The following is a 54,087-nucleotide window of genomic DNA, read 5'->3' on the forward strand; positions in this document are numbered from 1 at the left end:
GCGCGCTGAAGGTCAGCTTGTTGGCCAGCCCGTTGGGGAACACGTCGGGCAGCGTCGCCAGCTTGGGCGCGTCGAACTTCAGCGGGTCCGCGCGCAGCTTCGGCGGCAGCTCGTCCAGCTTGGCCAGCGAGCCGCGGCTGAACGCGGCGCGGCCCAGCTTGGGGCCAGTGGAGATGGCGTCGAACCAGCCCGAGGAGTACGTGTACTTGTCCTCGGAACCGTTGCTGACCAGCTCCAACGTCTCGTCGAGGTTGTCGGTGCGCTCGAGGTCGGCCACGAAGTACGCGGTCTCGGTCCGGGTCATCTTGATCTTGGCCCGGGTGATGATGCCGGTGAGGCCGATGCCCGCCACGGTCGCCCAGAACAGGTCCGACTCGTCGCCGTCCGGCGTCACCGTCCGGACCTGCCCGTCCGCGGTGATCAGGTCCATCGACAGCACGTGGTTGCCGAAGCTGCCCGCGCTGTGGTGGTTCTTGCCGTGGATGTCGTTGGCGATCGCGCCGCCGATGGTCACCTGCCGGGTGCCCGGCAGCACCGGGACCCACAGGCCGTGCGGCAGCGCCGCCTTCATCAGCTGGTCCAGGCTGACGCCGGCGTCCACGTCCACGATCGCGGTGTCCGGGTCGATGTCGTGGATCCGGTTCAGCCGGGTCATGTCGACGACCACGCCACCGGCGTTCTGCGCGACGTCGCCGTAGCTGCGGCCCAGGCCGCGGGCGAGGACGCCGCGCTCGTCGGCCGTGCGCACCGCCTCGGCGATCTTCCCGACGTCGGTGGTGCTCAGCACGCGAGCCCGAGTCGGCGCGGTGCGGCCCCAGCCGAAGAGTTCCTTGGTTTCGAACGCGGTCATCAGAGACTGAGCCTCCGGGAGAGGTCGGAGCGGAAGATGCCCTCCGGGTCGACCGAGGCGCGGATCTTCCGCCACTCCTCGATCCGCGGGTACATCTGCTCGATCATCTCGGCCGACGTGCGGGACTCCTTGGCCAGGTACAACCGGCCGCCCGCGTTCAGCACCATCTCGTCGAGCTCCCGGCACAACCGGTCCAGGCCCGGCGTGATCGGGATGTCGACGGTCAGCGTCCAGCCCTTGCGCGGGAACGACATCGGCGCCTGGTTGCCCTCGCCGAAGGTCTTGAGCACGTTCAGGAACGACACGTGGCCGGACGAGCTGATCTTGTCGATCGAGCGGCGGAACATCGCTTCCTGCCCGAAGGGCACCATGAACTGGTACTGCAGGAAGCCGTTCGAGCCGTAGACCCGGTTCCACTCGCCGACGAGGTCCAGCGGGTGGAAGAACTGGGTGATGTTCTGCACGAGGCCGAACTTCGTCGGTGCCTTGCGGTACCAGACCTCGTTGAACGCGGTGATGGTGAACTTGTTCACCAGGCCGTTGGGGAAGATCGGCGGGGCGGTCATCAGCTGCGGCGCGTTGAACTTCAGCGGATCCTTGCGCAGCTTCTTCGGCAGGTCCTCGATCCGGGCCGAGTTGCCGCGGGTCAGCAGCGCGCGGCCCAGCTTGTCGCCGCGGGCCAGCGAGTCGAACCAGGCGACCGAGTAGACGTAGTTGTCGTCGGAGCCGTCGGTGAAGTGCTCGATCAGCTCGTCGAGGTTCTTCGTCTGCACGTTGTCGACCAGGAAGTACGCGGTCTCGACGCGCTTGAGCTTGATCGTCGCCCTGGTGATGATGCCGGTCAGGCCCATGCCGCCGACCGTGGCCCAGAACAGCTCGGCGCCCTCGCCGTCCGGGGTCAGCGTGCGGACCTCGCCGTCGGCGGTGAGCAGGTCCAGCGACAGCACGTGGCTGCCGAACGAGCCCTGCGAGTGGTGGTTCTTGCCGTGGATGTCCGAGCCGATGGCGCCGCCGATGGTGACCTGGCGGGTGCCCGGCAGCACCGGGATCCACAGGCCGTGTGGCAGCAGCCGGCGCATCAGCGTGTCCAACGACACGCCCGCGTCGACGACGACGATCGCGTTGTCGACGTCGATCTGGTGCACCCGGTCGAGGGCGGTCATGTCGATGACGGTGCCGCCCGCGTTCTGCGACGGGTCGCCGTAGCTGCGGCCCAGGCCGCGCGCGATGACGCCGCGCTCACCGGCCTCGCGGACCGCCCTGGCGATCGCCTCGACGTCCGGGGTGCTGACGACGTGCGCCCTGGTGGGCGCGGTGCGCCCCCAGCCGGTCAGCGTCTGAAGCTCGTCCTTTACCGATCCCACCCAGCCGAGTCTATCCGCGCTGGAGCGGCCGATACGGGCGGGTACATCCGGTCCCCGGCGGTGTGCGATGCGTCATCGCTACACTCTTCTGGGACGTTCGCGGAGTTCGATCTCCCACGTCTTCGGCGTCCAGCCGGGTGCCCCAGGTACCGAATGCCCTGTCGTCGGATCCCGAGGTGAACCAGTGGCCGTGGCCGAACCCGCAGCCCAGACCGAACAGAAGCGCCTAGGCGTCGTAAGCCAGCTGATCCGCTTCGTGGCGATCGGTGGCTTCTGCGCCATCATCGACTTCGGCACCTACTCGCTGCTGCTCGGTCTCGCAGGTTGGCCGGTGTGGTTGTCGAAGTCGATCTCGTTCATCTTCGGCACGACTGCGTCGTACCTGATCAACCGGAAGTTCACCTTCCAGGGCGCGAACACCGGAAACACCAGGGCCAAGGCGGGCGCATTCGCCCTGCTCTACGCCATCACGTTCTTCGTGAACATGGGCTCCAACCAGGCCCTGGTGATGGTGTTCGACGCGCAGGAACCCTGGCAGTTCACGCTCTTCTGGGTCATCGCACAGGGCCTCGGCACCTTGATCAACTTCATCATGCTCAAGGTGCTCATCTTCCGCGACTGACGCCACGTCACGGCCCCGGTTCCCCGGTGCTCCGGTTCCCCGGTGGTCCGCAATTTCAATGGAAATCAGAGGTTCGATTTCCATTGAAATTGCGGGAGTTGTCCACAGACACCGGCGTGTCGTGGTGCGACACGCCGTTGTTCCGCAGTTTCAATTGAAACTGGGGAGACCAGCCAGCGCCCGGCGGCGGTGTCAGTTGCGGAAGCCGGTGCCGCGGGCCGGGGCACCGTAGGCGTCGGAGCGGGTCCCTTCGAAGTGCGCCGTCGCCACGTGCGCGAAGTTCACCGCGAAGCGGCCGCCGTCGGCGGTGGTGAGCGACTTAGTGCTGCCGTTGGCCATCAGGTCGGCGAGCACGTCGCGGAGCGCGTCGGCCTCGGCCGGTTCGAGCGCGATGTGCAGCGGCTGGCTGGCTCCGGCGAGGTGCAGCACGAGTCCGGGGCGTGTCTCGGGCATCGGATCTCCCAATCGCAGCCGCCCCGACGACCGCCGAGGCGGAGTTTCCCCGCAGCGCGAGGGCTTCCACGCCCCAGCCGACCACGAATCCCCGTGCCCGAACACCCGATTTCACCCTGAGCGGACTCGAGAACCCGGTCCCACCGGTGCTTTTCGCTCACGGCGTACCCGCTTCGGCCGGGCGGAACCGATTTCCGGTGCCTGCGTCGAACGGGATAGGCGTGGGCGGTCGTTCGCCTGCGAACGTGGAGGTTCTTCTGTGATGCGTCGTCGTCATCTCGTCGGGGCGTTGCCCCTGCTCGCCGCTCTGCTCGTCGGGTGCGGTGCGCCGCCGTCGGCTCCGGCCGATCAGCCCGCACCGACCGCGTCGCCGACCCCTACGACGGCGCAGCCCGCCCCGGCGCCCGACCCCTTCGACCTCGCCGCGGCGCTGGCGCTGATCGAGGGGCAGGGGTTCACCCCGGATCCGCCGGAAGGCCAGCTCAGCGGGCCGATCCGGGCGATCCACGCGATCTGCACGGGCAGCGCCAACGGCCGCTGCCAGGCGGTCTTCTTCTTCGACGGGCAGCAGTTGGTGCACCGGGTGGACGTCGGCCTGGTGAAGATCCTGTCGCAGGACGGCAAGGCGGTGCGGGTGGAGTTCCCGGTGTACGCCGCCGGCGATCCGAGCTGCTGCCCGAGCGGCACGCCGACGCAGCACACGATCACGGTGCAGAACGGGCAGCTCGACGCCCAGCCGCCGGTCGGCTTCGAACCGAACTACCCCGGTGACTACTGATCACCCGGGCTGAGCCCGGAACCGGAAAGCACCAGCCTTCGGCGCGCGGCCGAAGGCTGGTGCTTCTCCAGGGACCCCGCACGGGGAAGCCCCTACTGCTCGGGTTCTTCCTCCGGGGGCTCGAAGGCCTTCACGTCGTTGCGGTCGTCGCTGCTCGGGACGTCTCCCGGCAGGTGGACCGTCTTCGACAGCGGGCCCGGCGTCCAGGTGCCCCAATGGGTTTCCTGGTGCACGTCCATCGCCGCCTGCGCGGGCAGCGCGTCCGGCTCGTACGGGTCGACCGCGTACAGCGAGCCCCAGTCCCGGTGGATGTTGTTCTTCAGGTACGTCGGCAGCTCGCGCATGCTGGTCGACACGTTGAGCCAGCCGAACGGCCCGCCCGCGTCCGGCGACGACCAGCCCTGCCCGATGTCGCGCACCTCGGCCCCGGCCGCCACCCGGAACTTCGGGATCTCGGCGATGCCGTTGTGCACGCCCGGCAGCTGCAGGCACGGGTGCACCAGCGCGGCCGTCCACTCCACGAACGTCGGCTGGTCCCGGACGAAGTCGGTCATGTTCACCAGCTGCGGCGCCCGCGGCGCGCTCACCGCGACCCAGCCGTTCGGGCCCAGCGAGTTGTCGGTGGCCACCACGCGCATCTTGGTGGCGCCCTCGGACTTGCCGCCGACGGTGAACCGGAAGTCCCGCCACGCCGGGCCGGGCTGCTGCACCACGTACTTGCGCTCGGTGATCAGGAAACCGGCGTCGGTGTCGTGGCCGAACTCCAGCGCCACCGAGTTCGCGCCCAGCTCCGCGCCCGCCAGCGAGAGCACCACCGGCACCTCACCGGTCTTCGCCCGCTCCGGCAGGTCGTACCACTGGGTGCGCAGCTCGCCGGTGCCGAGGCCGGCCGCGTCGTAGCTGCCCCACACCGGCGCGTTGTCGTTGCCGAACTGGTGCGGCGGCTTCCAGTCGTTCTCCTGCATGCCGGCGCCGTCGTCGGGCGGCAGGCCGGGCCGGTTGAAGCCGACCATCTTGGCCCGCATGTACTGGTCGGCGTCCTCCTTGCCCTCCAGCCGCTTCGGCGGGATGCCGATGTCCTGGTCCTCCGACGGCGCCGCGGTGCCCGGCTGCTCGCCGGACACCCGCAGCATGCCGGACTGGGGATTGGTCTCCACGTAGACGTAGTCGGACAGGCCGCAGCTGGAGCCGACGATCTGCTTGATGTTGTCCGAGCCGAGGCTGTAGCTGCCCCACTGCTTCTGGATGACCTTGCCGAAGTTGGCGAGCTCGAAGAGCACCAGCAGCGCGCACAGGATCGACAGCGGCGCGGTGCCCAGCCGCAGAGCGCGGCTGCGCTTCTCCTCCCGCCCGAAGCGCTCGTCGACGACCTTCGGGTTGTTCTCGTCGATGCGTAGGTGCTCTATGAACGCCACGATCAGCGCGATCCCGGCGACGACGAGGAAGATCGTGCTCAGCTTGTAGTCGCTGATCTCCGGCGGCATGTTGAACCACGGCACGCCCCAGCCGGAGACGTACCACCAGGCGTTCGGACCGGTGGTCGCAAAGGCCAGGATCACCATGAGCATCGCGAGGAAGCCCGCTCGGTTTCGGCGGGAGCGCAGCACGGTGCTGCTGGTGGCCAGCGCGGTCAGCGCCGCCAGGGCCCCGCCGAAGGCGGCGAAGATGCCGAAGTGGTGGGACCACTTGGTGGGGGTCAGGACCAGCACCACGAAGGACAGCGCGGTGACCGCGAGCAGTCGCCGGCTCGGGCCGAGCGCCGCGCCCCGGATTCGGCCGCGCCGCAGCAGCACCACGGCGCAGGTGGCCAGGCAGAGCATCACCAGCAGCACCGGGAACCGGCGGGTCAGCGAGCCGTCCGGCGTCTGGCTGAACAGCAGGTTGTAGCGGCTGAGCTCCTCGTACCAGCTCTGGCTCGGGCCGAGTTCGGTGCGCAGCTTCGTGGCGTCCATGACCGACTGCCAGGTCTGGTCGGAGAACACCAGCGTCAGGATCACGAACCCGGAGGCCGCGATCGGCGCCAGCACCGGCAACCAGCCGAACTCCTGGGCCCGCTTGCGGACCAGCCGGAACAGCGGCTTCAGCGCCGCCACGAACGGCAGCACGGACACCATGCCGTGCGGGTTCGCCCCGACCGACAGGGCCGCGACGACCAGGCCCAGCGCGGCGGGCATCAGCCGGCCGGTCGCCACGGCGCGCTCGACCGAGCACAGCGCCAGCAGCGAGAACAGCACCACGACGGGCTCGGGCCGCAGGCCGTTGTTGTAGGGCAGCCAGAACGCCAGGAACACCGCGGCGGCGGCCCAGCCCGCGGCGTTGCTGCGCCGCACCTGCTGGCCGAGCCGCGGCAGCACCTCGCGGCTGATCAGCAACCAGCTGACGATGCCCATCAGCAGCGCGGGCAGCCGCACCCACGGCGTCGCCGTCGAGACCTGCACCCACAGCGAGTACAGCTCGTAGAACCAGCCGAACGGCGCCTCGGGTACGCCGAACCAGCGGAAGTAGTTGCTGACGTAGCCGAAGCTCTCGCGCGCCCGCGCGATGGTCAGGATGTAGCCGTCGTCCGAGGTCATCGCGCCGATGACCCACCAGACGACCAGCGCGCCGATCACCGAGGCGTCGCGGAACGTCGGCTTCCACCAACCGGCGGGGGCCCACTTCGGCGGGCGCCGGCCGGCGCGCACGTCCAGCCGCCGCAGGCAGACCACGGAGCCGATGAACGCCAGCACCGCGAGCACCATCGCGACGCCCTTGATCGTGGTCGCCTGGCTCTCGTAGCGGTTGTCGACGCGGGCCTCGAAGGACAGGCCGCGCACGTCGTCGATGCCGTCGTTGAGCCCGGAGTAGATGCCGGTCAGCTGCGGGCGCTGGTCGCCGCGCAGGTTCGCCAGCGACTCGTCGCCGACGCTGGCCGTGGTGCCGTACGCGTCGGAGTGCAGCGAGAACGAGCAGTCGCCGTCGGGCAGCGGCACCGTGCCCACCTGCTGGCCCTTGGTCAGCATCGTCAGGTGGCCGTTGTCGACCTGCAGCGTGAGGCCGGTCAGCTTGCCGTAATCCGACGTCGGCGGGTTCGTGCTCAGCACCGTTGCCGGACCGTTGGTGCGGGCGTCCAGGCTGCGCACGGCGGCGCACGGCACCTCGGCGTTCAGCCACACCGGCGAGTAGCTCACCAACGGGGCCGACACCGACTTGGTGCCTTCCGCCGTCGGCCACTTCAGCGTCGTGATGTTGTAGTTGACGGGGAGGAACGGCACCGCCAGTGCGAGCACCGTGCCGAGCAGCCCGAAGATCGACGCGAACAGCTTCAGCCGCTTGGCGGAGGGTTGCCGGCGTTCGGTCTCGGATTGCGCCGAAGCATCGTCCGTTCGGCGGCTTTCTTCCTGGCCACTGAGCACGGATGGAGGATAGTAGCCGCTGGTACGAGCCCCTTCGCGGCATTCCGCCGGTGTGCGAACCACCACTTGGGCCGGTGCCGTGAGCTGCGATCTCAGGTAGCTCTCAGGCCAGTCTCAGGCTCCCGTAACCGTCCGGTGACATCAGTTTCAATTGAAACTGCAACCGATCAGCGGCGGTAGAACTTCTCCTGCTGACCCTGGCGGAGCAGGCGCAGCCACTCCTTGAACGCCTTCGGGTCGCGCTTCTGGCCGACGAAGTACAGGCCGAAGCGGAGCACCTCCAGCGCGCCGATCTTCCGCATCCCCGGCTGCGACAGGAGGTAGCCGCGGTTGCGGTACGTGTAGTAGCGCTTCGCCGCGTCCGACGGGTCCTGTGCGTGGAACCGGCCGCCCAGCATCGGCTTGAACTCCGCCGAGCCGTCCGGGTGCAGGAAGCGGGTCTTCAGCGTGGTGCCGAACGGCAGCCCGGAGCGGACCACCCTGCGGTGCACCTCCACCTCGTCGCCGCGGAAGAACAGCCGGTAGTCCGGCACGCCCACCACGTCCAGCGTCGAGGCCCGGAACAGCGCGCCGTTGAACAGCGACGCGATGCCCGGCAGGAAGTCGTCGCCGCCGAGCTCGCTGACCCGGCGCTTCCAGGTCAGGCCGCGGCGCAGCGGGAACGCCAGCTTGTCCGGGGTGTCGATGTTCACCACCACGGGCGACACCGCGGCGAGTCGCCGCTTCTTCGCGACGTCCAGCAGCGTCGAGAGCGCGTGCTCGTCGGCGGGCCGGCCGTCGTCGTCGCCCAGCCACACCCACTCCGCGCCGAGCGACAGCGCGTGCAGCATGCCGAGCGCGAAGCCGCCGGCGCCGCCGAGGTTGCGCTGCGAGACCAGGTAGGTCGACGGGATCGGGCAGTCCGCCACCACGTCCTGCGCGGGCTGGTCCGGTCCGTTGTCGACCACCACCAGGTGGTCCGGGAGTCTGGTCTGGCTCGCGATCACCTTCAGGGACTCGGCCAGCAGCTCGCGACGGTGCCTGGTGACGATCACCGCGACTACGGATCCGGCGGGCAGCTGCTGTGCGGAGTCGGTGCTCATGAGCCTTCTTTGCTCCCGATCGTGGCCGCGGATTCGCCGATCCGGGCCAGGGTTTCCTCGCTGAGGTGCTCGAAGGGGTCGTAGCCCTTGTAGTGCGTCAGCACTTCGCGCAGCGACCCCTGCTCCCGCATTCCGCCCTTGTCCATCCAGATCGCGGTGCTGCACAGCTCGATCAGGAACTCGTCGGAGTGCGAGGCGAAGACCAGGATGCCCGATCGCTTCACGAGGTCGTTGAGCCGGTCCCGCGCCTTCTCCAGGAACTCGGCGTCGACGGCGCCGATGCCCTCGTCCAGGATCAGGATCTCGGGGTCGATGGACGTCACGACGCCCAGCGCGAGCCGCACGCGCATGCCGGTGGAGTAGGTGCGCAGCGGCATCGCCAGGTAGTCACCGAGCTCGGTGAACTCGGCGATCTCGTCGATCCGCTTCTCCATCTCCTTGCGGTTCATGCCGAGGAAGAGGCCGCGGATGATGATGTTCTCGTACCCGGAGATCTCCGGGTCCATGCCGACGCCCAGGTCGAACACCGGGGCGACCTTGCCGACCACCCGCGCACTGCCCCGGGTGGGCTCGTAGATGCCCGCGAGCAGCCGCAGCAGGGTTGACTTGCCGGCGCCGTTGTGACCGACCAGCGCGACCCGGTCGCCGTGGCGCAGCGACAGGTCGATGCCGTGCAGTGCCTCGATGATCGGTACCCGGCTCTGGGTTCCGATCTTGCCGCCGGCTTTGCCGAGCACGGCCTTCTTCAGCGATCGGGACTTCGCGTCGAAGATCGGGAAGTCGACCGATGCGTTCCAGATGTCGATGCTGACCAAAGTTCCTCAGCTCCCGATCAGACCCAGTAGGGGACGCGTGCGCGGTAGTTCCGCATGACCAACAGAGCCAGCAGCCAACCGCCGACCGTAAAACCGAGCACGATCAGCCAGTGGTGCAACGACTGAGCGGTCCCGAGCATCGGGGCGCGCGCGATCTCGACGAAGTGGTAGATCGGGTTGAGCTGGGCCAGCCAGGCACGCGGCCCGGCGTTCTGCTCCAGGACGTCGATCGGCCAGACGATGGGCGACATGAAGAACAGCAGCTGCATGAAGCTGTTGATCACCGGCGGGATGTCGCGGAACCGGGTGCTCGCAACGCCGAACAACAGCACCACCCAGCCGCCGTTGATCAGCAGGAGGAACAGCGCGGGGATCGCCGTGATGATCTTCCATGTGACCGGCGGTTGGAAGATCGCCAGGATGACGAGGTAGACGACGAGGTTGTGCAGGAACAGCAGGAACTCCCGCCACACAGTGCGCAGCACGTGCACGCTGATCGGCGCGGGCAGCTGCTTGATCAGGCCCTCGTTGTGGATGAACACCTCGGTGCCGGACAGCAGGCAGCCCTGGATGAAGTACCAGATCATGAACCCGACGGTCATGTACGGCACGTACTTGCCGGGGTCCTGCCCGAAGATCGTGGAGTACATCAGGCCGAGGCCACCCGCGGTGACGCCCATGCCGATGGTGATCCACAGCGGGCCGAGTACCGATCGTCGGTAGCGCTGCTTGATGTCCTGCCAGCCGAGATGGGCCCACAGCTGCCGCTGCCCGAAGCCGTCGCGGAGGTCCTTCGCTGCCTTGCGCCAGGACCGCGACGAGGTCTCAGAGGGAGCCGGGGGGCGGTCTAGCGTGCTCGTGGACTGCACAGTGCGTCAGAGTACCGACCACAGGTGCGCCTCCCCGCCCTGGGCATCACTCGAAGGCGTAGTCCCGGTGAGTCGAGTCCGTGACATTGGGTACGCAAGTCGTCCTGCAACCAGAGTGGCACGGCCACAGGCAGGTGTGGCGTGGGTGTGCGGGCCAAGTGAACCTCGCGCCCGCGAGTCTCGCGCTTCAGGATGAAAGCGCGCCAAGAGTGATGTTTGCCCCAAAATGGGAGACCTTCAGGTTCTGGTCTTGAAGCGAGGCAAGTAGCCGTCGCTGTTCCGCCAGTCGGAGCACTGTTGGAAAAAATGCGCCAAACTTGCGCGAATTGGCCCGCGTTGCTTATGGGGATTGGTACTGTGAGTCTCGAGAGTCGTCGATAGTTTATTTCGACGTAACTGGCAACTGGGGAGTATTTATGATTAAGACCGTTGGGTCTTTGGCTGCCTTTGCTGTTTGTGCCGTTGGGGCATTGACGGTTGTGCCGACGGCCGCGGCTGATGTGCAGGGGGGCGATGTCTCGGCTGCGCTGATCAATCAGTGTGCGATTGAGCGGCCTGGCGATGGCCGGGTGTTCGTTGTGAACAAGTTTCAAAACGGCGCAACGGTTCTTTGTCGTGTTTCGTACGCGGTGGGAGGCGCATCGGACCACTGCTTGCCCCCTGCTGGCCGTGTGGAACTTGACCCGGTTACCGCGCCGCAGGATGCCTTTGGCTTGATGAATGGTTGCTAATTAGCCGGTTTCGGGATTCTGTTCGGCGCTTTTAGCGCTGCGCTAATGATAGTGAAACCTACGGGCCTTTCGCTCGTAGGTTTCACTACGCAGCTCGTCCTGTCACAGGTACTGGCCGGTGCCTCGCTGGTGGCCGGGTTCGACCTCGCCTCCGCTGCCCGCCGGCAGGCCGCGGCGCATCTGCTCCAGCTGGGCGCGGGCGGCCATCTGCTGCGCGAACAGCGCCGTCTGCAGGCCGTGGAACAGGCCCTCCAGCCAGCCGACCAGCTGGGCCTGGGCGATCCGCAGCTCCGACTCGGACGGCGTCGACTCCTGGGCGAACGGCAGCGACAGGCGCTCCAGCTCCTCGATGAGCTCCGGGGCGAGGCCCTGCTCCAGCTCGCGGATCGACGACTGGTGGATCTCCTTGAGGCGGGTGCGGCTGGCCTCGTCCAGCGGCGCGGCCCGGACCTCCTCCAGCAGCTGCTTGATCATGGTGCCGATGCGCATCACCTTGGCCGGCTGTTCGACCAGGTCGTTGATGTCCTCGCCGCGCTCCGGCTGTTCGTCGGAGGTCAGGGCGGCCCCGACCGGCTTGCCGTCCTCGCCGACGACGAACACCTGCGGCCGGCCCTCACTCGGATCGTGGGTCATGTCTCCATCCTGGCGGGTCGATGTCGGATCCGTCATTCAGGGTGCCCGCCCGCGGTCGTCGATGCAGGCGTTTGCGCAGGTAGATAGCAGTGCGTGGGTCGTGCTGCCAGGGCGACACGAAGTGCGCACGGGTCCTGAGCAGGCGAAATCGCTGCCGCCGTGGCCTTCGCCGGCGCGAGTGATGCGATATCTGCCACCCGGCAGCGAGAACGCCGCGCCCCGTACGTAACGTGTTCCCCATGGCGTTCGACGTCGCGGCTGTTCGCGGGCTCTTCCCCGCGCTGGGCGACGGGTGGGTGCACCTGGACGCCCCGGCGGGCATGCAGGTTCCTGAACAAGTGGCGACCGCGGCGTCCACCGCGCTGCGGGCGCCGGTATCCGGTCCGGGCGGGATCTTCCCCGCATCGCAGCGCGCCGAGGCGATCGTGGAAGCCGCCCGTCGCGCTTTTGCGGACCTCATCGGTGCCAACCCCGCCGGGGTGGTGCTCGGGCCGAACTCCGCCGTTCTGCTGCAGCGGCTCGCCGACGCGCTCGGCGACGGCTGGATGATCGGCGATGACGTCATCGTCTCCCGGCTGGACCACCCGGCCAACGTCGCGCCGTGGCAGCGCGCTGCGCAGCGCTCCGGCACCACGGTCCGGTGGGCCGAGGTCGACATCGAGACCTGCGAGCTGCCCACCTGGCAGTACCAGGAGCTGGTCACCCCGCGCACGAAGGTCGTCGCGATCACGGCGGCGTCGGGTGCGGTCGGCACCCGGCCGGACGTGCGGCAGGCCGCGGACGCCGCAGCCGAGCAGGGCGCGCTGGTGGTGGTCGACGCGTCCGCGGCGGCGCCGTTCGTGCCGCTGGACATCACCGCGATGGGCGCGGACGTGGTGGCGGTGAACGCCTCGGCGTGGGGCGGGCCGCCGGTCGGCGCGCTGGTGTTCAAGAACCCGGCGATGCTCGACCAGCTGCCGTCGGTGGCGCTGGAGCCCGGCGCGCGCGGCCCGGAGCGGCTGGAGCTCGGCCCGCACGCCCATCCGCTGCTGGCCGGGCTGGTGGCGTCGGTGGACTACTTGGCGGAGCTGGACGATTCGGCGGTGGGGCCGCGCCGGGAGCGCCTGCTGACGTCGCTGGGTTCGGTGAAGTCGTACCAGGCGGGCCTGCTGGCGAACCTGACCAACGGGCTGCGGAAGCTGCGGCACGTGATGGTGATCGGCGACGCGATGCGCCGGGTGCCCTCGATGGCGTTCACGGTGAACGGGGTCAAGGCGGAGGACGCGGTGGAGCACCTCGCGGAGCGGGGGGTCTGCGCGTTCGCGGATCCGGGCACGCACGGGGTGTTCGCGGTGCTGGGCGTCGGCGAGGTCGGCGGCGCGGTCCGGGTGGGCCTGGCGCACTACACGAACGCCTCCGAGGTGGACCAGCTGGTCCGAGCGGTCGCCGAACTCGGCTGAGCCCGGGCGCCACCGCAATTTCAATGGAAATCGAAGGTCCGATTTCCATTGAAATTGCGGGAGTTGTCCACAGCCAGGGCGAGTTGTCCACAGCCCGCCGCTCGTGAGTGGTCCTTCCGGCTCTTACCGGAACATCCACCCACGAGCCGCACTTCGCCAGTCCTGGGGCGCAGTTTCAATTGAAACTGTCGTCGGACCGTCAGCGGACGAGGAGGATCTTGCCGCGGACGTCGCCCGCCTCCAGCATCGCGTGCGCTCGCGCCGCCTCCGGCAGCGGCACTCGCTCGTGCACCAGCGTCCGCACCTCGCCCGCCTCGACCAGCGGCCACAGCCGCTCCCGCACGTCGGCGACGATCGCCGCCTTGCCCTGCGGCCCTTCCACGGGCCGCCCGCGGAGCCCGAGCACCGACAGGTGCAGCCGCTTGACCAGCATCTTCCCCAGGTCCAGCTCGGCCTTCCGGCCGCCCTGCATGCCGATCACGGCCAGGTGCCCGTCCGGCGCCAGCGCGGACAGGTTGCGGTCCAAGTAGGACGCTCCCATGTTGTCCAGGATGACGTCCGCGCCGCCGAGCTCCTTGACGATCGCGACGAAGTCCTCGCTGCGGTAGTCGATGACGGGGTCCGCGCCCAGGTCGGCGCACAGCTGCCGGCTCGCGGCCGATCCGGCGGTCGCCGCCACGCGCGCGCCGATCGCCTTGGCGATCTGGATCGCGCTGGTGCCGATGCCGCCGGCGCCGCCGTGCACGAGCAGCAGCTGCCCGCTCCGGAGCCCGGCCTCCAGCACCACGTTCGACCACACGGTGCAGTTGACCTCGGGCAATCCGGCGGCCTCGACGAGGTCCACGCCGGCGGGCTTGGGCAGCACCTGCGCGGCGGGCACCACCACCCGTTCGGCGTAGCCGCCGCCGGCGAGCAGCGCGCAAACCTCGTCGCCCACCTGCCATCCGGTGACGCCTTCGCCGATTTCGGCGATTGTTCCGGAGCATTCCAGCCCGAGGATGGTGCTGGCGCCCTTCGGCGGCGGGTAGTTGCCCTGCCGCTGGCTCAGGTCGGCGCGGTTGACCGCGCTCGCGACGACGTCGATGAGCACTTCACCCGGACCGGGCCGCGGGTCGGGGTGTTCGGTCCATTCCAGCACGTCCGGTTCGCCCGGCTCGCGGATCGAAATCGCGTACATGCCCTGGACGGTAGTCAGCGACGGAGGGTTCGCAGCGCGTGGTGCGGGAGTCCGAAGTCGACCGGACAACTCGGGAAAAATGGGAAATAATCCCTGCTTCTTAACTCTTCTCGGTGCGGCCTTGACTTCGTTGAGTGATCCTCTCAAGGCTAGCCAACACAAAAGTCCACCCGAAGCGGGGAGCATGATGAGTTTGCGAACCATCACACCCAAGCGCTCGGCGGCGGCGCTGGCCGCGACGTGCGCGGCCGCGTTGTTGACCGTGACCCCGGCCAGCGCGGCGCCGGCCGACCTCGGCTCGCAGATCAACGCCAACGCCGTGAACCGTCACCTGATCGCGTTCCAGCGGATCGCCGACCAGAACGGCGGGAACCGCGCGTCCGGCCAGCCCGGCTACGAGGCCAGCGTCGACTACGTGGCGGGCAAGCTCCGCGGCGCGGGTTTCGACGTCACCACGCCGGAGTTCACCTATCAGGCGTACTTCCTGGACTCGTTCAGCCTTGCGGTGGCCGGTCAGCCGGTCGAGGGTGACGCGCTCGAGTACTCGCCGGCCACGCCGCAGGGCGGGATCACCGCGCCGCTGGCCGTCGCCCCGGTCGACGACACGCCGGGCTGCACCGCCAGCGACTACGACGGGCAGGACGTCACCGGCAAGGTCGTGCTGATCCAGCGCGGCGCGTGCACCTTCGGGGACAAGGCGAAGTTCGCCGGCGAGCGCGGGGCGGTGGGCGCGATCATCTACAACAACGTGGATGGTGCGCTCAACGGCACGCTCGGCGACCCGGACATCTCGAAGATCCCGGCCGCCGGGGTCACCAAGCAGGTCGGCGAGGCGCTCGCCGGGCAGGCCGGCGCCGAGGTGAAGCTGGACGTCCAGGCGCGCCTGGAGACCGTGACCACCCGCAACATCGTGGCGCAGACCCGTACCGGTCGCACCGACAACGTCGTGATGGCCGGCGCGCACCTGGACAGCGTTCCCGAGGGCCCTGGCATCAACGACAACGGCACCGGCAGCGCGGGCCTGCTGGAGGCGGCGCTGAAGCTCGGCGGCAGCCCGAAGGTCAACAACGCCGTGCGGTTCGCGTTCTGGGGCGCGGAGGAGTCCGGCCTGGTCGGGTCGACGCAGTACGTGCAGGGCCTGAGCTTCGAGCAGCAGCTCGACATCGCGCTGTACCTGAACTTCGACATGATCGGTTCGCCGAACGCCGGCTACTTCGTCTACGACGGCGACGGCTCCACCGGCGGCCCGACGGGTCCGCAGGGCTCGGCGCAGATCGAGCAGGACTTCGTCGCCGCGATGGCCAAGCAGGGCGTCGAGGTCGAGGGCGACGAGTTCGACGGTCGTTCCGACTACGGCGAGTTCATCGCGGTGGGCATCCCGGCGGGCGGCCTGAACACCGGCGTCGAGGAGCTCAAGACCGAGGAGCAGGCGGCGAAGTGGGGCGGCACCGCGGGCGTCGCCTTCGACCCGAACTACCACGCGCCGGGCGACAATCTGTCCAATGTGGACCGCCTCGCTCTGGAGCGGAACGCCAAGTCGCTGGCCGCGGTGATCGACGGCTACTCGAAGAGCACCGAGGCGGTGAACGGGATGCAGAGCCGCGCCGAGCGCGCGCAGCTGCGTGCCGCGCAGGTCACGATGATGGCGCAGCACGACGCCCCGGTGCAGACCAAGGCCGGTCACCACAACCTGGCCTGATCGACACCTGCGGGAAAGGTTAGAGCAGCGCGCGGGGCACTTCCGGCCACCAACTCGCCCGGAAGTGCCCCGCCGCTTCCCGGTGGTCCGCAATTTCAATGGAAATCAGAGGTCCGATTTCCATTGAAATTGCGGAAAAACTCACCGGATGGGGTGGTTGTCGTAGTCCGATCGAAGGGGATGTCGTGAAACGTGCCGTTCTTGCGGGCACAGCGGTCGCTGCCATCACCGCCGTAGCCGCCATCGCCGCGCCCGCCGCAGCTCTGGTGGCGCCCGCCGCGGACGCGGCGCAGCCGGTGCGCTTCGCGACGTTCAACGCCTCCCTCAACCGCGCCGCCGAGGGCGAACTGCTCGCGGATCTGTCCACACCGGACGATCCGCAGGCCCGCGAGGTGGCCGAGGTGGTGCAGCGGGTCCGCCCGGACGTGCTGCTGCTCAACGAGTTCGACCACGTCGAGGGCGGCGCGGCGGTCGACGCCTTCCGCGCCAACTACCTGGCGCACGGCCAGGGCGGCGCCGACCCGATCGACTACCCGTACGCCTACACCGCCCCGGTGAACACGGGCGTGCAGACCGGCATGGACCTGGACGAGGACGGCACCATCGGCGGCCCGGGCGACGCCTACGGCTTCGGCGCGTTCCCCGGCCAGTACGGCATGGTGGTGCTGTCGAAGTACCCGATCGGCGAGGCCCGCACGTTCCAGCAGTTCCGGTGGGTGGACATGCCGGGCGCGCAGCTGCCCGACGACCCGGCGACGCCGCAGCCCGGCGACTGGTACTCGCCGGAGCAGCTGGCGGCCCTGCGGCTGTCGTCGAAGTCGCACTGGGACCTGCCGATCGAGGTCGGCGGGCGGACCGTGCACTTCCTGACCTCGCACCCGACGCCGCCGGCCTTCGACGGCCCGGAGAAGCGCAACGCCCTGCGCAACCACGACGAGATCCGCTTCTGGGCGGACTACGTCAGCCCGGGCCGGGGCGGCTACATCTACGACGACGCGGGCGCGCCCGGCGGTCTCGCGCCCGGCGCCCGGTTCGTCGTCGCGGGCGACCAGAACTCCGATCCGGTCGACGGCGAAGTCAGGGAATCACCGGATTCGCCCGGCACGGCCGCCGTTCGAGGCTTGGCGGCATGAAAGCACTGATAGCCGCAGTAGCGGCAGGCGTCCTGCTGGCCCCGGCCGCGGCGGCCGAGCCCGCGCCCCTCGCACTCCCCGAACCGACCGGCCCGCTCGCGGTCGGCAAGACCACGCTGCACCTGGTCGACCACGACCGCCCCGATCCGTGGGTGCCGCAGGAGAACCGCGAGCTGATGGTGTCGCTGTTCTACCCGACCGAGGACCGCGACGGGCCGCGCGCCGAGTACGTCACGCCCGAGGAGTCGCGCCTGATCCTGGCGGGCCTGCGGGTGACCGGGGTTCCCGAGGAGATCCTGAGCACGACCCGCACCCATGCGGTGGCGGATGCGGAGCCGATGGACCGGAAACTGCCGCTGGTGGTGCTCTCGCCCGGGCACAGCTTCTCGCGCTCGTCGCTGACCGGGCTGGCCGAAGACCTCGCCAGCCGCGGCTACGCCGTCGCGGCCGTGGACCACACCTACGAGGCGAGCGCGATCACGTTCCCGGACGGCCGGATCACCGAATGCCTGATCTGCGAAACGAAACCGGGCGGGCCGACCATCGCGCGGAACCGCGCGCTCGACGTCTCGTTCGTGATCGACGAGCTGACCGGATCGGGCCTGATCGACGCGGACCGCATCGCGATGGTCGGTCATTCCCTGGGCGGCGCGGCCGCGGCGCACGCGGTGCGGGAAGACCCGCGGATCCGCGCCGGGGTCAACATGGACGGCACCTTCCATCCGGAGTTGACCGAGGACCTCGACCGCCCGTTCCTGATGCTGGGTGCGGACAAGCACGGTCGGCCGGGCGCGGACGAAACCTGGGACGCCAGCTGGCCGCACCTGACGGGCTGGAAGCGCTGGCTTTCCGTTGCGGGCACGGCACATTCGTCGTTCACGGACTACTCGATCCTGGCGGAGCAGCTGGGGATCGACGTGGGAGGCGAGCCGATGACCGGCGATCGAACAGCGCGGATCACCAGGGACTACGTCGCCGCGTTCGTGGACCTGCACCTGCGGGACCGGCCGCAGCACCTGCTGGACGGCCCGTCCCCGCGCTACCCCGAAGTCCGCTTCGAGAACCCGTGACGGCCCGGCGCACCGGACCTGCCTGACATTGGGCACGATCGGGAGGTCCACGCGCGTCGAGGCCTCCCGATCTTGGGCAGAATCGGGATGTTGCGCGGCGAATGCCGGGCGGGGAGAGGTGGGGCAGTGGTCGAGATCTTGCTGGTCACGGGCAGCACGCGGAGCGGTTCGACGAACACCGCTGCGCTGCGCACCGCGCTGGAGGCGGCGCCGGACGGCGTGACGGTCGCGCTTTACGAAGGGCTGGCCGAGCTTCCGGCGTTCAACCCCGACCAGGACACCGATTCGCTGCCCGCACCTGCCGCTGACCTGCGCGGCCGGATCGCGTCGGCGGACGCGTTGCTGTTCTGCACGCCGGAATACGCGGGCACGTTGCCCGGCAGCTTCAAGAACCTGCTCGATTGGACCGTTGGTGGTCCGGAGATGCACGACAAGCCGGTGGCCTGGGTCAACGTCGCTCCAGAGGGGCGCGGGAACGGCGCGTCCGAGACGCTCAGGACGGTCCTGGGCTACCTGAGCACCGACATCATCGATGCGGCCTGCGTCCGCCTGACCGTTCCCCGCGGCGCCGTCGGGCCCGACGAGACGATCGCGGACCCGCAGGTCCGCGAGGGGCTGCGGGATGTTCTGCGCACGATCGCGAAGCACGTGGCGGGGTGACCGAAAGCGGGCGTCGGTCCCGGGACGAAAACCGACGCCCGCCCCGATCGCCGCTGGTGCGTCAGCGCCAGGTGGCGATGGCCTCGGTCGCCCCGATCGGCTGGTACTTCAGCACGAATCCGGTTGCGTCGGCTGGGACGTCGAACACGACCTTGCCGCTTCCGGTGTCGCCCTTGGACAGCAGCGTCGCGAACAGCATCCCGGCCATGTCGGTGCCGTTGGGCGCGGCGTTGGGGTACTCGGTGCCGGAGGCGTCGGCCAGCATGAACGACGTCGCCGCCACGGCCCCGCCGTCGCCGCCGAGGAGCTCCGCCTGGACGTCGACGACGACGTACTTGCCCTCCACCGGCGCTTCCGAGAATTCGGTGAAGTCCTTCGGCGCGCTGGCGGTGATCGCGAATTGGCTGCCGTCGTTGGCCGCGCCGGCCTTTTCCCCGAAAGCGGCCTCCGGCGGCAGTTGTTCCGCGGGTTGCCGGGGCTCCGCGGCCGCCTCGACGGTGCTTTCCGCGGGCGCCGCCGCGTCGGGGGCCTCCCCGCTTCCGCAGCCGACCAGGCCCATCAGCAGCAATGCGGAAATCGGGGCGATCAGTTTCTGCACTTTTCCTCATCGGTTCGAACGAATGCGAACGTTGGCATCGTGCCAGTCGTGGGCACCCGCAACAACAAGATCAACTAACTGATCCGGAATTCATTGAGGTTTTTCCAGCCTCGTTTTGCGTGGCGGTGCGGGTAGCGGAACCTCAGAGGCTCCCTGGTCTGTGGGTGCCCCTCCTGATGTATGTCCGATACACGGCGGAGGGGCCGTCCTCGCCAGGAAGCCTCTGAGAACCCGCGGCGGTGCCAGTGTCGTAGCTGGGCTATGCGCCTGCGGCGCATGCGGCACCTCATCGACGTGTGGCTTTACGACCCGCGGCTGCGGACCGACCAGGATGAAAAAGGCTCATTTGAGCTGAACCGAAGATGCCCGTTCCCGCTATTCGGCGAGGATCTGATCGAGCGCCGCGGCGACCTCTTTCCGGGCGGCCGGGTCGAGCCCGCGCAGCGGCCGGGGCAGGTTCGGGCCGGCGATGAGGCCGAGGTGTTCGGCGGCGGCGGAGACCACGCGAATGCTGCCGTACCGGCGGAACAAGGTCCACAAAGGACTCAGCTGGTCGGACAGGACGGTCGCCTCGCCGGCGTCCGCGGCGCGGGTGATGGCGAGGCACTGCTCGGGCAGCAGGCCGCCGAGGACGCTGAACCACAGGTCGGCGCCCCCGTTCAGGCCGCCGGCGGCGAACTGGTCGCCGCTGACGCCGACGGCGACGTCCCGGGGGAGCTCGCCCCGGAGTGCGGCGATCCGCTCGCGTGCCTGGTCGGCGGGGATGCCCGGGATCTTCACCGCGGCGACGTTAGGCAGCGCGGCGATGCGCCCGTGCAGCTCGTCGCTGAACGTGAAGTGCGTGGTGCCGGGGTTGTCGTACACGCACAGCGGAACGCTCAGCTCGCGGCTGACGTCATCGAAGAGCCCGAAGACCTCGTCGTCGTTGAGGGGCTGGTAGGACACCGGCGCGAGCAGTACGGCGGACGCTCCGGCGTTCTGGGCGTCCTCGGCGTGCGCGCGGACCTGGGAGGTGCGCAGCGCGCCGATGCCGACCATGACGGGCACGCCGTCAGCGGCGTCGACGGCGATCCGCGCGGCGCGGGCGCGCTCCTCGCGGGTGAGGTATGCGTAGCCGCCGGTCGAGCCGAGCGCGCCGATCGAGTCGACACCCGCAGCGGAAAGCCGGGCGACGAGGTTCGCGAAGCCGCGTTCGTCGATGCCGTCTTCGCTGGTGGGGGTGAGCGGGAAGGCGCTCAGGCCGGTGAACATGGCGGGCGTTTCCTTTCGGCGTGCGGACGATCGAACCCCAGCCTGCCGCAAGAAGTGGCCACCCAGAAGTGCCAGTAAGCAACTACTTTGAGAGACCACTTCGGTCTACGAGAACCAGGTGACGATCTGCTCGGTCACGTTGCGGAAGAAGCTGAGAATGCCGTCCAGCGCCGCGGCCCCCTCGACCGGCGCGACGAAGAAGAAGGCGAGCGTGGCCACGAACAGCAACAGCGGAATGCCCAGCAACACCGCAAGGAGCAAGAGCGGGATAGGGCGCTTCCACCAGGGCTGCTTCGGTTTGCCGTGGAAGTGCACGCCCCCGACGCTCCCGGCCTGCACCACCGGACCGGTCGTGCGGCCCTTGAACGTGTTCTGCGTGCCGGGGACCGGCTTCGGTTCCTGATCGCCCATTGGCCGATGATCCCAAAACCCGCGCCCTCCGGCGGAAAAACGCGGTGGTCAATGCGGCAATCGCCCATTCGCCGAGGCGGCCGAGCTGTACGACCGGGCTATCCGGGGCAGTTGTTCGACGAGCTGACGAACCTGGCGGGCTGGAACCGGGTTGCTGGAGTGCATCGGAAACCTGATCGACGAGCGCCACGACGGCCGCATCGCCAAGCGGTACCTGGCGGAACTGGGGGTTGTCCGCGCCGAACCGGCCGAATAGTCCACAAAGGACTTCTGGGGCGCATCCGTGCGATCCGGGTACAAGCGGGCATCTGGCGTGCCAGACTCGCCGGATGTCGATCAACAACGCCGAGGCGGCCCTGGGAGAAGCCGCCCGCGCTTACCTCAAAGCCCGCCGCTGGCTGTGGATCGGGATGGCCGCGGCATTGCTGGCCGGAGCAGCCTGGTTCGCGGTGACGATCGGAGGACTGTTCGCGCGGCTGGCGCCGGAGACGATCCAGTTCTGGCAACAGGCCTGCTATTGCGTCGCCCTGCCTGCGTTGATAGCGACATCCAGCGCGGGCGGCAGCCGTCAGACGGCGGAAGCCTGGCTGCGCAGCCTCCAGCACCGCCTCGCCCCGGACTCGTACAGCAGCTCGACGCTGGCCGACGCCCGGAAACTCTCCCACCGCTCCTAGCCGCCGGTCCAAGGCGGCGCTCACTCGGCGGCGAGGTAGCTGACGGCACCGCTTCGCGGATCTCCCACCGTCGACTGCGGGGCCTGGCCCGTGAGCCACAGCCGTTCCAGGTGGCCGGTGTTCGTCCAGGTGCCGGCGTAGAGCACGAAGCAACCGGGGTTCGGCTGGTTTTCGCGGCACCACGACAGCGCCTCCAGCACGTCACAACCGATCAGCACGCGGGTATCGCACACCAGGCTGCGGCGGGAACCGTCGTCCCGCAGTTCCCACGACCACAGCTCGACCATGTAGGTGGGGCGATCGTTGTCGCGGCACACGCGCCTGTCGTCGAACTCTCGGACCTCCATGGCCGAGGATGATGCCCGCAGCAGACGCCCGCTGTCAGGCATCCGGCAAGTCCCATGGCCGACGGTTGAGACGAGCACGAGAAGAGCCCGGCGGAGAGATCCTCGCCGGGCCCTGTTCGTACTGGTCAAGCAGCGGAAGCGGGGGGATTCGAACCCCCGGTCGCTCTCGCGACGCTCGCTTTCAAGGCGAGTGCATTCGGCCGCTCTGCCACGCTTCCACGCCGCAGCGTAGCCAACCGGACGTGATCTTCCTACAGCCGGTCCGGGTCAGTCGAGGGTTCGCAGGTGTGCCGTCAGGCGCTGGAAAACCCCCGCCAGGACCTTCAGCTCGTGGGGCTCCAGCAGGTCGATCATGTGCTCCCGGACGCCCTCGACGTGCGCCGGTGCCGCTTCGCGCAGTTTCGTCATGCCCTTGTCGGTGAGCACCGCGAGCACGCCGCGGCCGTCGTTGGGGCATTCGTCGCGGCGCACCAGCTCGGCCGCTTCCAGGCGGCGGATCTGGTGCGAGATCCGGCTCTTGGAGTGCGCGACCTCCATGGCCAGCTCGCTCATCCGCATTCGCAGGTCGGGCTGTTCGGACAGGCAGACCAGGATCTCGTAGTCCGCGATCGAGAGCCCGTGCGTGAGCTGCAGCTCGCGGTTGAGGCGGTAGTCCAGCAACGCGCTGCCGACGATGTAGGACCGCCAGGATGCCATCTCGCAGTCGTCCAGCCACTTGGTGCGCTGCTCGGTCATCTCGGTCACGCGGCCAGGCTACCGGGAGTTTCGTGGTCCGCGGAGGCGATTCGCGCGGAGAAAAAACAATTTGCTTCCTAACCATTCGGCGTGAGTACGATCGAATCCGTGCCCGGCTTCGTGGAACAAGATCCGCAGCGCATGCCGCTGACCCGGCTGGTGGGCCTGGCCGGCCGGCGGCTGGCGCACCACTGGGAGCGAGCCGTGGCCCAGAGCACCGACCTGAGCAAGACGGCGCTGATGGCGCTGACCACGATCGACGAGCAGGACGAACCGACACATCGCGAGGTCGCCCAGCGCTGCTGGGTGCGACCGGCGACGCTGACGCCGGTCATCGACGCCCTGGAGTCCGACGGGCTGCTGACCCGGCGGCGCGGCACGGCCGACCGGCGCGTGGTCCGGCTGCGCATCACCCCGGCGGGGCGGGCGGCGCTGGACGCCGCGTGGCGGGGCGTCAGCGCGGAGTTCCGGCGGATCGAGCCGAGGACCGACCCGGCGGAAGCGGCGGTGGTCCGGAAGTACCTGCTCGCGATCCTCGGCGAACTGAGCGAGGAAGAAGGCGGATGTGACCACAGCGGTTGAAGTGACCGACCTGGTCAAGCGGTATCCCAAGGCCAAGGGCAATGCGGTGGACGGGCTCAGCTTCGAGGTGGAGGCGGGCGAGATCTTCGGGCTGCTGGGCCCGAACGGCGCGGGCAAGACGACCACCGTCGGCATCCTGACCACCAGGGTGCTGCTGACCAGCGGGACGGCGCGCGTCGCGGGCGTCGACGTGGCGGCCGACCCGGTCGCGGCCCGCAGCAAGGTCGCGGTCGTGCCGCAGCGGGTGAACCTGGACCGGTCGCTCAACGCCCGGCAGAACCTCATCTGGCACGCCGCGTACCACGGGGTCTCCCGCGGCGAACGGAAGCGGCTCGCCGACGAGCTGCTCGACCGGATGGGCTTGGCGGAGAAGGCGAAGGCCCGCGTCGACGACCTCTCCGGCGGGCAGGCGCAGCGACTGATGATCGCTCGTGCGCTGATCCACAAGCCGGAGGTGCTGTTCCTGGACGAGCCGTCCACCGGGCTCGACCCGCAGGCCCGGCTGTTCGTCCACGACCGGATCAACGACCTGCGCGCCGAGGGCGTGACGGTGGTGCTCACCACGCACGACATGGACGAAGCGGAGAAGCTGTCGGACCGGGTCGGCGTGGTCGACCACGGCAAGCTGCTGACGCTGGACACCCCGGAGGCACTGATCAAGTCGCTGCCCGGCAGCGGCACGGTGGACGCCACGCTGCGGCCAGACGGCCACGATCCGGCCGGGGTCGCCGAGCTTCTGTCCAATGTGGATGGAGTGCAGCGGGTCGAGCAGGTCGGCGCGGGGACCGCCTCGGACGGGGCGGCGGAGCTGCGGCTGCGGCTCTACGTGGGCGAGGAGCCCGCGGCGCTGCTCGGGCCGGTCGCGCAAACCCTGCACGAGCAGCGGGTTTCGGTCAGCGACCTGGCGCTGGGTTCGGCGACGCTGGAGGACGTTTTCATCGACCTGACCGGGAGGGAGCTGCGATGAGTCCGGTTCGCGCGTTCACGGCGGTGCTGGGCCGCGACGTCTTCGTGACCGGTCGGGAGCTGCCGAGCTTCCTGGCGCAGGTGCTGGTGCAGCCGGTGGCGCTGCTGTTCATCTTCGGCAAGGTGCTCAGCGAGCTCGGCTACGCCCAGCCCGGCTACGCGCAGATCCTGCTGCCGGGCATGATCGCGCTCAACGCGTTCCTGGTGTCGCTGCAGAACACGTCCTTCCCGCTGGTGCTGGACTTCTCGTTCTCCCGGGAGATCGAGGACCGGCTGCTCGCGCCGCTGCCGATCAGCTGGGTGGCGGTGGAGAAGATGCTCTTCGGCGCGCTGCGCGGGCTGTTCGCGGCGGTGCTGATGGTGCCGATCGGCATGGTGATGCTGGGCGAGATCGGCTGGAACCTGGCCGGCCTGGCGTTCGCGCTGCTGTGCATGGTGCTGGGTTCGCTGGCCGGCGCGGCGGTCGGCCTGACGGTCGGCGCTGCGGTGCCGCCGCGGCGCATCAACATCATGTTCGCGGTGATCCTGGCGCCGTTGATGTTCACCGGAGCGACGCAGTTCCCGTGGGCGCAGCTGGAACACCTGCGCTGGTTCCAGATCCTGTGCGCGATCAACCCGCTGACCTACGTCAGCGAAGGCATGCGAGGAGCCCTCCTCCCGGAGGTCCCGCACATGCCGCTGTGGGTCTGCGTCCTGGCGCTGCTGATCGCCACGGTGATCTTCGGTGCCCTCGGCATCAAGTTCTTCCTCCGCCGAGCCCTCGACTGACGACGGCGATGGGCCCGTGAGTGTTTTGAGGCGCTATAACAACCCAAAACACTCACGGGCCCTGGCCAGCACGGATCGGTCACCGGTCGAAGCGACCGGCCTTGACGACACCGAGGAACCCGGCCCAGGCGCGCTGGTTCACGCGCAGCGTGCCGCCGTCGCGGTCCTTGGTGTCGCGGATGTACGTCGCTGACTCCCCGATGGCCAACTCGACGCAGTTGTTCGTGCCGCTTCGCCTGCTCTTGCGCCACTTCAGGTTGTTCATCCCCATCCTTCGCCTGTACGCGGACCAGTTTGGCCGGCCTCTCGGCGCTGAGCGCCGATCCAGCGATCTCGGCGAACATGTCCGCGAGATGTTTAACGTCGCTCACATTCTCCACCCGCGAACCGCCACCGGTGTACTCCAGACAGACGGCTGGCGCGTCGTCGGGATCGCCGTAACCGGTGATCGTGAGGCCGCCCGGCATGGCGCCGCAGGACCCAGGCCGAACGGCACGATCTGGACGATCACGTTGTCGCGCTTCGGCGATGGTGATCAGACGCTTTCGAGCCCCTCGGCAGGCGCGGTCGTGAGTGGTGAAGCGGGTTCTGGCCCGGTTGCGCACTCACGACAGCTGCATGAGGTAGGCCACAGTTCAGGCACGGGGATCGATATCGACCGGCCCGTGGCGGCCGAACTCGGCGGCGTAAACCCTGGTCATGGCGGTGCTTTCGGGGCGTGTCGGGCAACGGATCCGGAGTTCAGCTCAAGTGTCCTATAGGACATTTGTCATTCCGATTGTTCCGTCTGGGTGCTTGTGGGAAAGTTCCGCGCGTTGGAGTAGGCCTGAAGTACTTTTCGTGGTAGCGAGGAAAATTGAAGAGGCTGATTGCGCCGTTATCCGTGGCGCTGTTGATCACCCTGGCCGGTTGCGGTGTCGGTTCGAAGCCGAACACGTCCGACGGAGGGGACACCAAGTCCTCCTCGTCGAGCAGCAGCACCGAGAGCAGCGGCGAGTCCGAGTCCACTGGTCCCCAGAGCGCTTCCTTCGGGCAGGCGGTCACTGTCTCCACCGACAAGGGCACCCAGCTGAAGCTGACCATCGGTGCGCCGACCGACTTCACCGGCCAGGCGGACTTCGAGGCGGAGAAGGGCAAGTACGTCGTCATCGACGCGTCGGCGGAACTGGCCAAGGGCGTCGCGGGCAACGTCAGCGAGGACGAGTTCATCCTCGTCGACGCCAAGGGCAACCGGTACGAGCCGGCCATCGCTTCGATGGAGATCTCCGGTTCGTTCATCAAGCTGCTCACCGACAAGGGCAAGCCCGAGACCGGCAAGATCATCTACGACGTGCCGGCGGACGCCACCGGCCTGACGGTCGAGTACTCGCCGACCGACGTCGACAGCAAGCCGCTGGGCATGCTCGCCACCTGGAAGTGAGGTCGCGAGGCCCGCTGGGCCGGGTTGTCCGAGTCGCCCCTCGACGCGGACAACCCGGCCTTTTTGTCGCTCGGTAGAGGTAAAAACCCGACACGATCGTGCGATCTAGTTTCAGTAACGCTCTGCACCCGATGATCGAGCTGATCCGTTTGTCCTGATCAGGCCATGCGCGCCGGTGATCGGACACCTGCCAGCCCGCGTCGGCGCTCCCGGTGCCCGCGTTAGCGTCCCGGCGGCACTTGATCTCTCGGATCAGGTTGCTGCCGCAGGCTTCCCGGCCATCGCCGGACGCTGCCGACAACAGGTAGGCCAACGGGCCAGGAGCTGATCATGAGGCTGCGCACAACAAGTACCAGACGCCGTGCACGCGTCGCCACGGCGGCCACGCTCGGCGCGCTCTGCCTCGGCCTCGCCGGTTGCTCCGGCGCGTCGCCGATCGAGCCGGCCACCGCGATGGCGCGCGCCGACCTCGGCATGGAGGCGGCCGCGACGACCTTCGCCGATTTCCCCAAGGCGCCGCAGGATCCCACGCCGAACGCGGAAACCGAGGGCGTCGTGCTGCGCGTCAAGCAGGACGTCGCCGTGCACACCGCGCCCGGCGGCCCCGTGTTCGCCAAACTCCCCGCGACGCAGCTGGAAAACCCCACCTGGGTGCCGGTGATCGCGGAACGGGGGCCGTGGCTGCAGGTCCTCCTCCCGTCCCGGCCCAACAGCTCGGTCGGCTGGGTGCGCACCGGCGGCGAGGTCGAGCGGGCGCGGTCGCCCTACGCCGTGGACGTCGACATCGACGCGCGGCGGCTCGTGGTCCGCAAGGACGGCGCGCCGGTCGGGGAGTGGACCGTCGGCGTCGGCGCGCCGAACGCCCAGACGCCGCGCGGCCGGACCTTCATCATGGCGGCGATCGAGGAGACCGTGACCCGGTTCAGCCCCATCATCCTGCCTCTCGGCACGCACTCGGAAACCTTCAGCACCTACGGCGGTGGCCCCGGAACCGTCGCGCTGCACGGCTGGCCCGACCCCTCGGTGTTCGGGCAGGCCAGCAGCGACGGATGCGTCCGGGTTCCCGACGACGCGCTTCGGCTGCTCATGACCCTGCCGTTGGGCACCATCGTCCACCTGCGGTGATCGCCGCGGGTGGGAACCCCTCTCCCGAAGTACGACAGAAAAGGAAGTGCGAATGCGCAAGACTGCTTGCCTCGCCGGGATTTTCGCCGCCGGCACCGGACTCCTGGCCGGCGCCGCGCCCGCTTTCGCGGACAGCGCCGACAACGACGGCATCAACGTGGGCAACGACAACAACCTGAGCCTGCTGCCGATCCAGCTGTGCGGCAACAACATCGCGGTGCTCGGTCTCGTGGTGCCGATCCTGTCGCCGCAGGCGAACGACTGCGTCAACGCGCCGATCGTGGACCACCCGACCGTCCCCGAGAAGCCGAAGCCGCACACCCCCACTCCTGAGCCCTGCCTGCCGGGCGTTCCCGGCGGGCCCGGCTCTCATGGCGTCCGCAACCCCGGTGGCCCCGGTGGCGGACTCGGCTGCGACCCCGGTGGGTCGACCCCGCGGCCGGCCGAGCCGGAGGGCCCGCGCCAGCAGGCGGTGTCGGACCCCAAGCCGCTGCCGGCCGCGCCGACCCCGGTCGCCGTCCGCGGGCACCACGCCGTTACGGGCTGAGATCATCCGACCGATTGGTTTATTTCACTCGAATGGGTACATGCCTAAGTCGTCGGCTGGCCCGTTCCGGTTGATCAGCACTAGATTCCGGTGCTGCGTAGATCACTACGCGCTCCACGTGGTCGTTTCGGCTCAAACGATCACACCCCCGGTGGTGGTGCCCGACGAAGTACTCCCCCTCTCTTCGTCGGGCACCACCGCTGTTCTTCCGGCCGTACCGGGAAATTCCGGTCAGCCGCCGATCCGGCCGAACGAGCGGGCCGCGGCCAGGAACGCGTCGTTCTCCTCCGGTTGACCGATGGTGACCCGCGCGCCCTCCCCGACGAAGGCGCGGACCACGACCCGGTTCTCCAGGCAGTGCTCGTTGAACTCGGTGGTGCGCTCGCCCAGCGGCAGCCACACGAAGTTCGCCTGCGTCTCGGGCACCTCGTAGCCGATGGCCACCAGCTCGCGGTGCACCCGCTCGCGCTCGGCGATCACGTTCGCGCACCGCTTCTGCAGCTCGTCCTGCGCCTCTAGCGAAGCGATCGCCGCGACCTGGGCGAGCGCGTTGACGCTGAACGGGATGGACACCTTCCGCAGCGCGGCCGCGACCTCCGGCGGCGCGACGGTGTAGCCGACGCGCAGCCCGGCGAGGCCGTAGGCCTTGGAGAAGGTCCGCATCGACGCGACGTTCTCGCGCTGCTTCGCGATCTCGACGCCGTCCGGGCCGTCCGGGTCGCTGACGAACTCGAAGTACGCCTCGTCGAGCACCACCAGCACGTCCGACGGCACCCGGTCCAGGAACGACTCCAGCTCGGCCCGCCGCAGCAGCGTGCCGGTCGGGTTGTTCGGCGTGCACACGAACATCAGCCGGGTGGCGGGGGTGATCGCGGCGAGCATCGCCTCCAGGTCCAGCGCGTGCCCGGCGGTCAGCGGCACCCGCACCTGCTTGGCGCCCACGACGTGCGTGATGATCGGGTAGGCCTCGAACGACCGCCACGGGAAGATGACCTCGTCCTCGGCGGTGCAGGTGGCCTGCACCAGCTGCTCGCACAGCGCGACGGAACCGCAGCCGACGGCGATCCGCTGCGGATCCACGTCGAACCGCGCGGCCAGCGCTTCGGTCAGCAGCCCGACGCCCATGTCCGGGTAGCGGTGCACCTCGCCGGCCGCCTGGTTGATCGCCGCCACCGCGCTGGGCAGCGGGCCCTCGGAAACCTCGTTGCTGGCGAGCTTGATCGAGCCGGGGATGGTGCGACCCGCGACATAAGCGGGCAACTGGTCGAGGTCGGCACGAGTGCGCACGGTCATTTACGACTCCTAGCTCAGGTCGGTCACCTGGACGTTAACGCTCCTGAGCGAGGAATTGGGGGCACGGGTCATTTTGTGCAGCGGGAGTGGCCGATGAGCGCTGGAGACTGTGCAAGTTGTGCGCGTGACGAGGTTCACGGATGGGGGTGTGCTGCGGATGGCCCAATCGGGTGCCTCGTATTGGTGACCATCCGTGGAATTCACTCGTCCGACCGGTTGAAGTCGTTGACTCATGTTCACTTCGGCGTGATTACCTGCACGGCATGACCCAAACCCGGACCGAGACGCTTGCGCTCACCGACGGCACGCAACTCCGGCTCACCATCGCCGAACCGGACACCGTGGTACGCGGCGGGCTCGTCGTCCTGCACGAGGCCCGTGGTGTCACGGAGCGGGTGCGCCGGTTGAGCAGCGCCCTCGCCGAGGAAGGCTGGCTCACCGTCGTGCCGCACCTCTACCACCGAGACGGCACCGACGAGTTCCACGACCACCACCCGGACGAGCACGTGCTTGACCAGGTGCAACGCCTGTCCGGGGACACGATCCTGGCCGACACCGACGCGTCGTTCCTCTGGCTCTCCGACCGCGGCGTGCCTGCCGACCGGCAGGGCGTCATCGGGTTCGACATCGGCGGTTCGGCGGCACTGGTGGTGGCGGCGAGCCGCACCGTGGGTGCCGCGGTGAGCGTCGGCGGGCACGGCATCCTCGAACCGCTGTCGGCCGGGCTGCCGCCGCTGGTGGAGATCGCCGGCGAGCTGTCCTGCCCGTGGCTGGGCCTGTACGGCGACAACGACGAGATCGAGGCCGGCGAGGTCGAGAAGCTCCGCGAGGTCACCGACGCCGCGCCGGCGGTGAGCGACGTGGTCCGCTACGAGGGCGCCGGGCACCGTTTCGACCGCGACGCGGAAGCGGCGGCGGAGGCGTGGCGCCGGGCCCGCAACTGGCTGGACCTCCACCTGCGCTGACGCCTGTGACGCCTGGGGCTGCCGGTGCGAACCGGCAGCTCAGCGGCGTCGAAGGCTGGCTTAACCCGGACTCGGTGGGTTATGAAAGGCCATGGCACCGAGCACCGACCCCGAGCTGTTGTGGCGGCCCGGCCCGGAACGCGTGGCCGCGAGCCGGATGACCGCGTTCCGCGAATGGTTGCGCGGCGAGCGCGGCATCGACCTGGCCGGCTACCGGGCGCTGTGGCAGTGGTCGGTGTCGGATCTGACCGCCTTCTGGTCGGCGGTGGCGGAGTTCTTCGACGTCCGCTTCCACGACCCCCCCGAGCAGGTCCTGGTCGCCGAGGTCATGCCCGGCGCGCAGTGGTTCCCCGGCGCCACCCTGAACTACGCCGAGCACGCCCTCCGCCACGGCGCGGGCAAGGCGGACGACGACCTGGCGGTGATCTTCGCCCGCGAGGACGGCCGCGGCGAGGAGATCACCTACGGCGAGCTGAGGGAGCGGGTGGCCGCCGCGCGGGCGGGCCTCGCGGAGCTGGGCGTGCGGGCCGGCGACCGCGTCGTGGCGTTGGCGCCGAACTGCCCCGAGACGCTGGTGGCATTCCTCGCCGCGGCGAGCCTCGGTGCGACCTGGTCGTCGTGCTCCCCGGACTTCGGCGCGCGGGCGATCGCGGACCGCTTCGTGCAGATCGAACCCAAGGTGCTGATCGCGGTCGACGGATATTGCTACGGCGGCAGTACTTTCGACACCAGGTCCACTGTGGATCGATTGCGCCAAGCGATGCCGGGGCTGGTCGGCACGGTGCTGGTCGACTACCTCGGCGAAGCGGCCGAACTGCCGGGCGCCATCGACTGGGACGACCTGCTCGCGCGGCACCGCGGCGCGCCGCTGGAGTTCGACCCGGTGCCGTTCGACCACCCGCTGTGGGTCCTGTACTCCTCGGGCACCACCGGCCTGCCGAAGGGCATCGTGCACGGCCACGGCGGCATGGTGCTGGAGCACCTCAAGGCCATCGGCCTGCACTGCGACCTCGGCCCGGGCGACCGGTTCTTCTGGTTCACCACGACCGGCTGGATGATGTGGAACTTCCTGGTCGGCGGCCTGCTGAGCGGCACGACCCTGGTGCTGTACGACGGCAATCCGGGCTACCCGGCGCTGTCGGCGCTGTGGGAACTGGCGGCCCTGCACCGGGTGAACTACTTCGGCACGTCGGCCCCGTTCATCCAGAGCTGCCTGAAGCGCGGCCTGCGCCCGGGGGACGACTTCGACCTGTCCGCGCTGCGCACGGTCGGCTCGACCGGGGCGCCGCTGACCACCGACGGCTTCCGCTGGGTGGCCGACGCGGTCGGCGAGGACGTGCAGATCGCCAGCGTCTCCGGCGGCACCGACCTGTGCACCGCGTTCGTGGGAGCCGCGCCGGATGTGCCGGTGTGGCTGGGCGAGATCTCCTGCGCGCTGCTCGGCGCGGCGGTCGCCTCCTACGACGAGCAAGGCCGGGAGCTGCACGACGAGGTCGGCGAGCTGGTGCTGACCAAGCCGATGCCGACGATGCCGGTGTTCTTCTGGAACGACCCGGACGGCTCCCGGCTGCGCGAGGCGTACTTCGACGTGTTCCCGGGGGCGTGGCGGCACGGCGACTGGGTGCGGCTCACCGACCGCGGCACCTTCGTGATCTACGGCCGCAGCGACTCGACCCTCAACCGCGGCGGAGTCCGGATGGGCACCGCGGAGTTCTACCGGGTGGTGGAGGGCTTCGAGGAGATCGTCGACTCGCTGGTGATCGACACCTCGGGCGCGGGCGAGGTCGAGGGGAAACTGCTGTGCTTCCTGGTGCTGGCCGAGCGCGCCGAGCTGGACGAGGTCAAGCCGCGGCTCAAGGCGGCGCTGCGCGCGGAGCTCTCGCCGCGGCACGTGCCGAACCGGTTCATAGTCGTCGACGAGGTGCCGCGCACCCTCAACGGCAAGAAGCTGGAGGTTCCGGTGAAGAAGATCCTTGCCGGCACGCCGCCGGAGCGGGCGGTCAGCCGCGACGCCCTCCGGAACCCGGCGGCCCTGGACCCGTTCGTGCAGCTCAGTGCCGACCTGAACGGGTGACGGACGGAAAAACCGACCCCCCTGTTTCGACCGTTCGGAGGGGTGTGTAATCTTTTCTCCGGTGGCCGCGAGGGTTACCGGGAGGCTTCGCCTAGTCTGGTCTATGGCGCCGCACTGCTAATGCGGTTGGGGGTTACGCCCCCTCCCGGGTTCAAATCCCGGAGCCTCCGCTGTGGCCTCCACCGCCAGGTGGAGATCACAAAACTGAAGACGCGCCCGTAGCTCAACGGATAGAGCATCTGACTACGGATCAGAAGGTTAGGGGTTCGAATCCCTTCGGGCGCACGTCTGGTCGAGACAGCTGCGAACCCCCTCTAGCAGGGGGTTCGTTGCTTTTCGGGGGTCTGAACGGCCGGGCGACGGCTTGCCGTTCAGGCCCCGGTTGCCAATAAATTGCCAACTTTCCTCGGCTACTCACGGGGAGCCTCGGGATCCAGGAAGTCCAGCGCCTCAGCGCCAGCGCGGGACTCCTGACCCCGCCCGAAGTAGTTGTCCTGCGTCATCGACACGTGCGAATGCCCCAGCAGATCTGCCACCTGACGGGCCGTCAGCCCGGCCTCATCCTGGAGCGTGGCGAACGTCTTGCGGAGCGTGTGGAAGGTCACCCACTCGTACCCGGCCCGCGTGCGGAACGGCACCCACACCCGATTGATCACGTTGGAAGCGTTGAGGTAGCCGTTCTTCGTATTGGTGAAGACCGGCATGTCCTCGTTGACGACGCCGAGCCTGGCCTTGCGCTCCAAGAGCATCTGCACGCACCAGTCGGTGAGAGGGATGTCACGCCCCGCAGTCTCGGACTTGCCGTCGTTGCGGACCGTCCCCTTGCCGCGCGCCTGGATGATGTTGCCGTCCATGCGGAGTTTCTTCTTCTTGGCGTCAAAGTCCGTCCAGCGAGCCCCGAGCGCCTCCCCGGACCGCTCACCGGTGGCGATGAAGAACCGCACCAGGTCCGGCAGGTCTCGCCGCTGGGCCTCCTCGTCGGTATCCAGCTTCCCGAGGAGATCGAACACGTCGTCCCGTGTCAGGGATCGCGCCTTCTTCCGTTTGGTCTTCGCCCGCCGCTCGGTCAGCGGAGCAATCCCCTTGACTGGGTTCTTCTCCGCCGCGCCGGCCTCCATTGCGAAGATCATGATGTGGCTGATCACGGCCTTGACGTGCTTGGCGAGGCTCACGCTATGCGCCTTCAGCTTTGCCTGACACAGCCTGCTGACCACCGGGGTCTTCACCTCGAAGACCCGAAGACGTCCCAGCGCGGGCTTGACGTGATTGCGGTAGGCATCGCTGTAGGTGTCCAGCGACGAGAAGGAGAACGTCCCGTTCTCGGCGTCATCCCGGAACTGTGCCAGCCACAGCTGCGCCACCTCGTCGAACAACGACATCGCTGTCACATCTGCACCAGCAGCCGTCGCCGGAGCCAGGTCCTTGACCGCGTCCCGGACGGCTTGCCTGGCCAGCTCTTTCGTCCGGCCCCGGCGGCGAACGTCGGCGTAAGTGCCATCCTCACGCCGGAACCAGGCCCGCGCCGCCCACGACTTGCCGACCTGTTTCACCGAGATCTCGCCCATGCCACCCAGCGGCAGCGGGAGCCGACCTGACATCAGGCCACCCCCTCAGACAGGGACTCGAACCAGGCGTCAACGTCTTCGCGGCGGTACCGGACGTACTTGCCCACGCGCCGCCCCTTGGGTCCGGTGCCGCGGCTGTTCCACCGGTAGACAGTGTTAAGTGGAACTCCGAGGTAGTCGGCCACGTCCTGCGGCCCCCACAGCTTGATGCTCATGGTCAGTCCTTCCTTTCGGTCGCGTGACGGTGTTTGCGTTGTTCTCGCCGGCGTTGGGCGATGGCGGCGGCAAGTTCGCGTTCGGCGGGGGTGTGGTGGCCGACGCTGGTCATGGCCCAGTCGTTGATCACGGTGACCGTGTCGTCGTCGGTGATCCCGAGCTGGGCGAGGGTTTGCTCGTGCTGGTACTGGCGGCGGTCGTCACGGATCTGCCGGAACGGCACCGAGTACTGCCGTGACTTGGTGAGGAAGTGGCCGCGGAAGCCGAGCATGTGTGCCCAGCGGCGGAGCCGGAGCGCGTCCAGCGGGTCGGGCTTGTCGCTGCGCCCGGGACGGGAGCGGTGGAGGCGGGTGGTGCGGGTGATCTCGCCGCCGTTGTCGCAGGTGCCGCAGTAGCGGGCCCGCTGGCGTTGCTGACAGGCGCAACCCTCTGCCTGGTGGGGCCCGTCAGGGTGGCAGTCCGGGCACGTCACCAGGGCCCCGAGGTCCCAGGCGGTCTGGATGATCCGCCGGTGATGTGGGCTGACCTGCAGGCGGTCGATGTCGGCCTGGCAGCGGATCCGGCGGTCCGCGGCCTCAGTGGTGCTGGTGCCTTTGGTGGCGTACTTGGCGATGTAGGAGGCGACCCGGTCGTCGCTGATCACACCGCGGTCGTCCTCCACCGCGGAGGCGTCGAGGGGCCGGATCGGGCGGATGTCGAGCTGGTCACCGAATGCCAGTTCCCAGGTGCGGCCGTCGACCTCGGGGGAGGTGATCATGGTGTTGGCGTGGGCGAGGCGGACCGCGTCGGTGAGCACGTCGACCGTGCCCCATCGCGGGGTCGGGTCGTTCGGTCCATCGGGGCCGTCGAGGCGGATGACGGCGTGGAAGTGGATCACGCCGCGGCGCTGGTACTCGGCGACCTTCGCGAACGACAACCGGGCGACCTCGGCGAAGGCGCTTTGGCGGAGGCCGGCGGCTTCGGCAAGGTGGCGCTTGAGGTAGGTGGTGAAGCGGTGCCAGAGCGCGCCGGCGTGGGCCTGCCACAGCACGTGCCCGCGGTAGTCGTAGGTGCCGGGGTCGATCGGCTGCCCGAGACGGGGGTCGTCGGGGTGGTGGAACTCGCCGCACCGGCACGGGATGACCTTCCCGTTCGGGGTGAGGCGGTTGTGGACCGGACCGAAAGACGGGGCGGTCAAGGTCACGAACAGGCGGGGCTTGTCGGCTACGGAGGCGGGGATGCCCTTGGTGCCGCCGGCGAGTCCGGCGTGGAGCAGGTGGTAGGCGTCGGCGGCGTAGCGGTCGGAGCAGGCGACGCAGACGCTTTCGCGGCGATTGCCGCAGGGGACCATGACCTGCCCGGTGCGGTCGGCGAGGACCTTGCCGGTGACGGTGTCCTGGACGGCCCAGGAGCCCGAGAGCCGGATCGGGTGGGTGCAGCCGCCGAGCCGCTCGATGTCGGTGCGCCACTGGCGGAAGTCGGCCGAGCGGGCACGGCGCTGCATGCCATCGGCGGTCAGGCGCTGGTAGTCGGCGTGGTTGATCAGGGCTCTCGGGGGCAACGGTGTCCACCTCCACACAGGAACGCGGCGGGACACCTGTCCGGATCGATCGGCCCGGTGGTGGCCCGCCGAGCTGGATCGGTATGCGGTATTCGGTTGTAGGGCAGGGATTTTCAGGCGGCCGTGGTGACCGGGGTGGTGACTTCGGTCAGGAGGGCGGCGCAGAGCATGACGGGGTTGTGCAGGGGTGCGCCTTCGACGTTCTCGATGACCCACGGCCGCCCGGTCGTAATGAGCAGGTCGCGGGTGGGGGCGATGAGGTCGGGGTGGTCGTTGCCGCGGATGCGCTGCGCGTTGGTGAACGCCTGGCACGGCGGGCTGGCGTGGATCGCGTCGAACTCGTGGCCGTGCGCGGCGAGGAACTCAAGGGCGTCGGCCTGATGGAACTCGAACGGGTAACGGGGCTGGCGGGCGATGTCGCCGCCGACGACGTCGAAACCGGCGCGGTGGTAGCCCATCCCGGCACCACCGGCACACGAGCACAGGTCCAGCAGACGCGGACGACGACGAGGGAGAGGGCGGACGGAGCTGATCACGGTGACACCTCCTGGGAATGGGCCCGGCGGGATGTTCCCGGTGAGCCCATGCCCCGCGGTAACACCCGCCGAGCCGGTACGGATCAGTGATTCGCTTGTGCGGTAACGGTTTTCACGCCACGGCGTGGCCGTTGGTGGTGCTGCCGGCGACCTGTGCGGCGATGTCGTCCGGGAGCCGGACAACGGCCTGCACGTCGGCCGCGGTGAACTCCCGGCCCTCACGGAGTGCCTGGGCGCGGGCGTTGTCGATCATCTGCGCCACTTGCGGCGGCAACTTCGGGCCCCGCTGGACCGTCCTCACTGCCGCGGGCGGCTCCGGGGCCACAAGCGGTTCCGGTGCAGCCGGCGCGGTCGGTGCTCGTGCCGGGGTCGGTTCGGGTTCCGGCTCGGAGTCGGGTTCCGGGGGTGCGGGTTCGGGGTCGGGTTGGTGGCGGTCGGCTTCGGCGTAGCCGTTGAGGACGGCTTGCCGGGCGCGGGCCTGGATGACCGGGATGACCTCGGCCAGCCCGTAGACGATCACCGGGATGATCGCGTGCACCAGCGCCGACCCGGGATTGAACGCTTCCCAGTTGGTGACCAGCGGGACGAGTTGCGGGATCACGTTCATGAACAACGTCGCCGCCAGCAAGACCCGCTTGAGCCGACTCCACCAGGCGTGATCGAGGTCGATGCCGTGGGAGAGGATCAGAGCCTCGAAGTTCAGCAGCACGATCAGCAACCCTGCGAACATCGGCTCGACCGTCCACGCGGCCCACCACAGCGGATCGGCTGAGGTCGTGCCGCCGGCGAGGAAACGCTGAACGCCGGCGGTGGTGAACACCAGCCCCAACGCGAGGAAGAACCACAACCCGATCAGAGTCCGCCGGCGGTGGCGCTCGATCTCCACCGCGACGAGGTCCGGGTTGCGGACCAGGCCGCGGAGGCGGGTCGCTTCCGCAATCTGGGCACGGAGCTTGCCGACCCGCCACGTCTCCCCCTCAGGCGCACCCTTCGGGCGTCGACGCAAGCCCATGATCAGCTCCTATTCGCTGCTCGGGGTGAACAGGGCATACAGGCCCCGCACGATCACGATCACCGCAAGTCCGCCCGCGATGGCATAGCCGGGACCGGCCAACAGCCACACCAGCGCCAGAACGCCGGTCGTCATCAACAGCAGGATCAGTACGGTTTTGATCGCGGCACCGGTCAGTTCAACGTGGACAACGGGTTTCATCAGTCCATTCCTTCCAGGTTGTTTCTCGGGTCGTGCTGGTCGGTTTTCAGGCGGCTTCGGTTTCGTCTTCTTCGTCGTGGTCGCGGTGGAGGTGGACCACGTTGGACTCGTCGACCGGGCCGGGGGTGCAGGTGCGGACGAGTTCGGTGATGTCGGCATCGGAGACGTAGCCGGCGCGCACGCGCACGGGGCGGCGGGAGTACTTGTCGACGCGGAATCCGATGCCGGCGTGCTCGTCATCGGCAGGGATCTCGTCGGCCAAGGCACCGCGCTGCCGCATGCCGTCACCGAGGACCATGTCGGGGTGGTTTTCGGCGGTGGTGCGCAGGCACACGCGGCGGGTGAACAGGTCCCGGACCGGGACGATGTCCTTGGTCGGTTCCTGTACGTAGGCGCAGACCCCGAACAACGGGCCACGGCCCTGGGTCATGACCTCGGCCATGAGCTTGATCGCGGCGCGGGTGATGCCCGACTCTCCGAGCGCGGTCATCATGGCCAGCTCGTCGATCATCAGCAGCCGCAGCGGCGTTTCCCGGGACGGGGTGGCCTTCCTGAGTCCTTCCGAGGCGAGGTAGCGCTGAGTGGTCTTCATGTCGTCGCGGAACGCTTCGATGACCTGCAGGCCGTGCTTGGGTTCGTCGGCGTAGCGGTGGAAGAACTCGCGGTGCACTCCGGCTTCCATACCGCCCTTGAGGTCCAGGAAGTCCACCTGCACCAGACCGTCCCGGATCGCCGGCCCCATCGCCCGCAGCGGGTTCCAGAACAAGCCGGCCTTACCCGAGCCCGTTGCACCGCACCCGAGCAGGTGGTTGCCGCCGATGAAGGGCTCGGTCCAGTCGTTGCCGTGCTCGTCCTCGCCCATGTACAGCGCCTCGAAGTCGACGTCTGCGGTGTCGGCGGGGATCTCGGCCGGGTCGACGATGTGCTCGAAGGGGTTCCCGCGGACCACGGTCAGCGCGATCACGCCGGGCTTGACCTTAGTGACGCCCAGCGCGTCGGCCCGCAGCGCCATCGCCAGCTCGTCCTGGGCGTCCTGGAACCGCTTGAGGGACTGGCCGCGGAGGATCTTGACGTACAGGGTGTCGATCGACGGGGACGCCGAGCGGACCCGGATCAGCCGCGGCACCTCCACATGCCCGGTCCGGCGGTTCTCGCGCCCGAACTCGCAGTCGATCATCACCCCACGCCAGCGTCTGCCGATGTAGCGCAGCCAGCGTTGCCGGAACGCCCGCAGCCACGGGGCGGCGTGGCGATCGAACGTGGCCGGGTGCCCGCGGTACCAGGACAGGCCCGCCGCACCAACGCCGGCCAGCACGCCCGCGGTGGTCACCGGCCCCAGTTCAGCCACGCTCGTGCCCAGTGCGACCGGGGCGGTGCTGATGCCGGGGTGGCGTGCCATCCAGCCGGCCGCGCGCCACTCGATTCCCTTGCGGCGAGTCTCCTTGCCCATCACTGATCAACTCCAAACACCTTGCGGGACAAACAAAAAAAGGGGGGCCCGGCTACCGTCATTGGCAGCCGAGCCCCGGCGAAAAACGTTGGTGCGGTTGGTTATCGCGACGCGCTAATGTGCGGCATGACGTCTTCGAGATCAACCTTGTAGTCGGCCACCTTCCGGGCCAACTCGTCGTGTTCCTTCCGGAAGCCGGCCGCGCGGACCTGGATCCCCGCCATGGCATCGCGGAGCTTCACCATCGCCTTGTCGAGATCCTCGATCGCGGCAATCACCTGGTAACCACTCATGCTCAGACCCTCCAACCCTTCGAGACGAGTTCCTTCTCCCACTTCACCGTGGAGGTGTGCAGCGTGATCAGCTGCGCCACCGCCTTGGCGTGCCCGGCCTCGATCTGCTCCCGGTCCGGCACCCGCCACTGGGCGGCGTCGTGACTGCCCGGCTTCTTGATCTTGGCGTGCAGCTTCGCGGCTTCCTCCAGCGCGATCCGCACCACCTCCAGCGCGTTGTGCAACTCCTGATATTTGTTCTTCGCGCGGTTGTTCAGCGCCTGGATCTGCATTACTCACTTCCCTTCATTCGTTTTCTCCGATTTCCTCAATCTGCAAAACCCGGTCGAGCTGGTAGTGCGCCCGCTGAAGCCCGTCCATCAGCGGCATCAGCTCGTTCCGGTCCGGGAAATCCAGCTCGGTCGCCGATGTGACGATCACGTTCTCGATGTCCATCAGCCGCCGCATCGATTCCCGGATGGAGTCGCGAGCTTCCTCGTAGGTCATCGCAGCCGCTTCTCCACTTCTTCGAGATGCCTCCGCGTCCAGCTCGTCACCTTGTCGATCTCCTCGAAAAGGTCATCGAGTGATTCCTCGATCTGCCACGACCACGGCAATCCCCTGGACTGTTCGAGGCAGCCGAGATAGAACTTCAGTCCGTGATCGAGATCGGATAAGACGCGGTAGAGCTTGTCGTCCCGTGAGGCGAAATTCTCCACCGGAGCAAGCCGGCAGTTCCGGCACGCGGGATCGTCGGTTCCTGGATTACAAAGCTGTGAACACCCCTTCACTGTCTCCCTCCCTTTGTCGCGTCGGCTCGCCCGTGGGGCGGGGCTCGTTCGGTGCTCACGCCACCTGCCAGCTGTGCGGGCAGTCCTGGCACTGCGCCGTCCCATCGGGCTCGACCCGGTAAAACCAGTGCTCACACCCCTCGCTCATGCCGCCCTGCCCTTCCCCCGGTCAGAACCGGAGTTCCACGACTCCGGTTTGGCCAGGGAGTCCCAGCGGTAGGCGGTCTGGCGGGATTTCCGCGGCACCAGCACCGACCGCGCCGGCCCGGTGTAGCGGTCGTAGCGCACGGTGTGTGTGCCGCCGACGTGCAGCCACTTCGCGTCGATCAGCTGGTGCACGGCGGCGTCCACATCGGACGGGGCCTTTTCCACCCAGTCATCGGTGACCCGCCGGTACACGTCCTCACGGATGCCGACCAGCACGAAACCGACCGCAGATGCCTCCCGGAGAATCCGCTCGACCAACTCCATGTCGTTGACCGGTGGACGCGGAGCCTCCCGCGGCTTCAGCGGCGCGATCGGATTACCGAACAAATCCGTTTCCTCGACCACGGCCGATCACCGCCCCGAACCCAGGCAGCCCGACCCGTGAAAACCGAAACCGTCCATCCTGACTCACTCCCATTCGCTTCGAATCGACTCCAACTCGTCCGCCGCAGATTCCAATGCGGAGATGGCGAACTGAACCCGCCAATTCCGCGAACCCGCGCGACTCGCGGTCCTGCGACGAAATTCCTCCAGGTCCTCACGAACCGACCTGACACCCTGCGCCATCGACCAGAGCTCATCCGACGCCTTGGGTCCACTCGGCTCAGTCATCGCTGAGCGCGCCACCGCCGGTGTCCTTTCGGCAGAACTCGTCATCCGAGTGCCGGTAGGAACGGTGGCTCTCCGGGATATCGCACGCCGGGCAGTAGCACAGCACAACACATCACCTCTTCTTTGTTGGGAAACCATGAAGACCCCCGGCATGAGCAGGAATGCCCTGCCGTCCCGATTCCGGGGGTCAACATGACTTCCCCGGCGCACAATTCCGCGCCGAAAAAGGCATGGCTCGGCCCACTATGTAATTCTCAAAGAACAAGCAGGGAATCTGCTTAAGAAACGCGAACAGTCGCGTCAGGGAAAATTCAGGGGGTCAGACGAGCGGCTTCATGCCGATGGCCTTGTAGGACAGACCAGACGAGAAGCGGCCCTCCTCCGAGCGGCGCTCCCAGTGGCTCACGGTCGCCGAGAGCAGCTCGACGTAGGTGCCCTCTTCGAAGCCCTCGCCAGGGTTCTGCGTCAAGGTCACCTTGATTTCCTCGCCGCGCTGCGCGAACTCGCCTTCCTGGGGCCGCTTCTTCGCGAACAGCGACACCAAGTAGTGACCCTCACCGGTCCGGCGATCCACCACCTGCTCCTGCACGCCGTTCTTGTCTTCCTTCATCTTCATCGTCGGAGCCTCGGTGATCATCAGCTTGTAGCCCCCGAGGTTCGCCGGGATGTCCTTCAGCGCCATCTCTGCCTCCATCGCTGGATGTTTACCCCCCTAAACTTTCGTTGCAGACCTTGCGGTTGAGGGGGTCTAAACACGAAGGTACGCGACTGGCGTTTGCCTGTCAAGGGGGTCTAAACTGCCAGCGTGGCCATGAAGGATGAGTTCGAAGCTGTGAGACAGGAGCCAGACCCAATACGTCGAGGTCAGCGCGCTACGGAGCTAATCACGACCTACCAACAACGCGCGACGGAACTCGCCCGGCTGCGCAAAGCTGCGATCGAGGAGGCGTACCGCGAGCGCGACATGAGTTACACCGAGATCGCTGCGGCGCTGGGGATCACCAAGGGGCGCATCACGCAGATCAAGAAGTCCGCCGCGGATGTTCAGCGCGTCTTCTTCGGTGTTGGCCCAGTGAGCATCGGCATTCCCTACCGCTACCAGGTCACTGACCGCGAACGACCGCTCATCGCGGCAGAAGACGCCGAGACCGGCGAACAGCTAGAGGCGCTTCTGACCGCCTTGGCGTTCACAGTCGACCGGTACCAGATCGGCCCCGAAACCGGTGTCGCGCGCGACGGTGACGGGGTTGTGGTCTGTGGGCCCAAGTCAGCCCCGATCGGGGCCGCACTTCTCGCAGAGGATCCAGTCGCAACGCTCGTGAAAGACGATGGCCGCTGGTGGTTCGAGCATCGTGAATCGGGCCAACGGTTCGGATCCCCGGCTGACGAGCCGGACCCCGAGAACGCTGACATCGCCTACATCGCACGACACCGCTACGAAGATCGGGTGATTGTCCACATTGCCGGAATCCATGCGATCGGTTCGCTTGGGGTTGCGCACTACCTCACAGGCGGCCTTGCTGAACTTTTCCGCCAGGTTGGCGACGTGTCCTTCAGCGCAGCCGTACGCGGCTCGTACGAAGGGCTGGAGATCACCAAGAGTGAGCTGATTGGTGGTCCCTATGTCTGGTGACCGCATATCGGCCACAACTGCACAGCTACCGGCTTTCACGGAGAGCGACGACAAGGTCTTCACGACCTCAAACGCCGTCATCGTGCTCGATGGTGCGTCGGCCTTCCGGCCCATACCGGTCTCCGCCAGCGCGTACGCAACGACACTCGGAGGCGAACTCCGCCGAAGTCTCGAAGAACAGCCGACGTCTGATCTGCCTTCGCTTCTGGCCGGCGCTATTAGGTCAACGACGAGCAGGTTGAACCTCGTAGCTGGCGATTCACCGTCCAGCACGGTCGCTATCGTTCGCCAGCGCGAGGATGCAGTTGATTCGCTCGTGCTTGGCGATACGGCGATCATCTTCCCTGACGAGGTCATCAGCGATGAACGAATTGACGCCTTAAACCTGGTCGAGCGCCGCCAATACCAGGAACGTCTGGCGGACGGATACGGCTACGACGAGGTCCACAAGCGATTGCTACGTGAACTTCAGGACCAACAGGTGAAGTATCGGAATCGCAGGGGTGGCTACTGGATCGCCGAGGCTGATCCAGCTGCGGCCGACCATGCGATAACCTCGGTTCGGCACGTGCGGGCGACTCCCTGGGCAATCCTCGCTACAGACGGTGCTTTCAACACGCTCAGCCACATGGGGCTCGACAACTGGGGCGAGGTCGCCACGGGGGACGAAGCCGCATTGGCGATGCTGCTTGAGCAATCCCGACAATGGGAAGCGATCACCGACCCAGACGGGCAGGCATTCCCAAGGGCCAAGCGGCATGACGACAAGGCTATAGTCACAATTCGTTTTTGGAACACCGCAGCTCAGGCAGTGCACTGATGGCCAGTCCGCCACAGATCATCTCTAGCTGTGACGCCGTCCTGCTCGACTTCGACGGACCTGTCTGCGCCGTCTTCGGTGGTCTGGCGGATCATCAGGTGGCCGCCGAGCTGCGGGAGCTGTTCGAAGGCCGGCTACCAGATGAGGTTGATTGGAGTCGTGATCCGTTCGACGTCCTGAAGTGCGCCGCTTCAACTGGTGGTTTCGCCGCAGCCGTTGAGCATCGGCTCCGGGAGCTGGAAACACGCGCGGTCGAGGTCGCCCCGTCGACTCCGGGCACAGTCGCTGTTCTGGAATCCCTTTCGCGCCAGCGGATTCCGGTCGCCATCGTGTCGAACAACTCCGAGGCCGCCGTCCGGGTCTACCTCGAAGCGCACGGCCTAGCGAGCATGGTCGTCGGCGTTTCCGCTCGCACGAATGCCGATGTCGGCGAACTCAAGCCACAGCCGTATCTCCTGCTGCGGGCGGCGAGCTATCTTGATGTCTCACCTGGGCGCTGCGTCATGATCGGCGACTCGATCACCGACATCGAAGCCGCCCAACATGCTGGGGCCAAGTGCATCGCGTACGCGAACAAGCCAGGCAAGCGCGAGCAGTTCATGAAGTGCCAGCCAGCGGGCATCATCAGCCAGATGGCGGAGCTGATCTAACCGCGGCCCGTCGCCCGAACGGCGTTGTCTGACTCGCGCCAGGCAGCGCCCGTCTCGTGATCAGTGGCCGACGTGTGAGTCTTCATGATCGTTGAGCGCCTGACGCTGACCAGGCGGGAACCGTCTTCCGCACGAGTAACACGACCATGCCAATCGTTCACACCACTCAGTGACAGTTTCCTTCGAACGTCTCGCCATGTGCGGCTTCCACCCACTCGGCTTGCGTGCTTCGCGATGTTCTGCATCCCGGCTCTCTGCCGCCTTGGCGGGAGCTAGCCGCCAGCCGCTTGCGCTCATCGATCACACCGCCCCGCATACAAAGTGGAACATCTGACTCATTTGACCAATCTGGCGCAACAGTAACATCGGGAAGGAAGGTCTGGCCTGAAGTTCGTAGCTTCAGGTCATGCCTGAATCCGCGCGCCTGATCACCAGCTCGGAAGTGGCGCGCAAGCTCGGAGTTTCACGCCAGACAGTTGCTCGGTGGGTACGCGAAGGCGTGATCACCCCAGCCTTTGTGACCGCAGGCGGACAAGGTCGGTTCGACCTCGAACAGGTCAAGCACCAACTACGCGAGCACGGGCAGCGCCAGCGCGATCAACACGAGAAGTGACCCCACCGGTTGGCGACAACAACTCGCGACGCCGTTGCGAGCCTCTCCGAGTGCGGCTTGATCATCGCAGCGGCGCTCCGGTGCTCCGGTGTTCAGAGTTTCTTTTCTTCATCAAGGGCGGCCCCTGCGGGGCCGCCTGCCTGCTGTTTCCCTGACCGGGCCAGCGGGGACCGCCGGGGGCCCGCCTCCGGCACCCCAGCGCCCCCGCGGCCCGGCCTGACGGGAAGGCAGGCGGCCCCGCACCGCAGAAGGGGCACACTGAGGCGCAAAGAGATGTCCTCGCCGGACGGGCAGGCCAACAGGGTGAGGGTTCGAGATCGAACCCTGCGGTTCGGTCGTGGCTGCTCTGCCCTCACCCCATCGACCTCCCACGGGGCTATCAGACCGCGTCAAGGGGGCAAGCTTCCGCCGGCGCGTACCGTTGGCCTCGGATGTTGCCCCCTTGACACGATCCGATCGGGCTTCGCCAGGTCGACGGGGTGAGGGCAGAGGCCCCTTCCTTGTAAGTGAAGGGCAAAGCCGCGGGGCACGCCGGTTTGCCGAAAAATTGCCAAGAATCAACCGCAAACAACGACAAACGAGGGCAGGCACCGCGGCGCGCCTAGGCCACATCCCCGCACGTGGCAACAGGTTTCGGCAAGCAACGGCAAACGTCGATGATCACGGAAACCCGATCAGAAGGTTAGGGGTTCGAATCCCTTCGGGCGCACGTCTGGTCAGGTCGGCAGGCCGATCACTCGTGTTGTGCGCGAACCAATGGACGAGCACTTCTCGCCCCGGCTGACCGGTGGGCGAGAAGTGCTCGTCCTCAACGGAGTTCTGTGCGGTGTTGGCCGGCGGCCTCAGATGGTGCGGACGCAGGCGCACTGGGATGCCGCGAGCGTGCCCTCCGCGGCTTCTGCGGCTTCCCGGGTCGCGACCGCCACCGCGACGTGGGCTCCGGCCTCGGCCGTCCTGGTGCGTGGCTGGACCGCCACTGCCGCACGCCCTTCGGGCTCAACCGTCTCGTCGCGCAGCGCACCCGCTGCCGCCCGCCCTTCGGCTTCAACCGCCTCGGCGCGCTGCACAACCGCAGGTCCTTCGGCTTCGGCCTTCTCGTCGCTTGGCCAGACCGCCAGTGCCGTGATGGCTCCGATCGCTGCTAGGCCCGCCAGCACGGTCCAGGTGGTCGTGAAGCCCGCCTGCGTGGCGACCCATCCGGCGATGGGGTAGGTCACCAGCCAGGCCAGGTGGGACAGCGAGAACTGGGCCGCGAAGACCTCGGGAATTCCGGTGGGGTCGACGGCTCGGCGGAGCACCCGCCCGGTCGGCGTGATGATCAGCGCCATCCCGCCGCCGATCGCCACCCAGATCGCCCCGGTCGGCAGTGCCGCGGCGACGCTCGTCGCGGATGTCGTGACCGCCGCGCCGACCGCGAGCACCAGCACCGCGGCGCCGATCAGCATCACGAACCGGTCCGCCACCCGGTCCAGGACGCGCGGGAGGACGAGGGCCACCAGCAGTGTCCCCGTTCCGGACGCGGCGAGCATCCAGGCCACGTCGGATCGGGTTCCGCCGAGGACGTCGCGGACGTAGTTCACGGTGTTGACGACCACGATGGAGCCGGCGGCGGCGACCACGAGGTTCAGCGCCATGACGCCGCGCAGGCTCGGGGTGGCCGCGAACGTGCGGATCCCCGCCACGGCCCGGTCCCAGGCGTTCGCGTGCGAGCTGGGGCGCGCGTTGGGGATGCGCGTGGACAGGACCAGCAGCGCGGACCCGGCGAACCCGGCGGAGGTGCCGAGGAACAGCAGGTTGAACGACATGAAGGTGAGCGCCACTGCCGCGAGCACCGGGCTCAGCAGGCTCTCCATGGTGGAGGCCACCTGCGACGCGGACAGCGCGCGGGTGTAGTCGGCCTCCTCGGTCACGATGTCGGGGATGACCGCCTGGAACGTCGGTGTGAACGCCGCTGACGCGGTCTGGAGGACTCCGATCAGGACGTAGATGTGCCACACCTCGGTGACGAACGGCAGCGCGATCACCACCAGGGCGCGCACCACGTCGAGGATCGTGAGGAACCAACGCCTGGGCAGCCGGTCGACGTACGCGGCCGCTAGAGGTGCGACGACCACGTACGCGACCATCTTGATGGTCAGCGCGGTGGCGAGAACCGCGCCGGCCCGTGGGCCCGCCAGCTCGTACGCGAGCAGGCCCAGCGCGACGGTGGCCAGGCCGGTGCCGAACAACGCGATGACTTGAGCGCTGAACAGCCGCCGGTAGTCGCGAATCGCGAACAGTCCCATGTCCGTCTCCTCCCGGGCGACCGCAGTCGCCGATACCCCAATGGGGTATTCATGTCGGGAGGATTTATATACCCCTAGGGGGTATGTGTCAACGGGAGCTAGTCCTTCGCGGCGGCTCGGCCGGTGGACGGCCAGGCCGGATCGCGGCCGATGAAGGCCATCAGCTGATCCTGCGCTGAGGCCCCGTCGGCGATGGGCACGGCGGGACCGAACTGCCCGCTGTCGCGCAGCATCTGCTCCATGGGCTTCATGGCCGCCAGCACGGCGCGGCAACGCTCCTGGCCCAGGTCGGGCTCGCGGCCGAGCGCCTTGGCGAGATCCCAGGTGTGCATCCAGACGTCGGCCGTGTAGAACTGGTCGATCGCCTCGTCCACCGGTTTGTCGCCGGTGTGCGGGTTGCTGAGCACCCGCCCGGCGGGGTCGTCGAGGATCGCCTGGATGTCGGTGACGTGCTGCTTCCAGGCGGCGACCGGGTCGGCCTCGACGTCCAGGGGCGGGAGCTCGATCCCGGCGCCGGCCAGGAAGCCGCGGGACCACCCGACCAGGTGCTTCACGATGTCGAGGGCCGTCCACTCCGCGACCGGACTGGGCCGCGCCCAGTCGTCGGCTGCGGCGGACTCGACCAGCTCGGTGAACCGGCCGGCGTCGTGCGTGTGCTGCTGGGCAGGTGTGCGCGTCATCTCAGGCGTCCTTCGCGAGCAGCTCGTCGAGCTTGTCGTAACCCTCGTTGACCCCGACGTCCATGCCGCTTGCAAGCATGCCGTCGCGGGTCTCGAAGTCCTGCACCACGCTCAGCGTCCGCAGCCTCGTGCGCCCGCCCTCGAGTTCCTCGAAGGTCAGCGTCTCCAGCGAGACTGCGTCGGGGTGGCCTTCGTAGGTGAAGGTCCACACGATGCGCTCTTTCGGCCGCACCTCGTGGAAGCTGCCGTAGAAGGAGGCGATCTCCTCGCCGCCGCGATCGTTGGCGAAGGCCCACGAGCCGCCGGTGCGAGCGTCCCACCGGAGGACCCGGGTGGTGAGCGAACGCGGCCCGACCCACTGCGCGTAGAGCTCGGGATCGACGTGGGCGCGGTACACCTGCTCGGGAGTCGCGTCGAACTCCCGGAGGATCTCGATCGTCGGAACCTTCTCGTCCGCCAGGATCTGGGTCTCGTGCTTGGTCATGATGCGTCCTCCGTGCGGTTCGGTTTCTGGTTCTCTTCGCCGGTCATCCAGCCCAGCAGGGCGTCGAGGCGCTGGTAGCGCTCCTCGGCTTCCCGGCGATAGCGCTCGATCCACTTCGACATCAGGTCGAACACCTCCGCGTCCAGGTGGACCGGCCGGCGCTGGGCGTCCTTGCTGCGGGTCACCAGGCCGGCCTCCTCGAGCACCTTCACGTGCTTGGAGATCGCCTGGAGGCTCATGTCGTAGGGCTCGGCCAGCTCGCCCACGGTCGCGTCCGCGCCGGCCAGCCGGGCCACCAGCTCGCGCCGGGTCGGGTCGGCCAATGCCGCGAACGCCCGGTTGAGCCGCTCCGTGCTCTCGTCCACGATTCTTCCTCAACTAATCGGTTGAATATCAAGCTAGGCGGCCTTCTCTTCGTTGTCAACCGAGCGGTTGAGGAAGGCCCTCTTCGTGTGCATTACTAATTTCGAACCAAAACCGCTTGCACTTTGCAACTGCTCTCGCTACCGTTCTCGGTGCTTGCAGATCGCAAGCGATTCACCGGAGGGCGAGAGGGCACCCATGTCGCGCAACATCGAGACCGTCAACACCTACCTGGACGGTTTCCGCAAGAACGACCACGAGCAGATCCTGTCCTGCCTGACCGACGACATCCGGTGGACGGTTTTCGGTGCGTTCCAGCTGACCGGCAAGGAGGCCTACGACAAGGCCATCGACGGCGCGCCGGAGTTCATCGACCCGCCAGAGCTGGAGGTCGTGCGCTTGGTGGAGCAGGACGACGTGGTGATGGCGGAGATCAACGGCACGGCGAAGCGTGCCGCGGGTGGGGAGATGCGCATGTCGATGGCCGAGGTGTTCCGCATGCGCGACGGCAAGATCTGCGAGCGCCGCGCGTGGGTGATCCCGCTCAGCGAGAACGACTACCGCTGACGAGCGCGCCCGGTTCGCATCGGGCGCACGGCCGGTCGAGACAGCAGAAACCCCGTCTTGCAGGGGGATTCTTGCTTTCCGGCCGCTCGGCGCGGCCGGGTAGCCGGGGACGCGGGATCGGAGCGTTTGAACGCTGATGCTCTTCCGCGACGGCCGGCCCGTGCGCGCGGTCGTCGGTGCCCGGCCGGAGGCGCAACTGCTGGCGGAGCTGGACGCGGCTCGGCGGCTTCGGAAGCAACCTCGTTCGAGCTCGTGCGTCTGCTGCAAGTGAGGCACGAGCCGGACGGAGGGTTGGCCCATGCAGGCGGAATCCGAACCGACGCCCGATGGATGCGGCACCGAGGTGCAGCGCCGGGACGTCGTGGTGGGGTGCGGCCTCGCCGCGATCCTCGCGCCGCTGCTGTCGGCGGCCGTTGTCCTGGTCATCACCGCCCCGGACGGTGAAGCGAGTGACTTCGCCAACGGCATCCGGTTCTGGCTGGTCGCGACGGTCGGCTGGCCGATCCTGACCACGGCGCTGGCGGTGCCGCTGGTCATCCTGGTGCCGCGGAGCCTGGCCCAGGGGCGGCGGGAAAGGGCCGCTCAGGCGGTCGAGGGCACACCGGCGGGCGAATGGAGCGCGAAGCAGCGGTTGCTGGTCTTCGGCACCGTCGCGGCGATGATGGTCCTGTTCCTCGTCGGCGTCTCGATCGGCGGGTGATCTCGTGCTTCCTGGCGTCGTTCGGCGAATTTCAGTTGACCGGGGTTCCTAGGCTCACCGGGTATGGGGAGCAGCACGATTCCGGTGCTCTGGGTGACCGGTGCGCCTGGAACGGGGAAGTCGACGTCCGGCTGGGGGTTGTTCACGCGCATCTCCGGGCGGGGCGGCAGCGTCGCGTACGTCGACATCGATCAGCTCGGCTTGATCGGGCCGCCACCCGGCGGCGGCGCGGCGAGCCACGAGATCAAGGCCGCCAACCTGCTGCGGGTGATCGCCGTGTTGCGGCAGCGAGGCGTGCAGCAGGTGATCGTGTCCGGCGTCGTGGATCCGGAGCTCGGCGTCGGACCGTTCTTCGCCGGTAGCGCCGAGGCGGCTCACATCGATCTCGCGCTCGTGCGCCTGCATTGCGACCGTCAGGAGCTGCGCAGCCGGTTCCTCGGGCGCGGATCGCCGGCCGGCATGCTGGAGGAGCTGTTCGAGGTGGTCGACCGGATCGACCGCGCGGCGATCGGCACCCCGCTGGATACGACCGGCCATAGCCCCGACGAGACCGTCGATGCCCTGATGGGGCATTGCGTCGCCCGGCCCGGCCCGGTGCAGCCGCTGGCCCCCGTGGGCGACGGGTTGCCGCCGAAGCCGGTGGTCGTCGTGACGGGCGCGACGGCGGTGGGCAAGTCGACCGCCGCGTGGAGCGTGCTGCGCGACCTCTGGCAGAGCGGCGCGCCGACCGCGTACATCGACCTCGACCAGCTCGGATTCGTCCATCCCGGGCCGGATCCCGTTCTCCAGGCGGCCGAACTCGCGGCGCTGTGGCGCGGTTACCGGCAGGCCGGGGCGCAGTCGCTGATCCTCGTGACCCGCGAGCCCGGCGCGGAACTCATGGGGGCACTGGCGGACGAGCTCGTCACCGTCGTCCGGCTGGACGCCGACGCCGCTGCGCTGGAGGACCGCATCCGAAGTCGGGCCGATGGCGAGTCGGCGCTGCTCGCGGGGGACGAACTCCGCGGCGCGCCACCGGAAGTGCAGAGCCGGGTGGCGGTCCGAGCGGCGGCGGAGGCGGAGCGGCTGCGAAGTTCCGGCGAACCCCGGATGGTCCTCGACACCACGGGCCAGTCGCCCCAGGAGACCTCCGCAGCGCTGCTCGACATGCTGCGCCCCGCTCTCGGACCCCCAGAACGCGATCCGCGCTGATCGCGGATCTGGCGGAGCGAACGGTCCGTTCACCTCGAACCGGCGTGATCCCGCTGCGGTTCTGTCATGGCTGCTCCACCGAGCCGACGCTCTCCGGCGGACGCAGGTCGGCGGGCGGTTCCGCCGGCAGCCCGATGCGCATGACCCGGGTCTCCCCGGCGCCTTCCGCGTCCTCGGTGTGGAGCGCGAGCCAGCGGTTGTCGGGCGACCACGCCAGGTCGTAGACGTTGCCGCCCGGCCAGTGGCTCATGATGACCTCGCGGTCGCCGAGCCTGCGGACGCACAGCTCGTGGCCGTCGGCGCCCCAGATGTCGCCGCCGGTGTTCGCGGCGGTGACCAGGTAGGCGCTGGACGGGCTCAGCGCCAGTTGCAGGACGGAGGACGCGACGTCGATGGTGTCGACGACGGTTCGCGAGGACGGGTCGATCACGTGCAGGTCCCGGCCGAATGTGCTGGCGAACAAACGGGACTCGTCCTCGGCGAAGGCTGCGTCGGCGATCGCCGCGACGGGTATCCGCGCCCGTTCGTCCCCGTCGAGCAAGAAGTCCACGCCTGGGGCCAGGCCGAAGTCGATCCGGTGGGCGCCCGAGCGGGAGCGGAGCTCGCCGCGCTCCAGCGGGACCTCGACCACGACGCCGGTGTCCACGTCGTACGCGGTCTGCGTGGGCGGTGACGAAAGCGAGTTCGTGAGCGCGACGACGTGCCGCCCGGGAGCCCACATCAAGCGCCCTTGTTCCGCGGTGAAGCGCCGGTGCTCCGACCAGTCGCCGCAGTCGTACACCACGATCTCGGCATCCCAGCCGGCCACGGCCAGGAAGCGGCCGTCATCGGAGAAGGCCAGCTGTGTCGAGGTGAGGGCCCCGAAGGGCCGGAGCACGAGCGGGTCATGCACGTTCGGAACGAGCGGCACGTCCTCGGGCCGTAAGCTGTCGGCGTTGATCGGGAGCTGGGTGGAGCCCCACGCCGCACCGGCCTCCAAGTGCTGGATCCAGGCGAGATCGGTGACGCGGACGACGTAATCGGCCTGCGTCAGCCATTCCTCGTCGGCCCACTGCCCGCCGCGCTCGTAGTAGAAGTCCTTGAGGCGCCCCCAGCCGTCCTCGGACGGCGGGTCGTTGGCGACGGAGGTGCGCTCGACGTGCGAGACGAACCAGCGGGCGTGCTCGGCGACCCATGCCCGGTCCAGGATCCGGGCGGATTCGACGACCTCGCCGATCGGGTGCCCCCAGCGGCCGGATTCCCACAGCAGCCCCAGGAAGAACCCCGGATCCCGCACCGGCGGCGCCAGGTAGCTCCGGCCGCTCGTCTCGTAGTACACGACGAACACGCGGAACCGGACTTCGCGGCGGTCCAGGTCGACGTCGAGGACGCGGGTACCGAAGATATCGGTGGACATCGGTGATCAAGCTCCTGCGTCGGACGACCGGCATCGTGCCGCCGGAGTCCATGCCGCCCCGGAGCGCCGCTCGCTTGATATGTCTACTGTGGATCATGGCGCCAGTGGGCCAGCCAGTTCTTCTTGGGCTTGGGGTGCTTGATGTCGTTGCCGCCCATGAACGAGTACGTGCGGATGCGGATCACCGGGGCGTTCGGCATCTCCGCGTCCTCGTCGACCTTGACCGTGTTGCCGCCCATGAAGTCAGTTGAGTCGACCACCACGCGCACCCCTCGCGGCACGATCACGTCGCTGCCGCCCATGATCGACACGAGCACGATCTCGATCTCCCGGCCGGGCAGCGTCGCCTCGCGCAGGTCGATCGTGGAGCCGCCCATCAGCGCGAAGTAGCCGGACTTGCGGGGCACCTGCCAGCGGCCCTTGTAGTCGGAGCCGCCCATGATCGCGATCTTCCACCGGCGCTTGGTCTCGTCGGCGGGTTCGGCGGGCAGGTTCGACGGCGCGGCGGGCAGATCCGTCACCAGCTCGGCGAGCTCGCCCCGCGTCACGGCCTGGTAGGCGGCGTCGACGCGGTCGGTGAACTCGGCCAGGGTCAGTCGTCCGGCCCCCACGGCTTCGGTGAGTTGGTGCGCGATCTCGGCGCGTTCGTCGTCCGATGCGCGGAGGGATCGGTCGTCGCTCCCGTCTGTGCTGCTCATGCCGGCAGTCTAGAGCTCGGGCGGCGTCGCCACGTCCGAATACCGGACATTTTGACGTTCGGGTCCTATGTGGACATCACTGTTCCGGGGAGTCCGGCGATCACGGCGCGGTACCCTGCTGGTTCGGCATCTCGTTCCGGCGCGTTTCGCAGTTTTCGACCGGGCAGCTGGGGGTTACCTGGGGTGGACTTCTTCATCAGCCACGCGGGCCGGGACCGGGCGTGGGCGGAGTGGGTGGCCTGGCACCTGGTCGATGCCGGCTACACCGTCGAGCTCGACACCTGGGACTGGGCCGCCGGGGACAACTTCGTCACGAAGATGGCTGCCGCGCTCGACGGCGCCGAACGCGTCGTGGCTCTGTTCTCGCCCGCCTACTTCGAACCGCAGCGCTACACGACCGACGAGTGGGCCAGCGCCTTCGTGCACGACGAGCAGCAGCGCCCCAGGCTGTTGCCGCTGGTGGTGGAGGAATGCGAGCCGCCGCAGCTGCTGCGCCCGCTGATCGCGCAGAAGCTCTTCGGGCTGGACGAGGACCAGGCCCGCAAGGCGTTGCTGGACGCGGCTCGCGGGCCGCAGCGCCCGGACGGGCGGCCGGAGTTCCCGCCCAGCGCGCAGGCCCGCGGCCAGGAGGCCGGGTCCAGGCCGCGCGTTCCGGGGCGCCCGCCGGCGGTGTGGAACGTGCCCGGGCGGAACTCGGACTTCACCGGCCGGGACGGCGTGCTGGTGCCGCTGCGGGAGCGGTTGCTCTCCGGCAAGAACACGCAGGTCCTGCACGGGATCGGCGGCGTCGGCAAGACGCAGCTGGCGATCGAGTACGCGCACGGCTTCGCCGCCGGGTACGACCTGGTGTGGTGGATCGACTCCGAGCGGACCGGCCTGATCAGCGAGCAGTTCGCGGCGCTGGCCGTCGCGGCGGGCCTGGTCGGCACGAACACCGACCACACCGCGGCGGAACTCGCGGTGCGCAAGTACTTCCGGGAGAACTCCCGCTGGTTGCTCGTCTTCGACAACGCCGAGGACCCGGACGCCGTGCGGCCCTGGCTTTCCGGGGCCGCTGGGCACGTGCTGATCACCTCGCG

General features: G+C 68.4%; 58 protein-coding genes, 3 tRNA genes and 1 pseudogene (2 of these 62 running past the window's edge). 26 read left to right on the forward strand and 36 right to left on the reverse strand.

Features of this window, described 5'->3' with window-relative positions; all coding sequences use genetic code 11:
• Both ACWEV3_RS10140 and ACWEV3_RS10145 read right to left on the reverse strand, forming a co-directional pair.
• Positions 1-850, reverse strand: the 5' portion of a protein-coding gene (locus ACWEV3_RS10140) for an FAD-binding protein (RefSeq protein WP_452613527.1). Its footprint begins 512 nt before the window's first position; the window shows 850 of its 1,362 coding nt (coding positions 1-850); its start codon is at positions 848-850; its stop codon lies off the left edge, out of view.
• Positions 850-2,214 carry an FAD-binding protein gene (locus ACWEV3_RS10145; RefSeq protein WP_452613528.1) on the reverse strand — a complete coding sequence of 455 codons (1,365 nt, stop codon included), beginning with the start codon at positions 2,212-2,214 and terminating at the stop codon, positions 850-852. The genes ACWEV3_RS10140 and ACWEV3_RS10145 overlap by 1 nt, the downstream gene beginning before the upstream one ends.
• A gap of 190 nt (positions 2,215-2,404) precedes the next feature.
• Between ACWEV3_RS10145 and ACWEV3_RS10150 the strand changes: the two genes are divergently transcribed.
• Positions 2,405-2,836 carry a GtrA family protein gene (locus ACWEV3_RS10150; RefSeq protein WP_452613529.1) on the forward strand — a complete coding sequence of 144 codons (432 nt, stop codon included), beginning with the start codon at positions 2,405-2,407 and terminating at the stop codon, positions 2,834-2,836.
• Between the two features lie 192 nt (positions 2,837-3,028).
• Here the strand turns inward: ACWEV3_RS10150 and ACWEV3_RS10155 are convergent, their stop codons facing one another.
• Positions 3,029-3,289: a hypothetical protein gene (locus tag ACWEV3_RS10155; RefSeq protein ID WP_452613530.1), complete on the reverse strand. Its 261-nt coding sequence runs from the start codon at positions 3,287-3,289 to the stop codon at positions 3,029-3,031.
• A gap of 262 nt (positions 3,290-3,551) precedes the next feature.
• On the opposite strand from ACWEV3_RS10155, the gene ACWEV3_RS10160 reads away from it, so the two are divergent.
• Entirely contained in the window at positions 3,552-4,067 is a 516-nt protein-coding gene (locus ACWEV3_RS10160; protein WP_452613531.1) for an LppP/LprE family lipoprotein, read from the forward strand.
• A 92-nt stretch (positions 4,068-4,159) separates the two neighbouring features.
• Here ACWEV3_RS10160 and ACWEV3_RS10165 read toward each other — a convergent pair whose 3' ends face one another.
• From ACWEV3_RS10165 to ACWEV3_RS10185, 5 genes are all read right to left on the reverse strand, one after another.
• The gene (locus ACWEV3_RS10165) at positions 4,160-7,462 is read right to left on the reverse strand and encodes an arabinosyltransferase domain-containing protein (RefSeq protein WP_452613532.1); all 3,303 of its coding nucleotides are present in this window, start codon (positions 7,460-7,462) and stop codon (positions 4,160-4,162) included.
• A gap of 167 nt (positions 7,463-7,629) precedes the next feature.
• The gene (gene glfT1 / locus ACWEV3_RS10170; protein WP_358567828.1) at positions 7,630-8,544 is read right to left on the reverse strand and encodes a galactofuranosyltransferase GlfT1; all 915 of its coding nucleotides are present in this window, start codon (positions 8,542-8,544) and stop codon (positions 7,630-7,632) included.
• Entirely contained in the window at positions 8,541-9,359 is an 819-nt protein-coding gene (wzt, locus tag ACWEV3_RS10175) for a galactan export ABC transporter ATP-binding subunit Wzt/RfbE (RefSeq protein ID WP_452613533.1), read from the reverse strand. The genes glfT1 and wzt overlap by 4 nt, the downstream gene beginning before the upstream one ends.
• Before the next feature lie 17 nt (positions 9,360-9,376).
• A complete protein-coding gene (gene wzm / locus ACWEV3_RS10180; RefSeq protein WP_452613534.1) occupies positions 9,377-10,228 on the reverse strand; it encodes a galactan export ABC transporter permease subunit Wzm/RfbD in 852 nt (283 codons plus the stop codon).
• 833 nt (positions 10,229-11,061) lie between these two features.
• Positions 11,062-11,592 carry a bacterial proteasome activator family protein gene (locus ACWEV3_RS10185; protein ID WP_452613535.1) on the reverse strand — a complete coding sequence of 177 codons (531 nt, stop codon included), beginning with the start codon at positions 11,590-11,592 and terminating at the stop codon, positions 11,062-11,064.
• Positions 11,593-11,831: 239 nt separating this feature from the next.
• On the opposite strand from ACWEV3_RS10185, the gene ACWEV3_RS10190 reads away from it, so the two are divergent.
• Complete coding sequence (locus tag ACWEV3_RS10190) at positions 11,832-13,031, forward strand: cysteine desulfurase-like protein (protein WP_452613536.1); 1,200 nt, start codon at positions 11,832-11,834, stop codon at positions 13,029-13,031.
• Between the two features lie 199 nt (positions 13,032-13,230).
• Here ACWEV3_RS10190 and ACWEV3_RS10195 read toward each other — a convergent pair whose 3' ends face one another.
• Positions 13,231-14,208 (reverse strand): NAD(P)H-quinone oxidoreductase, encoded by a 978-nt coding sequence (locus ACWEV3_RS10195; protein WP_452613537.1) that lies wholly within the window; start codon positions 14,206-14,208, stop codon positions 13,231-13,233.
• 187 nt (positions 14,209-14,395) lie between these two features.
• Here ACWEV3_RS10195 and ACWEV3_RS10200 point away from each other — a divergent pair, with 187 nt between their 5' ends.
• The 4 genes and pseudogenes from ACWEV3_RS10200 to ACWEV3_RS10215 all read left to right on the forward strand — a co-directional run bounded on the left by ACWEV3_RS10200 (position 14,396) and on the right by ACWEV3_RS10215 (position 18,770).
• A complete protein-coding gene (locus ACWEV3_RS10200) occupies positions 14,396-15,907 on the forward strand; it encodes a M28 family metallopeptidase (protein ID WP_452613538.1) in 1,512 nt (503 codons plus the stop codon).
• A 242-nt stretch (positions 15,908-16,149) separates the two neighbouring features.
• Positions 16,150-16,983 (forward strand): annotated as a pseudogene (locus ACWEV3_RS10205) (endonuclease/exonuclease/phosphatase family protein); the annotation flags it as partial.
• A 53-nt stretch (positions 16,984-17,036) separates the two neighbouring features.
• A complete protein-coding gene (locus ACWEV3_RS10210) occupies positions 17,037-18,110 on the forward strand; it encodes an alpha/beta hydrolase family protein (RefSeq protein WP_452613539.1) in 1,074 nt (357 codons plus the stop codon).
• A gap of 126 nt (positions 18,111-18,236) precedes the next feature.
• Positions 18,237-18,770: an NADPH-dependent FMN reductase gene (locus ACWEV3_RS10215; RefSeq protein ID WP_452613540.1), complete on the forward strand. Its 534-nt coding sequence runs from the start codon at positions 18,237-18,239 to the stop codon at positions 18,768-18,770.
• 61 nt (positions 18,771-18,831) lie between these two features.
• On the opposite strand, the gene ACWEV3_RS10220 is transcribed toward ACWEV3_RS10215, so the two are convergent.
• The 3 genes from ACWEV3_RS10220 to ACWEV3_RS10230 form a co-directional block, all read right to left on the reverse strand.
• Positions 18,832-19,368, reverse strand: a complete 537-nt coding sequence (locus ACWEV3_RS10220; RefSeq protein ID WP_452613541.1) for a DUF4352 domain-containing protein — start codon at positions 19,366-19,368, stop codon at positions 18,832-18,834.
• Positions 19,369-19,743: 375 nt separating this feature from the next.
• Positions 19,744-20,619 (reverse strand): dihydrodipicolinate synthase family protein, encoded by an 876-nt coding sequence (locus tag ACWEV3_RS10225; protein ID WP_452613542.1) that lies wholly within the window; start codon positions 20,617-20,619, stop codon positions 19,744-19,746.
• A 105-nt stretch (positions 20,620-20,724) separates the two neighbouring features.
• Positions 20,725-21,030, reverse strand: a complete 306-nt coding sequence (locus ACWEV3_RS10230; protein WP_452613543.1) for a hypothetical protein — start codon at positions 21,028-21,030, stop codon at positions 20,725-20,727.
• A 329-nt stretch (positions 21,031-21,359) separates the two neighbouring features.
• On the opposite strand from ACWEV3_RS10230, the gene ACWEV3_RS10235 reads away from it, so the two are divergent.
• Positions 21,360-21,704, forward strand: a complete 345-nt coding sequence (locus ACWEV3_RS10235; protein WP_452613544.1) for a hypothetical protein — start codon at positions 21,360-21,362, stop codon at positions 21,702-21,704.
• Between the two features lie 20 nt (positions 21,705-21,724).
• Here ACWEV3_RS10235 and ACWEV3_RS10240 read toward each other — a convergent pair whose 3' ends face one another.
• The 3 genes from ACWEV3_RS10240 to ACWEV3_RS10250 form a co-directional block, all read right to left on the reverse strand.
• A complete protein-coding gene (locus ACWEV3_RS10240; RefSeq protein ID WP_452613545.1) occupies positions 21,725-22,051 on the reverse strand; it encodes a hypothetical protein in 327 nt (108 codons plus the stop codon).
• Positions 22,052-22,184: 133 nt separating this feature from the next.
• Positions 22,185-22,269 (reverse strand) — tRNA-Ser (locus ACWEV3_RS10245).
• Between the two features lie 49 nt (positions 22,270-22,318).
• The gene (locus tag ACWEV3_RS10250; RefSeq protein WP_132479529.1) at positions 22,319-22,786 is read right to left on the reverse strand and encodes a MarR family winged helix-turn-helix transcriptional regulator; all 468 of its coding nucleotides are present in this window, start codon (positions 22,784-22,786) and stop codon (positions 22,319-22,321) included.
• A 90-nt stretch (positions 22,787-22,876) separates the two neighbouring features.
• Here ACWEV3_RS10250 and ACWEV3_RS10255 point away from each other — a divergent pair, with 90 nt between their 5' ends.
• Genes ACWEV3_RS10255 through ACWEV3_RS10265 form a run of 3 tightly spaced genes read left to right on the forward strand, consistent with a single transcriptional unit; the run spans position 22,877 to position 25,102 of the window.
• Entirely contained in the window at positions 22,877-23,368 is a 492-nt protein-coding gene (locus ACWEV3_RS10255) for a MarR family winged helix-turn-helix transcriptional regulator (protein ID WP_452613546.1), read from the forward strand.
• On the forward strand, positions 23,352-24,335 hold the full coding sequence (locus tag ACWEV3_RS10260; RefSeq protein ID WP_452613547.1) for an ABC transporter ATP-binding protein: 984 nt from the start codon (positions 23,352-23,354) through the stop codon (positions 24,333-24,335). Before ACWEV3_RS10255 ends, ACWEV3_RS10260 begins: the two co-directional genes overlap by 17 nt.
• Positions 24,332-25,102 carry an ABC transporter permease gene (locus ACWEV3_RS10265; protein ID WP_452613548.1) on the forward strand — a complete coding sequence of 257 codons (771 nt, stop codon included), beginning with the start codon at positions 24,332-24,334 and terminating at the stop codon, positions 25,100-25,102. The genes ACWEV3_RS10260 and ACWEV3_RS10265 overlap by 4 nt, the downstream gene beginning before the upstream one ends.
• 79 nt (positions 25,103-25,181) lie before the next feature.
• Here the strand turns inward: ACWEV3_RS10265 and ACWEV3_RS10270 are convergent, their stop codons facing one another.
• Positions 25,182-25,367, reverse strand: a complete 186-nt coding sequence (locus ACWEV3_RS10270) for a DUF397 domain-containing protein (RefSeq protein WP_452613549.1) — start codon at positions 25,365-25,367, stop codon at positions 25,182-25,184.
• Positions 25,368-25,985: 618 nt separating this feature from the next.
• Here ACWEV3_RS10270 and ACWEV3_RS10275 point away from each other — a divergent pair.
• From ACWEV3_RS10275 to ACWEV3_RS10285, 3 genes are all read left to right on the forward strand, one after another.
• A complete protein-coding gene (locus ACWEV3_RS10275) occupies positions 25,986-26,522 on the forward strand; it encodes a hypothetical protein (RefSeq protein ID WP_452613550.1) in 537 nt (178 codons plus the stop codon).
• A gap of 330 nt (positions 26,523-26,852) precedes the next feature.
• A complete protein-coding gene (locus ACWEV3_RS10280; RefSeq protein ID WP_452613551.1) occupies positions 26,853-27,647 on the forward strand; it encodes a L,D-transpeptidase in 795 nt (264 codons plus the stop codon).
• A 52-nt stretch (positions 27,648-27,699) separates the two neighbouring features.
• Positions 27,700-28,194 carry a hypothetical protein gene (locus tag ACWEV3_RS10285; protein ID WP_452613552.1) on the forward strand — a complete coding sequence of 165 codons (495 nt, stop codon included), beginning with the start codon at positions 27,700-27,702 and terminating at the stop codon, positions 28,192-28,194.
• Positions 28,195-28,425: 231 nt separating this feature from the next.
• Here ACWEV3_RS10285 and hisC read toward each other — a convergent pair whose 3' ends face one another.
• The gene (gene hisC / locus ACWEV3_RS10290) at positions 28,426-29,487 is read right to left on the reverse strand and encodes a histidinol-phosphate transaminase (protein WP_452613553.1); all 1,062 of its coding nucleotides are present in this window, start codon (positions 29,485-29,487) and stop codon (positions 28,426-28,428) included.
• Between the two features lie 263 nt (positions 29,488-29,750).
• Between hisC and ACWEV3_RS10295 the strand changes: the two genes are divergently transcribed.
• The 4 genes from ACWEV3_RS10295 to ACWEV3_RS10310 all read left to right on the forward strand — a co-directional run bounded on the left by ACWEV3_RS10295 (position 29,751) and on the right by ACWEV3_RS10310 (position 32,811).
• Complete coding sequence (locus tag ACWEV3_RS10295; protein WP_132479170.1) at positions 29,751-30,452, forward strand: dienelactone hydrolase family protein; 702 nt, start codon at positions 29,751-29,753, stop codon at positions 30,450-30,452.
• 91 nt (positions 30,453-30,543) lie between these two features.
• Positions 30,544-32,526 (forward strand): acetoacetate--CoA ligase, encoded by a 1,983-nt coding sequence (locus ACWEV3_RS10300; protein ID WP_452613554.1) that lies wholly within the window; start codon positions 30,544-30,546, stop codon positions 32,524-32,526.
• An 80-nt stretch (positions 32,527-32,606) separates the two neighbouring features.
• Positions 32,607-32,696, forward strand: a tRNA-Ser gene (locus ACWEV3_RS10305).
• A 42-nt stretch (positions 32,697-32,738) separates the two neighbouring features.
• Positions 32,739-32,811 (forward strand) — tRNA-Arg (locus tag ACWEV3_RS10310).
• A gap of 125 nt (positions 32,812-32,936) precedes the next feature.
• Here ACWEV3_RS10310 and ACWEV3_RS10315 read toward each other — a convergent pair.
• From ACWEV3_RS10315 to ACWEV3_RS10375, 13 genes are all read right to left on the reverse strand, one after another.
• A complete protein-coding gene (locus ACWEV3_RS10315; protein WP_452613555.1) occupies positions 32,937-34,091 on the reverse strand; it encodes a tyrosine-type recombinase/integrase in 1,155 nt (384 codons plus the stop codon).
• 32 nt (positions 34,092-34,123) lie between these two features.
• Entirely contained in the window at positions 34,124-34,306 is a 183-nt protein-coding gene (locus ACWEV3_RS10320) for a helix-turn-helix transcriptional regulator (protein WP_452613556.1), read from the reverse strand.
• A 2-nt stretch (positions 34,307-34,308) separates the two neighbouring features.
• Positions 34,309-35,790 carry a replication initiator gene (locus ACWEV3_RS10325; RefSeq protein ID WP_452613712.1) on the reverse strand — a complete coding sequence of 494 codons (1,482 nt, stop codon included), beginning with the start codon at positions 35,788-35,790 and terminating at the stop codon, positions 34,309-34,311.
• 170 nt (positions 35,791-35,960) lie between these two features.
• Positions 35,961-36,305, reverse strand: a complete 345-nt coding sequence (locus tag ACWEV3_RS10330) for a hypothetical protein (RefSeq protein ID WP_452613557.1) — start codon at positions 36,303-36,305, stop codon at positions 35,961-35,963.
• A gap of 190 nt (positions 36,306-36,495) precedes the next feature.
• Positions 36,496-37,395 (reverse strand): hypothetical protein, encoded by a 900-nt coding sequence (locus ACWEV3_RS10335; protein WP_452613558.1) that lies wholly within the window; start codon positions 37,393-37,395, stop codon positions 36,496-36,498.
• A 9-nt stretch (positions 37,396-37,404) separates the two neighbouring features.
• The gene (locus ACWEV3_RS10340) at positions 37,405-37,596 is read right to left on the reverse strand and encodes a hypothetical protein (RefSeq protein WP_452613559.1); all 192 of its coding nucleotides are present in this window, start codon (positions 37,594-37,596) and stop codon (positions 37,405-37,407) included.
• 46 nt (positions 37,597-37,642) lie between these two features.
• On the reverse strand, positions 37,643-39,046 hold the full coding sequence (locus ACWEV3_RS10345; protein WP_452613560.1) for an FtsK/SpoIIIE domain-containing protein: 1,404 nt from the start codon (positions 39,044-39,046) through the stop codon (positions 37,643-37,645).
• Positions 39,047-39,147: 101 nt separating this feature from the next.
• Positions 39,148-39,339, reverse strand: coding sequence for a hypothetical protein (locus tag ACWEV3_RS10350; protein WP_452613561.1), 192 nt, complete (start codon positions 39,337-39,339; stop codon positions 39,148-39,150).
• A 2-nt stretch (positions 39,340-39,341) separates the two neighbouring features.
• Positions 39,342-39,611 (reverse strand): hypothetical protein, encoded by a 270-nt coding sequence (locus ACWEV3_RS10355; RefSeq protein WP_452613562.1) that lies wholly within the window; start codon positions 39,609-39,611, stop codon positions 39,342-39,344.
• A 13-nt stretch (positions 39,612-39,624) separates the two neighbouring features.
• A complete protein-coding gene (locus tag ACWEV3_RS10360) occupies positions 39,625-39,825 on the reverse strand; it encodes a hypothetical protein (RefSeq protein WP_452613563.1) in 201 nt (66 codons plus the stop codon).
• Positions 39,822-40,037: a hypothetical protein gene (locus ACWEV3_RS10365; RefSeq protein ID WP_452613564.1), complete on the reverse strand. Its 216-nt coding sequence runs from the start codon at positions 40,035-40,037 to the stop codon at positions 39,822-39,824. Before ACWEV3_RS10365 ends, ACWEV3_RS10360 begins: the two co-directional genes overlap by 4 nt.
• A gap of 216 nt (positions 40,038-40,253) precedes the next feature.
• A complete protein-coding gene (locus ACWEV3_RS10370) occupies positions 40,254-40,643 on the reverse strand; it encodes a hypothetical protein (protein WP_452613565.1) in 390 nt (129 codons plus the stop codon).
• Positions 40,644-41,247: 604 nt separating this feature from the next.
• Positions 41,248-41,610 (reverse strand): hypothetical protein, encoded by a 363-nt coding sequence (locus tag ACWEV3_RS10375; protein WP_452613566.1) that lies wholly within the window; start codon positions 41,608-41,610, stop codon positions 41,248-41,250.
• A gap of 129 nt (positions 41,611-41,739) precedes the next feature.
• Between ACWEV3_RS10375 and ACWEV3_RS10380 the strand changes: the two genes are divergently transcribed.
• The 4 genes from ACWEV3_RS10380 (at position 41,740) to ACWEV3_RS10395 (ending at position 44,644) form a co-directional block, all read left to right on the forward strand.
• The gene (locus tag ACWEV3_RS10380) at positions 41,740-42,561 is read left to right on the forward strand and encodes a sigma factor-like helix-turn-helix DNA-binding protein (RefSeq protein ID WP_452613713.1); all 822 of its coding nucleotides are present in this window, start codon (positions 41,740-41,742) and stop codon (positions 42,559-42,561) included.
• A complete protein-coding gene (locus ACWEV3_RS10385) occupies positions 42,551-43,381 on the forward strand; it encodes a hypothetical protein (protein WP_452613567.1) in 831 nt (276 codons plus the stop codon). The genes ACWEV3_RS10380 and ACWEV3_RS10385 overlap by 11 nt, the downstream gene beginning before the upstream one ends.
• Positions 43,381-44,031, forward strand: coding sequence for an HAD family hydrolase (locus ACWEV3_RS10390; RefSeq protein ID WP_452613568.1), 651 nt, complete (start codon positions 43,381-43,383; stop codon positions 44,029-44,031). The genes ACWEV3_RS10385 and ACWEV3_RS10390 overlap by 1 nt, the downstream gene beginning before the upstream one ends.
• A 406-nt stretch (positions 44,032-44,437) precedes the next feature.
• A complete protein-coding gene (locus ACWEV3_RS10395; RefSeq protein WP_452613569.1) occupies positions 44,438-44,644 on the forward strand; it encodes an excisionase family DNA-binding protein in 207 nt (68 codons plus the stop codon).
• An 842-nt stretch (positions 44,645-45,486) separates the two neighbouring features.
• Here ACWEV3_RS10395 and ACWEV3_RS10400 read toward each other — a convergent pair.
• The 4 genes from ACWEV3_RS10400 to ACWEV3_RS10415 all read right to left on the reverse strand — a co-directional run bounded on the left by ACWEV3_RS10400 (position 45,487) and on the right by ACWEV3_RS10415 (position 48,458).
• Entirely contained in the window at positions 45,487-46,929 is a 1,443-nt protein-coding gene (locus ACWEV3_RS10400; protein WP_452613570.1) for an MFS transporter, read from the reverse strand.
• Positions 46,930-47,027: 98 nt separating this feature from the next.
• Positions 47,028-47,609: a TIGR03086 family metal-binding protein gene (locus ACWEV3_RS10405; RefSeq protein ID WP_452613571.1), complete on the reverse strand. Its 582-nt coding sequence runs from the start codon at positions 47,607-47,609 to the stop codon at positions 47,028-47,030.
• A 1-nt stretch (position 47,610) separates the two neighbouring features.
• Positions 47,611-48,093 carry an SRPBCC family protein gene (locus ACWEV3_RS10410; protein ID WP_452613572.1) on the reverse strand — a complete coding sequence of 161 codons (483 nt, stop codon included), beginning with the start codon at positions 48,091-48,093 and terminating at the stop codon, positions 47,611-47,613.
• Entirely contained in the window at positions 48,090-48,458 is a 369-nt protein-coding gene (locus ACWEV3_RS10415) for an ArsR/SmtB family transcription factor (RefSeq protein WP_452613573.1), read from the reverse strand. Before ACWEV3_RS10415 ends, ACWEV3_RS10410 begins: the two co-directional genes overlap by 4 nt.
• A 196-nt stretch (positions 48,459-48,654) precedes the next feature.
• Here ACWEV3_RS10415 and ACWEV3_RS10420 point away from each other — a divergent pair, with 196 nt between their 5' ends.
• From ACWEV3_RS10420 to ACWEV3_RS10430, 3 genes are all read left to right on the forward strand, one after another.
• Entirely contained in the window at positions 48,655-49,023 is a 369-nt protein-coding gene (locus tag ACWEV3_RS10420; protein ID WP_452613574.1) for a nuclear transport factor 2 family protein, read from the forward strand.
• Between the two features lie 298 nt (positions 49,024-49,321).
• The gene (locus ACWEV3_RS10425; RefSeq protein WP_452613575.1) at positions 49,322-49,723 is read left to right on the forward strand and encodes a hypothetical protein; all 402 of its coding nucleotides are present in this window, start codon (positions 49,322-49,324) and stop codon (positions 49,721-49,723) included.
• Between the two features lie 63 nt (positions 49,724-49,786).
• Complete coding sequence (locus tag ACWEV3_RS10430) at positions 49,787-50,914, forward strand: hypothetical protein (protein ID WP_452613576.1); 1,128 nt, start codon at positions 49,787-49,789, stop codon at positions 50,912-50,914.
• A 64-nt stretch (positions 50,915-50,978) separates the two neighbouring features.
• On the opposite strand, the gene ACWEV3_RS10435 is transcribed toward ACWEV3_RS10430, so the two are convergent.
• Together ACWEV3_RS10435 and ACWEV3_RS10440 are read right to left on the reverse strand one after the other, a co-directional pair.
• The gene (locus ACWEV3_RS10435) at positions 50,979-52,310 is read right to left on the reverse strand and encodes a WD40 repeat domain-containing protein (protein WP_452613577.1); all 1,332 of its coding nucleotides are present in this window, start codon (positions 52,308-52,310) and stop codon (positions 50,979-50,981) included.
• A gap of 83 nt (positions 52,311-52,393) precedes the next feature.
• The gene (locus tag ACWEV3_RS10440; protein WP_452613578.1) at positions 52,394-53,008 is read right to left on the reverse strand and encodes a DUF1707 SHOCT-like domain-containing protein; all 615 of its coding nucleotides are present in this window, start codon (positions 53,006-53,008) and stop codon (positions 52,394-52,396) included.
• A gap of 183 nt (positions 53,009-53,191) precedes the next feature.
• On the opposite strand from ACWEV3_RS10440, the gene fxsT reads away from it, so the two are divergent.
• Positions 53,192-54,087, forward strand: partial view of an FxSxx-COOH system tetratricopeptide repeat protein gene (gene fxsT / locus ACWEV3_RS10445; RefSeq protein ID WP_452613579.1) — the beginning only. 1,783 nt of this gene lie beyond the right edge of the window; only the first 896 of its 2,679 coding nucleotides appear in the window; the start codon lies at positions 53,192-53,194; the stop codon falls past the right edge of the window.

The organism is Saccharopolyspora sp. NPDC003752 (assembly GCF_053605825.1).

Coding starts and splice junctions, on each gene's coding strand:
- ACWEV3_RS10280 (WP_452613551.1), top strand. CDS start 26,853: ATGAGGCTGCGCACAACAAGTACCAGACGCCGTGCACGCGTCGCCACG.
- ACWEV3_RS10345 (WP_452613560.1), bottom strand. CDS start 39,046: ATGGGCAAGGAGACTCGCCGCAAGGGAATCGAGTGGCGCGCGGCCGGC.
- ACWEV3_RS10190 (WP_452613536.1), top strand. CDS start 11,832: ATGGCGTTCGACGTCGCGGCTGTTCGCGGGCTCTTCCCCGCGCTGGGC.
- ACWEV3_RS10235 (WP_452613544.1), top strand. CDS start 21,360: ATGTCGATCAACAACGCCGAGGCGGCCCTGGGAGAAGCCGCCCGCGCT.
- ACWEV3_RS10300 (WP_452613554.1), top strand. CDS start 30,544: ATGGCACCGAGCACCGACCCCGAGCTGTTGTGGCGGCCCGGCCCGGAA.
- ACWEV3_RS10240 (WP_452613545.1), bottom strand. CDS start 22,051: ATGGAGGTCCGAGAGTTCGACGACAGGCGCGTGTGCCGCGACAACGAT.
- ACWEV3_RS10355 (WP_452613562.1), bottom strand. CDS start 39,611: ATGCAGATCCAGGCGCTGAACAACCGCGCGAAGAACAAATATCAGGAG.
- ACWEV3_RS10335 (WP_452613558.1), bottom strand. CDS start 37,395: ATGGGCTTGCGTCGACGCCCGAAGGGTGCGCCTGAGGGGGAGACGTGG.
- ACWEV3_RS10265 (WP_452613548.1), top strand. CDS start 24,332: ATGAGTCCGGTTCGCGCGTTCACGGCGGTGCTGGGCCGCGACGTCTTC.
- ACWEV3_RS10320 (WP_452613556.1), bottom strand. CDS start 34,306: ATGAGCATCAAGCTGTGGGGGCCGCAGGACGTGGCCGACTACCTCGGA.
- ACWEV3_RS10295 (WP_132479170.1), top strand. CDS start 29,751: ATGACCCAAACCCGGACCGAGACGCTTGCGCTCACCGACGGCACGCAA.
- ACWEV3_RS10360 (WP_452613563.1), bottom strand. CDS start 39,825: ATGACCTACGAGGAAGCTCGCGACTCCATCCGGGAATCGATGCGGCGG.
- ACWEV3_RS10380 (WP_452613713.1), top strand. CDS start 41,740: ATGAAGGATGAGTTCGAAGCTGTGAGACAGGAGCCAGACCCAATACGT.
- ACWEV3_RS10340 (WP_452613559.1), bottom strand. CDS start 37,596: ATGAAACCCGTTGTCCACGTTGAACTGACCGGTGCCGCGATCAAAACC.
- ACWEV3_RS10160 (WP_452613531.1), top strand. CDS start 3,552: ATGCGTCGTCGTCATCTCGTCGGGGCGTTGCCCCTGCTCGCCGCTCTG.
- ACWEV3_RS10225 (WP_452613542.1), bottom strand. CDS start 20,619: ATGTTCACCGGCCTGAGCGCCTTCCCGCTCACCCCCACCAGCGAAGAC.
- ACWEV3_RS10435 (WP_452613577.1), bottom strand. CDS start 52,310: ATGTCCACCGATATCTTCGGTACCCGCGTCCTCGACGTCGACCTGGAC.
- ACWEV3_RS10375 (WP_452613566.1), bottom strand. CDS start 41,610: ATGGCGCTGAAGGACATCCCGGCGAACCTCGGGGGCTACAAGCTGATG.
- ACWEV3_RS10395 (WP_452613569.1), top strand. CDS start 44,438: ATGCCTGAATCCGCGCGCCTGATCACCAGCTCGGAAGTGGCGCGCAAG.
- ACWEV3_RS10230 (WP_452613543.1), bottom strand. CDS start 21,030: ATGGGCGATCAGGAACCGAAGCCGGTCCCCGGCACGCAGAACACGTTC.
- ACWEV3_RS10200 (WP_452613538.1), top strand. CDS start 14,396: ATGAGTTTGCGAACCATCACACCCAAGCGCTCGGCGGCGGCGCTGGCC.
- ACWEV3_RS10440 (WP_452613578.1), bottom strand. CDS start 53,008: ATGAGCAGCACAGACGGGAGCGACGACCGATCCCTCCGCGCATCGGAC.
- ACWEV3_RS10195 (WP_452613537.1), bottom strand. CDS start 14,208: ATGTACGCGATTTCGATCCGCGAGCCGGGCGAACCGGACGTGCTGGAA.
- ACWEV3_RS10325 (WP_452613712.1), bottom strand. CDS start 35,790: ATGCAGCGCCGTGCCCGCTCGGCCGACTTCCGCCAGTGGCGCACCGAC.
- ACWEV3_RS10425 (WP_452613575.1), top strand. CDS start 49,322: ATGCAGGCGGAATCCGAACCGACGCCCGATGGATGCGGCACCGAGGTG.
- ACWEV3_RS10385 (WP_452613567.1), top strand. CDS start 42,551: ATGTCTGGTGACCGCATATCGGCCACAACTGCACAGCTACCGGCTTTC.
- ACWEV3_RS10410 (WP_452613572.1), bottom strand. CDS start 48,093: ATGACCAAGCACGAGACCCAGATCCTGGCGGACGAGAAGGTTCCGACG.
- ACWEV3_RS10405 (WP_452613571.1), bottom strand. CDS start 47,609: ATGACGCGCACACCTGCCCAGCAGCACACGCACGACGCCGGCCGGTTC.
- ACWEV3_RS10400 (WP_452613570.1), bottom strand. CDS start 46,929: ATGGGACTGTTCGCGATTCGCGACTACCGGCGGCTGTTCAGCGCTCAA.
- ACWEV3_RS10350 (WP_452613561.1), bottom strand. CDS start 39,339: ATGAGTGGTTACCAGGTGATTGCCGCGATCGAGGATCTCGACAAGGCG.
- ACWEV3_RS10285 (WP_452613552.1), top strand. CDS start 27,700: ATGCGCAAGACTGCTTGCCTCGCCGGGATTTTCGCCGCCGGCACCGGA.
- glfT1 (WP_358567828.1), bottom strand. CDS start 8,544: ATGAGCACCGACTCCGCACAGCAGCTGCCCGCCGGATCCGTAGTCGCG.
- ACWEV3_RS10390 (WP_452613568.1), top strand. CDS start 43,381: ATGGCCAGTCCGCCACAGATCATCTCTAGCTGTGACGCCGTCCTGCTC.
- ACWEV3_RS10185 (WP_452613535.1), bottom strand. CDS start 11,592: ATGACCCACGATCCGAGTGAGGGCCGGCCGCAGGTGTTCGTCGTCGGC.
- ACWEV3_RS10315 (WP_452613555.1), bottom strand. CDS start 34,091: ATGGGCGAGATCTCGGTGAAACAGGTCGGCAAGTCGTGGGCGGCGCGG.
- ACWEV3_RS10155 (WP_452613530.1), bottom strand. CDS start 3,289: ATGCCCGAGACACGCCCCGGACTCGTGCTGCACCTCGCCGGAGCCAGC.
- ACWEV3_RS10330 (WP_452613557.1), bottom strand. CDS start 36,305: ATGGGCTACCACCGCGCCGGTTTCGACGTCGTCGGCGGCGACATCGCC.
- ACWEV3_RS10210 (WP_452613539.1), top strand. CDS start 17,037: ATGAAAGCACTGATAGCCGCAGTAGCGGCAGGCGTCCTGCTGGCCCCG.
- ACWEV3_RS10250 (WP_132479529.1), bottom strand. CDS start 22,786: ATGACCGAGCAGCGCACCAAGTGGCTGGACGACTGCGAGATGGCATCC.
- ACWEV3_RS10430 (WP_452613576.1), top strand. CDS start 49,787: ATGGGGAGCAGCACGATTCCGGTGCTCTGGGTGACCGGTGCGCCTGGA.
- ACWEV3_RS10270 (WP_452613549.1), bottom strand. CDS start 25,367: ATGAACAACCTGAAGTGGCGCAAGAGCAGGCGAAGCGGCACGAACAAC.
- ACWEV3_RS10420 (WP_452613574.1), top strand. CDS start 48,655: ATGTCGCGCAACATCGAGACCGTCAACACCTACCTGGACGGTTTCCGC.
- hisC (WP_452613553.1), bottom strand. CDS start 29,487: ATGACCGTGCGCACTCGTGCCGACCTCGACCAGTTGCCCGCTTATGTC.